The 57221-nt window shown below is 74.1% G+C and carries 48 protein-coding genes and 3 tRNA genes (2 of these 51 cut by a window edge); 25 read left to right on the top strand and 26 right to left on the bottom strand.

The genetic code is table 11. The annotated features are described in order from the left end of the window. Positions 1-519 carry the 3' portion of a non-homologous end-joining DNA ligase gene (gene ligD, locus ABIH81_RS30575; RefSeq protein ID WP_349878296.1) on the top strand. 507 nt of this gene lie to the left of the window's left edge, so 519 of the gene's 1026 nt are visible here — the last part of the coding sequence; the start codon falls outside the window, past its left edge; its stop codon occupies positions 517-519. 66 nt (positions 520-585) lie between these two features. On the opposite strand, the gene ABIH81_RS30570 is transcribed toward ligD, so the two are convergent. Beyond that, on the bottom strand, positions 586-1431 hold the full coding sequence (locus tag ABIH81_RS30570) for a hypothetical protein (RefSeq protein ID WP_349878295.1): 846 nt from the start codon (positions 1429-1431) through the stop codon (positions 586-588). Positions 1432-1712: 281 nt separating this feature from the next. Here ABIH81_RS30570 and ABIH81_RS30565 point away from each other — a divergent pair, with 281 nt between their 5' ends. The 4 genes from ABIH81_RS30565 to ABIH81_RS30550 are packed head-to-tail and all read left to right on the top strand — an operon-like array spanning position 1713 to position 9385. Beyond that, positions 1713-4898, top strand: coding sequence for an FtsX-like permease family protein (locus ABIH81_RS30565; RefSeq protein ID WP_349878294.1), 3186 nt, complete (start codon positions 1713-1715; stop codon positions 4896-4898). Then, a complete protein-coding gene (locus ABIH81_RS30560; RefSeq protein WP_349878293.1) occupies positions 4895-7624 on the top strand; it encodes an FtsX-like permease family protein in 2730 nt (909 codons plus the stop codon). The genes ABIH81_RS30565 and ABIH81_RS30560 overlap by 4 nt, the downstream gene beginning before the upstream one ends. A 1-nt stretch (position 7625) precedes the next feature. Continuing rightward, entirely contained in the window at positions 7626-8660 is a 1035-nt protein-coding gene (locus ABIH81_RS30555; protein WP_013284833.1) for an ABC transporter ATP-binding protein, read from the top strand. Further along, on the top strand, positions 8660-9385 hold the full coding sequence (locus ABIH81_RS30550; protein ID WP_349878292.1) for an ABC transporter ATP-binding protein: 726 nt from the start codon (positions 8660-8662) through the stop codon (positions 9383-9385). Before ABIH81_RS30555 ends, ABIH81_RS30550 begins: the two co-directional genes overlap by 1 nt. Before the next feature lie 79 nt (positions 9386-9464). Here the strand turns inward: ABIH81_RS30550 and ABIH81_RS30545 are convergent, their stop codons facing one another. Next, positions 9465-9917, bottom strand: coding sequence for a GNAT family N-acetyltransferase (locus tag ABIH81_RS30545; protein WP_349878291.1), 453 nt, complete (start codon positions 9915-9917; stop codon positions 9465-9467). A 158-nt stretch (positions 9918-10075) separates the two neighbouring features. Continuing rightward, on the bottom strand, positions 10076-11224 hold the full coding sequence (locus tag ABIH81_RS30540; RefSeq protein ID WP_349878290.1) for a helix-turn-helix domain-containing protein: 1149 nt from the start codon (positions 11222-11224) through the stop codon (positions 10076-10078). 172 nt (positions 11225-11396) lie between these two features. Here ABIH81_RS30540 and ABIH81_RS30535 point away from each other — a divergent pair, with 172 nt between their 5' ends. Continuing rightward, positions 11397-12671: a YncE family protein gene (locus ABIH81_RS30535; RefSeq protein ID WP_349878289.1), complete on the top strand. Its 1275-nt coding sequence runs from the start codon at positions 11397-11399 to the stop codon at positions 12669-12671. A 52-nt stretch (positions 12672-12723) separates the two neighbouring features. Here the strand turns inward: ABIH81_RS30535 and ABIH81_RS30530 are convergent, their stop codons facing one another. Next, complete coding sequence (locus ABIH81_RS30530) at positions 12724-14328, bottom strand: alpha/beta hydrolase (protein WP_349878288.1); 1605 nt, start codon at positions 14326-14328, stop codon at positions 12724-12726. Between the two features lie 19 nt (positions 14329-14347). After that, the gene (locus ABIH81_RS30525; RefSeq protein ID WP_349878287.1) at positions 14348-15460 is read right to left on the bottom strand and encodes an ATP-dependent DNA ligase; all 1113 of its coding nucleotides are present in this window, start codon (positions 15458-15460) and stop codon (positions 14348-14350) included. 136 nt (positions 15461-15596) lie between these two features. Here ABIH81_RS30525 and ABIH81_RS30520 point away from each other — a divergent pair, with 136 nt between their 5' ends. Together ABIH81_RS30520 and ABIH81_RS30515 are read left to right on the top strand one after the other, a co-directional pair. Then, positions 15597-15809, top strand: coding sequence for a hypothetical protein (locus ABIH81_RS30520; protein WP_349878286.1), 213 nt, complete (start codon positions 15597-15599; stop codon positions 15807-15809). A 247-nt stretch (positions 15810-16056) separates the two neighbouring features. Further along, a complete protein-coding gene (locus tag ABIH81_RS30515; protein WP_349878285.1) occupies positions 16057-16479 on the top strand; it encodes an SRPBCC family protein in 423 nt (140 codons plus the stop codon). On the opposite strand, the gene ABIH81_RS30510 is transcribed toward ABIH81_RS30515, so the two are convergent. Further along, on the bottom strand, positions 16454-16942 hold the full coding sequence (locus ABIH81_RS30510) for a GNAT family N-acetyltransferase (RefSeq protein ID WP_349878284.1): 489 nt from the start codon (positions 16940-16942) through the stop codon (positions 16454-16456). The two genes, ABIH81_RS30515 and ABIH81_RS30510, sit on opposite strands and share 26 nt — an antisense overlap. 73 nt (positions 16943-17015) lie before the next feature. On the opposite strand from ABIH81_RS30510, the gene ABIH81_RS30505 reads away from it, so the two are divergent. Beyond that, positions 17016-17516 carry a DUF1990 domain-containing protein gene (locus tag ABIH81_RS30505; RefSeq protein WP_349878283.1) on the top strand — a complete coding sequence of 167 codons (501 nt, stop codon included), beginning with the start codon at positions 17016-17018 and terminating at the stop codon, positions 17514-17516. Positions 17517-17520: 4 nt separating this feature from the next. Here ABIH81_RS30505 and ABIH81_RS30500 read toward each other — a convergent pair whose 3' ends face one another. The 10 genes from ABIH81_RS30500 to ABIH81_RS30455 form a co-directional block, all read right to left on the bottom strand. Beyond that, a complete protein-coding gene (locus ABIH81_RS30500) occupies positions 17521-18435 on the bottom strand; it encodes a DNA-3-methyladenine glycosylase 2 family protein (RefSeq protein ID WP_349878282.1) in 915 nt (304 codons plus the stop codon). 152 nt (positions 18436-18587) lie between these two features. After that, entirely contained in the window at positions 18588-19244 is a 657-nt protein-coding gene (locus ABIH81_RS30495; RefSeq protein ID WP_349878281.1) for a hypothetical protein, read from the bottom strand. A 204-nt stretch (positions 19245-19448) separates the two neighbouring features. Continuing rightward, positions 19449-20228: a zf-HC2 domain-containing protein gene (locus ABIH81_RS30490; protein WP_349878280.1), complete on the bottom strand. Its 780-nt coding sequence runs from the start codon at positions 20226-20228 to the stop codon at positions 19449-19451. Continuing rightward, positions 20225-20923 carry a sigma-70 family RNA polymerase sigma factor gene (locus tag ABIH81_RS30485; protein ID WP_349878279.1) on the bottom strand — a complete coding sequence of 233 codons (699 nt, stop codon included), beginning with the start codon at positions 20921-20923 and terminating at the stop codon, positions 20225-20227. Before ABIH81_RS30485 ends, ABIH81_RS30490 begins: the two co-directional genes overlap by 4 nt. An 82-nt stretch (positions 20924-21005) precedes the next feature. Further along, positions 21006-21863: a fused MFS/spermidine synthase gene (locus ABIH81_RS30480; RefSeq protein WP_349878278.1), complete on the bottom strand. Its 858-nt coding sequence runs from the start codon at positions 21861-21863 to the stop codon at positions 21006-21008. Next, positions 21863-22843, bottom strand: a complete 981-nt coding sequence (locus ABIH81_RS30475) for a hypothetical protein (RefSeq protein ID WP_349878277.1) — start codon at positions 22841-22843, stop codon at positions 21863-21865. Before ABIH81_RS30475 ends, ABIH81_RS30480 begins: the two co-directional genes overlap by 1 nt. A 25-nt stretch (positions 22844-22868) precedes the next feature. Further along, positions 22869-25343 (bottom strand): SMC family ATPase, encoded by a 2475-nt coding sequence (locus ABIH81_RS30470; protein ID WP_349878276.1) that lies wholly within the window; start codon positions 25341-25343, stop codon positions 22869-22871. Continuing rightward, complete coding sequence (locus ABIH81_RS30465) at positions 25343-26491, bottom strand: exonuclease SbcCD subunit D (protein ID WP_349878275.1); 1149 nt, start codon at positions 26489-26491, stop codon at positions 25343-25345. Before ABIH81_RS30465 ends, ABIH81_RS30470 begins: the two co-directional genes overlap by 1 nt. Positions 26492-26502: 11 nt before the next feature. Next, the gene (locus tag ABIH81_RS30460; protein ID WP_043325613.1) at positions 26503-28251 is read right to left on the bottom strand and encodes an ATP-binding protein; all 1749 of its coding nucleotides are present in this window, start codon (positions 28249-28251) and stop codon (positions 26503-26505) included. A 608-nt stretch (positions 28252-28859) separates the two neighbouring features. Beyond that, positions 28860-29807 carry a pyrimidine reductase family protein gene (locus tag ABIH81_RS30455; protein ID WP_349878274.1) on the bottom strand — a complete coding sequence of 316 codons (948 nt, stop codon included), beginning with the start codon at positions 29805-29807 and terminating at the stop codon, positions 28860-28862. Between the two features lie 150 nt (positions 29808-29957). Between ABIH81_RS30455 and ABIH81_RS30450 the strand changes: the two genes are divergently transcribed. The 6 genes from ABIH81_RS30450 to ABIH81_RS30425 all read left to right on the top strand — a co-directional run bounded on the left by ABIH81_RS30450 (position 29958) and on the right by ABIH81_RS30425 (position 36788). Then, the gene (locus ABIH81_RS30450) at positions 29958-30503 is read left to right on the top strand and encodes a plasmid pRiA4b ORF-3 family protein (protein ID WP_349878273.1); all 546 of its coding nucleotides are present in this window, start codon (positions 29958-29960) and stop codon (positions 30501-30503) included. 399 nt (positions 30504-30902) lie between these two features. Beyond that, positions 30903-32222: an extracellular solute-binding protein gene (locus tag ABIH81_RS30445; RefSeq protein WP_349878272.1), complete on the top strand. Its 1320-nt coding sequence runs from the start codon at positions 30903-30905 to the stop codon at positions 32220-32222. A gap of 119 nt (positions 32223-32341) precedes the next feature. After that, positions 32342-33322: a sugar ABC transporter permease gene (locus ABIH81_RS30440; RefSeq protein WP_349878271.1), complete on the top strand. Its 981-nt coding sequence runs from the start codon at positions 32342-32344 to the stop codon at positions 33320-33322. A gap of 105 nt (positions 33323-33427) precedes the next feature. Then, on the top strand, positions 33428-34228 hold the full coding sequence (locus tag ABIH81_RS30435) for a carbohydrate ABC transporter permease (RefSeq protein ID WP_030503048.1): 801 nt from the start codon (positions 33428-33430) through the stop codon (positions 34226-34228). Next, a complete protein-coding gene (locus tag ABIH81_RS30430; RefSeq protein WP_349878270.1) occupies positions 34225-35658 on the top strand; it encodes a GH1 family beta-glucosidase in 1434 nt (477 codons plus the stop codon). Before ABIH81_RS30435 ends, ABIH81_RS30430 begins: the two co-directional genes overlap by 4 nt. 83 nt (positions 35659-35741) lie before the next feature. Continuing rightward, positions 35742-36788, top strand: coding sequence for a LacI family DNA-binding transcriptional regulator (locus ABIH81_RS30425; RefSeq protein ID WP_349878269.1), 1047 nt, complete (start codon positions 35742-35744; stop codon positions 36786-36788). A gap of 21 nt (positions 36789-36809) precedes the next feature. Here the strand turns inward: ABIH81_RS30425 and ABIH81_RS30420 are convergent, their stop codons facing one another. Both ABIH81_RS30420 and ABIH81_RS30415 read right to left on the bottom strand, forming a co-directional pair. Next, on the bottom strand, positions 36810-38021 hold the full coding sequence (locus ABIH81_RS30420) for an acyl-CoA dehydrogenase family protein (protein ID WP_349878268.1): 1212 nt from the start codon (positions 38019-38021) through the stop codon (positions 36810-36812). Continuing rightward, positions 38022-39095, bottom strand: coding sequence for a phosphotransferase family protein (locus tag ABIH81_RS30415; protein WP_349878267.1), 1074 nt, complete (start codon positions 39093-39095; stop codon positions 38022-38024). Between the two features lie 150 nt (positions 39096-39245). On the opposite strand from ABIH81_RS30415, the gene ABIH81_RS30410 reads away from it, so the two are divergent. Beyond that, positions 39246-39950: an amino acid-binding protein gene (locus ABIH81_RS30410; RefSeq protein ID WP_349878266.1), complete on the top strand. Its 705-nt coding sequence runs from the start codon at positions 39246-39248 to the stop codon at positions 39948-39950. A gap of 80 nt (positions 39951-40030) precedes the next feature. Beyond that, on the top strand, positions 40031-41119 hold the full coding sequence (locus ABIH81_RS30405; protein ID WP_349878265.1) for a GNAT family N-acetyltransferase: 1089 nt from the start codon (positions 40031-40033) through the stop codon (positions 41117-41119). A gap of 175 nt (positions 41120-41294) precedes the next feature. Here ABIH81_RS30405 and ABIH81_RS30400 read toward each other — a convergent pair whose 3' ends face one another. After that, positions 41295-42857: an aldehyde dehydrogenase family protein gene (locus tag ABIH81_RS30400; protein WP_349878264.1), complete on the bottom strand. Its 1563-nt coding sequence runs from the start codon at positions 42855-42857 to the stop codon at positions 41295-41297. 429 nt (positions 42858-43286) lie between these two features. Here ABIH81_RS30400 and ABIH81_RS30395 point away from each other — a divergent pair, with 429 nt between their 5' ends. Continuing rightward, positions 43287-46160 (top strand): glycoside hydrolase family 9 protein, encoded by a 2874-nt coding sequence (locus ABIH81_RS30395; RefSeq protein ID WP_349878263.1) that lies wholly within the window; start codon positions 43287-43289, stop codon positions 46158-46160. A gap of 203 nt (positions 46161-46363) precedes the next feature. Then, entirely contained in the window at positions 46364-48799 is a 2436-nt protein-coding gene (locus ABIH81_RS30390) for a non-reducing end alpha-L-arabinofuranosidase family hydrolase (protein ID WP_349878262.1), read from the top strand. A gap of 63 nt (positions 48800-48862) precedes the next feature. Here ABIH81_RS30390 and ABIH81_RS30385 read toward each other — a convergent pair whose 3' ends face one another. The 3 genes from ABIH81_RS30385 to bioB are packed head-to-tail and all read right to left on the bottom strand — an operon-like array spanning position 48863 to position 50600. Continuing rightward, positions 48863-49369, bottom strand: coding sequence for a GNAT family protein (locus ABIH81_RS30385; RefSeq protein WP_349878261.1), 507 nt, complete (start codon positions 49367-49369; stop codon positions 48863-48865). 3 nt (positions 49370-49372) lie between these two features. Further along, positions 49373-49597, bottom strand: a complete 225-nt coding sequence (locus ABIH81_RS30380; protein WP_349878260.1) for a hypothetical protein — start codon at positions 49595-49597, stop codon at positions 49373-49375. A 7-nt stretch (positions 49598-49604) separates the two neighbouring features. Further along, a complete protein-coding gene (gene bioB, locus ABIH81_RS30375; protein ID WP_349878259.1) occupies positions 49605-50600 on the bottom strand; it encodes a biotin synthase BioB in 996 nt (331 codons plus the stop codon). Between the two features lie 160 nt (positions 50601-50760). Here bioB and ABIH81_RS30370 point away from each other — a divergent pair, with 160 nt between their 5' ends. Beyond that, the gene (locus tag ABIH81_RS30370; protein ID WP_349878258.1) at positions 50761-51897 is read left to right on the top strand and encodes an 8-amino-7-oxononanoate synthase; all 1137 of its coding nucleotides are present in this window, start codon (positions 50761-50763) and stop codon (positions 51895-51897) included. Then, the gene (bioD, locus tag ABIH81_RS30365) at positions 51894-52622 is read left to right on the top strand and encodes a dethiobiotin synthase (protein ID WP_349878257.1); all 729 of its coding nucleotides are present in this window, start codon (positions 51894-51896) and stop codon (positions 52620-52622) included. Before ABIH81_RS30370 ends, bioD begins: the two co-directional genes overlap by 4 nt. A 61-nt stretch (positions 52623-52683) precedes the next feature. On the opposite strand, the gene ABIH81_RS30360 is transcribed toward bioD, so the two are convergent. Both ABIH81_RS30360 and ABIH81_RS30355 read right to left on the bottom strand, forming a co-directional pair. Continuing rightward, on the bottom strand, positions 52684-53847 hold the full coding sequence (locus ABIH81_RS30360) for a cytochrome P450 (protein ID WP_349878256.1): 1164 nt from the start codon (positions 53845-53847) through the stop codon (positions 52684-52686). Between the two features lie 9 nt (positions 53848-53856). After that, entirely contained in the window at positions 53857-54525 is a 669-nt protein-coding gene (locus ABIH81_RS30355) for a 50S ribosomal protein L11 methyltransferase (protein WP_349878255.1), read from the bottom strand. Between the two features lie 189 nt (positions 54526-54714). On the opposite strand from ABIH81_RS30355, the gene ABIH81_RS30350 reads away from it, so the two are divergent. Beyond that, positions 54715-55545, top strand: coding sequence for a hypothetical protein (locus ABIH81_RS30350; protein WP_349878254.1), 831 nt, complete (start codon positions 54715-54717; stop codon positions 55543-55545). A gap of 125 nt (positions 55546-55670) precedes the next feature. On the opposite strand, the gene ABIH81_RS30345 is transcribed toward ABIH81_RS30350, so the two are convergent. Continuing rightward, complete coding sequence (locus tag ABIH81_RS30345) at positions 55671-56273, bottom strand: TetR/AcrR family transcriptional regulator (RefSeq protein WP_091420285.1); 603 nt, start codon at positions 56271-56273, stop codon at positions 55671-55673. Positions 56274-56547: 274 nt separating this feature from the next. On the opposite strand from ABIH81_RS30345, the gene ABIH81_RS30340 reads away from it, so the two are divergent. The 3 genes from ABIH81_RS30340 (at position 56548) to ABIH81_RS30330 (ending at position 56813) form a co-directional block, all read left to right on the top strand. Continuing rightward, positions 56548-56620: transfer RNA gene (locus ABIH81_RS30340), tRNA-Gly, on the top strand. Between the two features lie 34 nt (positions 56621-56654). After that, positions 56655-56725 (top strand) — tRNA-Cys (locus ABIH81_RS30335). A 13-nt stretch (positions 56726-56738) separates the two neighbouring features. Further along, positions 56739-56813, top strand: a tRNA-Val gene (locus ABIH81_RS30330). Between the two features lie 210 nt (positions 56814-57023). Here ABIH81_RS30330 and ABIH81_RS30325 read toward each other — a convergent pair. After that, positions 57024-57221: the 3' portion of a DUF6458 family protein gene (locus tag ABIH81_RS30325; RefSeq protein WP_013284878.1), read on the bottom strand. Its footprint extends 48 nt past the window's final position; the window shows 198 of its 246 coding nt (coding positions 49-246); its start codon lies beyond the right edge, outside the window — the gene reads right to left on this strand; its stop codon occupies positions 57024-57026.

Below are 57221 nucleotides of genomic sequence, written 5' to 3'. Positions count from 1 at the left end.
TGGCCGAAGACCTCCGGCGGCCGGGGCGTGCACGTCTACCTGCGCATCCAGCCGCGCTGGACGTTCGTGGAGGTACGCCGCGCCACCATCGCGCTGGCCCGCGAGCTGGAACGCCGCCGCCCCGAGCTGGTCACCACCGCCTGGTGGAAGGAGGAGCGCGGCGAACGGGTCTTCGTCGACTTCAACCAGATGGCGCGGGACCGCACCATCGCCTGCGCGTACTCGCTGCGGGCGAACGCCCGCGCCACCGTCTCCACCCCGGTCGACTGGGACGAGCTGCCGCAGGTCGACCCGGACGACTTCCACCTCGGTACGGTGCCGGCCCGGTTCGCCGAGCGCGGCGACCCGCACGCCGGCATCGACGACGCCCCGTGGGACATCACGCCGCTGCTGGAGTGGGCCGAGCGGGACGCCGCGGACGGGCTGGGCGACATGCCCTACCCGCCGGAATACCCGAAGATGCCCGGCGAGCCGAAGCGGGTCCAGCCCTCCAAGGACCGCGACCGCCCCCGCCCCTGACCCCGCCTCGCCGTCCCTTTGTCGGCGAGGCGGCGCGGCGTGCGCCCGCGGTCGGGTGACCCCGGCTCAGCCGGAAGCGGTGAGCAGGGCTCGGACCGAAGCGACGACGTGCCGGGGACGGCGGTAGAGGTCGGTGGCGGTGTAGACCCGCATGCGCCAGCCGCGCTCGGCCAGCCAGTTGAGCCGGGACCGATCGTGGTGCAGCCGGCCGGGGTCGAGGTGGGATCCGCCGTCGTACTCCAGGCCGATCCGCCGGTCGCGATAGCCCAGGTCGAGGCGGTAGATCGGTATCCCGTCGTCGTCGGGAACCCACAGCTGCGGCTCCGGCGGCGGCAGCCCGCCGTCGATCAGCAACAGGCGTAACTGGCTCTCCTGCCGGCACTCGGAGCGCGGATCGGCCAACGCGACGAGTTGCCCCGCCTGTCGTACTCCCCGCAGGCCGACGTGCCACGCCACCTCGGTCAGCAGGTCCTCGCGGCGGCAGGCGCCGGCCCGGAGGCAGAGGTCCAGCACCGGCAGTGCGTCCGCCCGCCGGATCACCCGCGCCAGATCCACGGCGCAACGGGCCGCGGGCGCGCAGGGGATGCCGGCGATCTCCACCGCGTCCGGCACCGGCAGCACCGTCTGATGTGTCGCCACGCCCCGGATTCGCCGTGCACTCACACCGGGCGGCACGATCACGTGCACCCGGTCGTGGGTCACCGCTCCGAACCGGTGCAGTCGCGCGCCGGTGTGGAAACCCGCGACAGTGCCCGGCGGCAGTCGCCGGAACAGGGCGCGCAACCGGCTCGCCTCGTCGTCGGTGCAGCCGTAGACACCCCGCGACAGCCGGCCCAGCCGTCCCGCCTCCACCTGGTGCCGGACCGCCCCGCGGCTCATCCCACCCGCCAGCAACTCCCCGTACCGCCACACCCGCCCACCTTCCCGCCCCGCCGCCCTTCCCGTCCGCCCCTGTGGACAGCCCTCGCCCTCGCGCCGGTGGTGGCCGTCGATCTTGGAGTTGTGGTCGTTCCCAAAAGCCGCATAGAACGCATTCGAGGTGCCACAACTCCAAGATCGACGGGGAGGTGGGCGGGCGGCGCGCGCAAGGGTGGGGAGGGACCGATAACGATCATGTAACGGGCGCGAACCTTTTGCGGGGTGTCACTGCTCTCTCTCGGCATCGGCCCGCCGGGGCCAGGAGAGGACGTCGGATGAAGCTGGTGTGGAGGCGGGCGGTAGAGGCCCGTGGGCTGCTGCTCGCCGCCGCTGTCGCGGCACTCGTCGCGGTCGCGTTGGTCACCGGGCTCTCCGACTACAACCGCCGGGCCGTCGAGGCGGGCGCCCGGGCGGTGCTCGACGCCGCCCCGGCCGAGGAGCGCAGCCTGCTGATCAGCGGCTCCGGTGGCGCCGACGCCGCCGCGTTCGCCGAGCGGGACCGGGCGGTACGGGAACAGTTCGCGAACGGGCTCGGCGGCGCCCCGGTCACAGTGGCCGCGAGCCGCGCCGGGACCGGGCGGGAGCTGACCGGGGACGTGGGCGCCGCCCGTACCGACGACGATCCGATGTTCGCCAACCTGGCCACGCTCGACGACCTGCCGGCGCACGCCGAGTTGGCGGCCGGGGCGTGGCCGGTGCCCGGCAGCAACCCGTTGCAGGTGACGTTGCCGGAGACGGTGGCCGCGCGACTGGGCCTGGAGGTCGGGGAGCGGGTGCCGCTGTACGACCGGGGCGCCGAACGCGCCGGCACGGTGGTGGTGGTCGGCACGTGGCGCCCACGGGACGCGTCCGAGGCGTACTGGCGTCTCGCCCCCGGGGTGGGGGAGAGCCAGGGCGACGCGGAGGTCACCTCGTACGGGCCGTTCGCGCTCGACCCGGCCGACTTCACCCGTACCTTCCCGGGCTCCACCTCGGCGGCCTGGGTGGTCGACCCCGACCTGGTGGCGGTCGAGCCGGCCCGGCTGCCCGCCGTGATCACGGCGCTGGACGAGATCACCGGGAAGCTGCCCGAGGCCACCGGCCTGGGCTCCTCGACACAGCAGGTCAGCCACCTGGACCGGCTCGTCGACCGGCTCAGCCGGGCCGACCTGGTGGGCCGGTCCGCGCTGCTCACCCCGCTGCTGCTGATCGTGGTGCTCGGCGGGTACGCGCTGGTGCTGGTGGCCGCGCTGCTCAACGAGGACCGGCGGGCCCAGACCGCGTTGCTGCGGGCCCGGGGCGCCGCCCGGGGGCAGATCGCCGGGCTGGCCGTACGCGAGGCGACTCTCGTGGTGGCGCCGGCGCTGCTGCTGGCCCCGGCGCTGACCGGGCAGGCGATCCACTACCTGGGCGCGGACCTGGGGCTGGCCGACGGCGACCTCGCCCGGGTGTGGATGGTCGCGGTCGGCGCGGCGGTGGGCTGCCTGCTCGCCATGGTGCTGCCGGCGATGCGCCGGGCGGGCACGTACGTCGCGGACATGGCGTCCCGGTCGCGGCCCTCCCGGGGCGCGGCCGTGCAGCGGGCGAGCGTCGACGTGGCGCTGGTGGCCCTCGCCGTGCTCGCCTGGACCCAGCTACGGCAGTACTCCTCGCCGCTCGCCGGCGCCAACGGCAGCCTCGGCATCGACCCGCTGCTGGCGGCCGCGCCCACCATCGGCGTGCTGGCCGGCGCGGTGATCGCGCTGCGGCTGCTGCCGCCGACCACCCGGCTCGCGGAACGCTTCGTGGACCGCCGGACGTGGAACGCCACCATGTTCGGCATGTGGCAGGCGGGCCGCCGCCCGCACGCCGGTCCGGTGCTGCTGCTCGCGCTCGCCGTCGGCGGCAGCACGCTCGCCTGGTCGCTGGTCGCCTCCTGGGAACGCTCGCAGCGCGACCAGGCGCAGCACACGGTCGGCGCGGACCTGCGGCTGACCGAGCGCAACGGCGCCGCCCCGGCCGACCGGGCCGCCGCGCTGGCCGCCGTGCCCGGCCTGGACCGGGTGCTGCCCGCCTGGCGCGACGACGTACGCCTGGGTCGTGAGGCCCAGCCGGCCACAGTGGTGGCGTTCGACGCCGCCGCCGCGAAGGGGATGATCCGGCTCGACGACGCCGGCGGTGACGCGTCCACCGGCGCCCTGCTGGACCGGCTCGCCGACGGCCGGACCGCGCCGGCCGGCGGCGTCCTGCCCGAGGGGGCGAAGACGCTGTCCGGCACCGTCCGCACCCCGGTCGAGAGCATGTTCGACCGGCCGCAGGTGGCAGTGACCGCGTTGTTCGCCACCGACGCCGGGGCCACCTGGCGGGTCCGGCTGGCCGAGGCGGGCGGCGACGGGAAGCCGGTGCGCTTCTCGGTGTCGCTGCCCGACAGCGGCGGCGCACCGCTGCGCCTGGCCGGCTTCGAGGCCGACGGCGGCGACGCCAGCGGCAGCTCGTACCGGCTGCTCCTGGACGAGCTGCGGCTCACCGACGCCTCCGGAGCGCCCCTGCCGGTGCCGGTGGAGGGGGCCTGGCGGGTGATCGACCCGGGCAGCGGTCCGCGCCGGGACGCGCAGGCGACCCCCACCCGGGTGGACGCGACGCAGAGCTTCGATGTGCCCGAAGGGCTGTTGCAGTTCGCCCGCACACCCTCGTCCCGGTTCGCCGTGGTGCCCCGGGCCGAGGATCCGCCGGTGCCGGTGCTGATCACGCCGGGGGTCGCCGCCGCGCTGAGCGTGAAAACCGGTGACACCGTCAAGCTGTCCGTCGCCGAGGTGACCCTGGAGATCACAGTGGCTGGCCAGGTCGCCGCGATCCCCGGCACCACCGGCGACGGGGTGCTGCTGGACCTGCCCACCGCCACCACGCAGCTCCTCGAACGCAGCGGTGGCGTCCGGCCGGTGGCCGAGTGGTGGCTGGGCACCACGCCCGGCGGGCACACCGCCGCCGCTGACGCGCTCGCCGCGACCGGCGGCACGGTGCTGCTGGACCGCCGGGCGGTGGCCGCGGAGGCCGCCGAGGATCCGTACTGGCAGGGCGCGCGCACCGGGCTGCTGGCCGCCGCGCTCGGCTCGGTGCTGCTCGCCCTGGTCGGCCTGGCGGTCGACGTGTGGGCCACCACCCGGCGCCGGCTCACCGAGTTCGCCGTGTTCAACACGCTCGGCGCGAACACCCGGCTGCTGGCCCGCGCGTACCTCGCGGAACAGACGTTCCTGGCCGCGATCGGCGTCGGCGTCGGGATGCTCGTCGGCGCCCTCGTCGCGGCCACCATGGTGCCGCTGGTGATCCTCACCCCGGCCGCCGGCCGGCCGGTGCCCGAGGCGGCCTTCACAGTGCCCTGGGTGCCGATCGGGACGACCGCCGCCGGGCTGCTGCTCGCCGCGCTCGCCTTCGCCGCCCTCATCACCACCGGCATCCGCCAGCGGGTCGCCGCCGCGCAGCTCCGGATCGGAGGAGAACGATGAGCCTTCCTGGTGCCGCGCGCCGGGTCCGCGCGTACGGGGGACAGTTCCTGCTGCTCGCCGTCCTGACCCTGGTGACCGCCCTGCTGATCACCGGCGTTCCCCGGGTCGCCGACCGGCTGACCGGGCAGGGGCTCACCGAGTACGTGGCCGGGCAGCCGGTGGCCCGCCGCGACCTCACGTACAGCGCCGGACCGGACGTCGTGCCGGCCTCGGACCAGCCCGCCGTCGCCAGCCGGGGGGCCCTGCTCGCGGCGATCGAGGAGAAGATGCCCGCCGAGGTGCGCGACACCATCGGCGAGCGCTGGTTCGCGGCGCAGACCGTCCCCGGGCGGTTGCGCGGTCCGACGCTGAGCGACGACAAAGGGCTGATCGACCTGCACCTGCGCGCCGGCACCGGCATCCGGGAGGCGGCCACCCTGGTCGACGGGCGGTGGCCGGAACGCGGCGTAACCCCGGCCGGCGCGATCGAGGTGACGCTCGCCGAGACGATCGCCACCAGGCTCGGCGTCGCGACCGGCGACCGGTTCCGCCTCTCGCTGCTGGACGCGGACGACAACGTGCTCAACTCCCGCCCGGTCGACCTGGTCGGCGTGTGGCGGCCGAACGACCCGGCCGGCGGAGTCTGGGACACGCTGCCGTCGATGCTGAAGCTCAGCCCACCCGAAGGCGACGGCGACCCGTTCGTGGCCGTCGCGTACACCGCCGACGCGGGCCTGAACTCGATCACCGCCCGCGAATGGCCGGTGACCTTCGGCTGGCGGTACCGGATCGCCCCGGACCGGCTCGAACCGGGCCGCCTCGACGCGCTGATCGCCGGTGTCGACGGGCTGGACCGGGCCATGCCCACTGAGGTCAAGACGACCCTCAGCCAGGGCGTGGACATCCCGCTGCGGCGCTTCGCCGACTCGCTCGCCGCCGCGCGTACCCTGCTCGCGGTCATCGCGGCCGGGCTGCTCGCCACGCTGGCCGGGCTGACGCTGCTGGCCGCCCGGCTGGCCGCGCGCCGCCGCCGCGCCGAGTTCCACCTGATCCGGGCACGCGGCGGCTCCACCGGCGCGGTGCTGCGCCGCGGCCTGGCCGAGTCGCTGCTGGTGCTGCCGGCCGCGGCCGGGATCGGCTGGCTGCTCGGCGGGCTGCTGCCCGGCACCGGGGCGTCGTGGCGCTGGGTGGTGATCGCCGGGCTCGTGGCGACGCTGCTGCCGCCGCTGGCCGCGCTCGCCGTCGGTCGCCGGGCCGGTGGGCGTTCCGACCTGGGCGGCCGGTCGCCCGCCGTCCGGCTCACCGTCGAGGTGGCGGTGCTCGGGCTCGCCGTGCTCGGCGCGTTCCTGCTGCGCCGTCGCGGGCTCACCGCCGGTTCGGTGGACCCGCTGCTGGTCTCGGTGCCGGTGCTGCTGGCGATCGCGGCGGCGCTGCTGGCGCTGCGCGCGTACCCCTGGCCGTTGCGGCTGGTCAGCCGCGTCGCCTCCCGGGCGCGCGGCAGCGTCGCGTTCCTCGGCACCGCCCGCGCGGGCCGGGCCGCGAGCACCGGGCCGCTGGTCGTGGTGGTGCTGGCCGTCGCCACCGCCGCGTTCTGCGGCGTGGTGGCGACCGGCATCGAGACCGGCCGGGACACCGCCGCCGCCCAGGCCGTGCCCGGTGACCTGCTGGTACGCGGGGAACGCTTCACGCCGGACACGGCGGACCAGTTGGCCGCGCTGCCCGGGGTACGCGCTGTCGCGCCACTGCTCACGGTGCCGGCCGAACGCCCCTACGCCGACCGCGCCGGACGCCCCACCCCGGTCACCGAGATGCGCGTGGTGCTCGTGGAGGGGGAGCGGTTCGCCGAGGTGGCACGGCAGGCCGGCGTACCGGTGAGCGTGCCCGGCCCGGTGCTGGCCCGCGCCGACGGGAGCACGCCGCTGCCGGCGCTGGTGTCCCCGGCGGTGGCCGAGGAACTGGCCGACGCCGGGCTCGCCGACGCGCAGGGCGACCGGCCCGCCTGGCTGGACGTGCAGGGCAACCGGCTGCCGGTGCGGACCGCCGCCACGGTCGACGAGTTCGCGCTCGTCGGCGAGGGCGTACGCCGGTTCGTGGTGCTGCCGTGGCCGGCGCTGCCGCCCGACGCGCCGCACCAGCTCGCGCCCACCGGTTTCGTGCTCGCCGGATCCGGCGTGGACGCGGCCGAGGTGGACCGGGTCGCGAGGGAGGGGCAGAACCGCTACCTGCGCATCGGCGGGGTCGGCACCGGGGACAAGGCCCGCGCGCCGGAGGTGACGACCCGTTCGGCGGTGCGCGCCGACCTGGGCGGCACCGGCGTGAACGGCCTGCTGGTGTTCGGCTTCGTGCTCGGCGCCGGGGGTGGCGCCGTGCTGGGGCTGCTCGGGCTCGCGCTCGCGGTGCTCGCCGGGGCCCGCTCGCGCGGGCAGGTGCTGTCCCGGCTGCGCACCATGGGCCTGTCCCGCCGGCAGTGGCGCGGACTGCTGATGGTGGAGCTGACGCCGCTGGTGCTGGTGTCGGTGCTCACCGGGGCGGTGGTCGGCGCGTTGCTGCCGCTGCTGCTCACGCCGGTGCTCGGGCTGCCCGCCTTCACCGGGGGCGTGGAGGTACGCCCGAGTTTCGAGCCCGGCCTGGTGGCCGGGGTGTCGGTCCTGGCCATGCTGGCCCTCGGCTTCGCGATCACCGTGGAAGCCGTGAACAACCGCCGGTTGCGCCTCGGCGAGGTGCTGCGGCTCGGAGAGGAGAGCTGACATGACCGCGACCGCTTCCGGCCATCCGGGCCCGGCGCGTCTCACGCCGCGCGACGAACCGTCGTCCGCCGTACCGGATCTGGCGTCGCTGCAACAGCGCGCCGCGCAGCGCGCCGCCGAACGGGCCGGTGGACGCGACCGGCTGCGCGGGCACATCGTCTGCGACGGCCTGGTGCGCATCTTCAAGACCGAGGGCGTCGAGGTCGTCGCGCTCCAGGGCCTCGACCTGGTCATCGACCGGGGCGAGCTGGTCGCGATCGTCGGCGCGTCCGGCTCCGGCAAGTCGACGCTGCTGAACATCCTGTCCGGGCTGGACACCCCGACGGCGGGCATCGCCCGGGTCGCCGACTACGACCTGCTGTCGCTGTCGAACAAGCGGCGGCTGGCGTACCGGCGGGACGTGGTCGGGTTCATCTGGCAGCAGACCGGCCGCAACCTGCTGCCGTACCTGACCGCGCTGGAGAACGTGGAACTGCCGATGAAGCTGGCCGGACGGGCCGGCGGCGGGCGCAAGCGGCGGGAACGGGCCCGTGAGCTGCTGGACATGGTGGGCGTCGGCTACTGCGCGGACCGCCGGCCGGGCCAGATGAGCGGCGGCGAGCAGCAGCGCTGCGCGGTCGCCGTGGCGGTCGCGAACGACCCGGAGATCCTCTTCGCCGACGAGCCGACGGGCGAGCTGGACGAGGCCACCGGCGCCGAGGTGTTCGCCGCGCTGCGCACCATCAACGCCGAACTGGGGGTCACCATCGTGGTGGTCACCCACGACCACGCCGTGGCCGGCCAGGTCCGCCGTACCGTCGCGATCCGCGACGGCCGGACCGCCTCCGAGGTACGCCGGACCGCGCGCGTCACCGCCGACGGCGGCACCGAGATGGTCAGCGAGGAGTACGCGGTGCTGGACCGCACCGGCCGGATGCAGTTGCCGGCGCAGTTCGTGGAGGCGCTGTCCCTGCGCGACCGGGTCCGGCTCAACCTGGAACCCGACCACGTCGAGGTGCGCCCCGGCGACCGGGCACACGGCGAGGAGAGTGAGTGATGACCAACCGGACAGTGGTGCTGCCGGCGGTGCCGGCGCCGGCCGTCGAGGACGTGGTCCGGGTCGAGGGGGTGAGCCGCACCTTCGGCAGGGGCGAGCACGCCGTGCACGCCGTGCGGGACGTCTCGTTCACGGCGGGACGCGGTGAGCTGGTCGCCGTCCGGGGCCGCTCCGGCGCCGGGAAGACCACGCTGCTGAACCTGGTCGGCGGCCTGGACCGGCCGGACGCCGGGCGGATCCGGGTGGCCGGGCACGACGTCACAGCCGCCGGTGAGCGGGAGCTGCTGTCGTTGCGCCGGGGCACGATCGGGTTCGTGTTCCAGACGTTCGGCCTGGTGCCGATCCTGTCCGCGGCGGAGAACGTCGGGGTGCCGCTGCGGCTGGCGAAGGTGCCGGCGGCCGAGCGGGAGCAGCGGGTGGCGGTGCTGCTGGAGCTGGTCGGGCTGGGCGGGCACGCCGCGCAGCGCCCGTACGAGCTGTCCGGCGGCCAGCAGCAGCGCGTGGCGGTGGCCCGGGCGCTGGCGAACGAACCGGACCTGCTGATCGCCGACGAGCCGACCGGTCAGCTCGACTCCGAGACCGGACGGTCGATCATGGACCTGCTCCGGGCGGTGGTGCACGCCCGGGGCATGACCGCGCTTGTGGCCACGCACGACCCGGCGCTGATCGAGCTGGCCGACCGGACGCTCACCCTGCGCGACGGCCGGCTCGTCTCGGAGGACTGACCCGTCCACCGGGCCGCGCACCTTCGGGTGCCGGCCCGGTACCGGGTCGCGGCCGGCCCGGCGGCGGGTCGCGGCCGGGTCAGAGCGCCAGCTTCATGCCCTCGTGACTCGCGACGAAGCCCAGGTCGCGGTAGAACCGGTGCGCGTCGGCGCGCTGCTTGTCGGTGGTGAGCTGCACCAGCGCGCAGCCGCGCTCGCGGGCCCGGTCGATCGCCCAGCGCATCATCGTCCCGCCCAGCCCGCGACCGCGCCGGTCCGAGCGCACCCGCACCGACTCGATCAGGCACCGCTGCGCCCCGTGCCGGCCCAGCCCCGGGATGTACGTGAGCTGGAAACAGCCGACCAGCTCCCCGCCGTCGTCGGCGACGATCAACTGGTTGCGCGGGTCGGCGTCCAGGTCGGCGAAGGCCCGCTCGTACGCCTCGTCCACCTCGGGCAGGTCGCGGCTACGCCCGAGCACGTCGTCGGCGAGCAGCGCGAGCACGGCGGGCAGGTCGGCGCGGACCGCCTCCCGGAAGATCACCTCGGTCACCCGGCCAGCCTGGCACAGCGCCGCGCGCCGGTGCGGCCCGGGCGGCGTCCCGACGCGTCGCCCGGTCGTGTCGTCCGGTGGCGGCGGCCGGTCGTGTCGCCCGGTCGCGCCGTCCGGTCGTGTCGGCCGGTCGCGGCGGCTGGCCGCGCCGTCCGTGGTCAGCCGCCGTCCAGCCAGCTCCGCAGCGCCCACCACCAGTGCACGGTCTCCGGCACCGTGCACCGCGCGCCCTCCTCGACCGGTGGCCCGCCGGTCAGCTCCCGCAGCCGCCGCAGCCGGTAGCGCACCGTGTTCGGATGGACGTGCAGCGCGGCGGCGGTCTGGTCCAGCCGCTGGCCGTGGTGCAGCCAGGCGAGCGCGGTGCCGGCCAGCTCCCGGTGGAAGTCGTCGGCCGGGTCGAGCGCGCCGAGCAGCGCGCCGCGCAGCAGTTCGGCCAGCAGCGGCTGGGCGGCCAGCGCGGTCTCCCCGGCCAGGTCGGTGACCCGGCGCAGCCCGCGCAGCCGCCGGTTGGCCGCCGTGGCCAGCGCCGCCAGGCAGAGCGCGTACATGGCCGGGGCCCGCTCCAGCGGCTGCGCGGGCGCCACCAGCGTCAGCAGGTCGGCCGGTACGGCGTCCGGCGGTCGCGGGAGCAGCCCGGCCAGCCGGTCCCCGACCGTGCCGAGCAGGCCGCCCCGCGCGGTGAGCTGCCGGTGCAGGGCGTACGCCCGGACCGGGTCCGGTGGCGCGGCGACCAGGCAGTGGTAGCGCCCGTCCGGCCGCAGCCCGAACCGGGTCAGCTCGGCCGAGGGCAGGCCCGCCGGGCCGTCACGCAGCAGCCGCCGCAGCAGGTGCGCCCGGGCCGCCGCGCCGGTGCGTACCATTTCCCGCTCGGCGCTGCGGTGCCCGTCGACCACCGCCCGCTCCACCGCCGCGGCGTACCGGCCGATGGTGAGCAGCCCTTCCAGCAGCACCTCGTCGGGGATGCCGGCGGCCCGGCCGTGCCGGACCACCAGCTCCACCGCCCGGTCCCGCCCGGCCTGCACCCCGCGCAGCAGACCGGCGACGGAGACGCCCTGCGCCGCCCGGTCCGCGCCCAGCCGGCGGGCCTCGGCGAAGTCCCGCCCGGCCGGATCCTCGTGGCGTTCCAGCGCGCCGAGACCGCTCGTCAGGAGCAGGACGACCTGTCGGCGTACCTCGTCGGCGGGCAGCCGGGCGACCTCGGGGGAGTTCGCGCGGGCGGCCCGCGCCACCTCGTCGACGGCGGCCGGATCGGCGGACAGGTCGCGCAGCAGCGCGCCGAACGTCGGGGCCTGTCCGGTCCGGGTCATCGGCGTCCGCCGCCCTCCGGTTGTCGACGCGGCACAACCGGGCCGCGCGGGCGTTGGCGTCAGCTCCCTAGCCCCGGCGGCCGGCCGGTTGCTCTCCTGGTTGTTACCGCAAGGTAACACCGCTCGCGCCACTGAGAAACGTCGATGTTCCACCGGCTGCCAGGAGGCGTCCATGACACCCGTGCCACCCCGCCCGTCCCGCTCCCGCCGCTGCGCCGGCCTGGCCGTCCTGGCCGCGCTCGCCCTGGTCGCGCCGACGCCGCTGGTGACGGCCCCCGCGCCGGCCGCCGCCGCGGTCGCGCTCCAGGAGGTGATGTTCGTCGGCAACACCTGGGACGGCACCGCCGACGTCATCCGCTCTCGCGGCGACTACGCCAGGCTCGGCCGGATCAACGTGATCCCGGACCGCGCCGCGCGGCTGCGCGAGATCTACCTCAACCCGATCAAGCTGGCGTTCTTCCTCGGCATCCGGCAGGGCCCGGGGGAGGGACACGACCAGCTCATCGACGACATGTACACCACGCCGGACGGCACCGCGCTCGTGGTGTCCCGGCCCAGCTTCGCCGACGTCGTCTCGATCGACCTGGCCACCGGCGCGCTGCGCTGGCGGTTCCCGGTCTCCGGCTACCGCGCCGACCACATGGCCGTCTCGCCCGACGGCACCCGCGTCGCGGTCTCCGCGTCCACCTCCAACACGGTGCACGTGCTGGACATCCGCACCGGCGCGCAACTCGGCTCGTTCGGCGCCGGCGACAAGCCGCACGAGAACATCTACACCGACGGCGGCACCCGGCTGTGGAACATGTCCATCGGCGAGGTCAACACCGACCTGGACGCGCCGTGGCTCGACTGGACCAAGGGCGACCGCCGGATCACCGTCGCCGACACCGGCACGTACCAGGTGGTCAAGGTGATCGACATGCGGGACCGGCTGGACGCCGCCGGCCGCCGGGACCTCTCCGACGCGGTCCGCCCGGCCGTGTTCACCCCCGACGGCAGCCGGCTCTACTTCCAGGTGTCCTTCTTCAACGGCGTCGTCGAGTACGACGTGGCCACCGACCGCGTCACCCGCGTCGCCACGCTGCCGAAGAACCCGGCCACCAGCGAGGACCGCACCACCTGGGTCAACGACTCCCGGCACCACGGCCTGTCGATGAGCCCCGACGGCGCCCGGATCTGCGTCGCCGGCACCATGGACGACTACGCCACAGTGCTGGACCGGGCCACGCTGCGGGAGGGCCCGCTGGTGCCCGCGAGCAAGCCGTACTGGGCCACCGTCAGCGGGGACGGCCGGGACTGCGTGATCTCCGAATCCGGCGCCGACCAGGTCACCGCGATCAACTTCGCCACCGGGCAGAAGGTCGCGAGCGTCCCGGTCGGCGACCACCCCCAGCGCGTCCGCATCGGCCACATCCCGCAGGGCTGGACGCCCCCGGCGGCCGGCTGACCGCCGGCGTTCGACCGGCCGGCGTCCGGCTCCCGGCCGCCGGCCCGGACCGTCACCGGGCGGGGCAGCGCAGCCCCTCCCGGGGGACGGTGAGCGAGATCAGGTACGCGTCGACGGCCGACGTCACGCACGACGTCTGCGGGTAGGCGGTGTGCCCCTCGCCCTCCCAGGTCAGCACCCGCCCCACACCGAGCATGGACGCGAGCGCGGGCGTCTGCTCGTACGGCGTGGCCGGGTCACCGGTGGTGCCGACCACCAGGATCGGCGGCGCGCCGTCCGCCCGCCCGGTCGGGTACGGATCCCGCTCGCCGGGCCACTCCACGCAGCCCAGCATCCCCACCGCCAGGGCGGGACCGAACAGCGGATACTTCTGCCGCCACTGCGACTGCAACGAGCGGACCTGCTCACGGGTCGGCTTCTCGGTCTCGTCGGCGCAGTTGACCGCCAGGTTGGCGTCGAACAGGTTGGAGTAGTGCCCGTCGGGCTCGCGGCCCGCATACGCGTCGGCCAGCTTGAACACGCCGTCCGGGTCGCCGCCCTGCAGGTCGTCGATCGCCCGGGCCAGCTCCTGCCAGCCCTGCTCGGTGTAGAGCGACGAGATCACCGCGTAGAAGACCCACCCGGCGGTGGCCTCGCGGCCGTCCTGCGCGCGTACCGGGGAGGCCTTCGCCTTGGCGATCGCGTCCGTGACCGCACCCCGGGCGTCCGGGGCGATCGGGCAGCGGCCGGCGTTCGCCGCGCACCACCTGGTGAAGTTGTCGAACGCCCGCTCGAAGCCCTTCGCCTGGCTCTCCGACCCGGCGATCAGCTTCTGCTGCGGGTCGACCGCGCCGTCGAGCACCAGGGCGCGCACGCGCTGCGGGTAGAGCTGGGCGTAGGTCGCGCCGAGCAGCGTGCCGTAGGAGTAGCCGAGGTACGTCAGCTTGTCGTCGCCGACCGCCGCGCGGACCGCGTCCATGTCCCGCGCCGCCTGCTCGGTGCCGTAGAGCGGGAGCTGGTCGCCGTACTTCGCGCCGCACCGCTCGCCGATGCGCCGGTTGAGGCCGACGAAGCCGTCGAACGACGACTGGCTCTCCGGGTCGGGGTCGTAGCCGAAGCTGGCGTCCAGGTCGGCGTCGGAGATGCACTTGACCGGGCTGGACCGGGCCACCCCGCGCGGGTCGAAGCCGACGATGTCGAACCGGTCCGTGATCGCCGTCGGCAGGCCGCCGAACGCCGGGCCGAAGGACAGGTAGACGGCGGTGTCGACGCCGGACGCCCCGGGACCACCCGGGTTGATCACCAGCGAGCCGATCCGGTCGCGCTGCTTGGTCGAGCGGGCCCGGATCAGCGCGATCTCGAACGTCTCACCGGCGCCCGGCCCGGCGGTCGCGCCGGTGGTGGCCCCGGTGCCCCAGTTGCGCGGCACGGCGATCCGGGCGCAGTCGTAGCGCATGTCCGCCGCGCCCCGCCCGACCAGCTCGTCGGGCACCTCCGGGCAGGCCCGCCACTCCGGAGCGGTGCCCGGCGGGGCGGCCTCGCCCTCGCTCTCGGCGCGCGGGGCGAACGCCGGCAGCGTGCAGCCGGCGGTGAGCACCACCGCCGCGACGAACGCGGCCAGGGCGGGCCGGAACCGGCGGGTCCGGTCGGGGAAGCGGGTCACGTGGGCGCCTTCCATGATCGTGTCGACCGTCAGGCTACGCCCGGCCGCGGGTGTCACCGACCGTCGCCGCCGGATCGCCGCGCAGCACCTCGTCGACGTCGTAGCGGATCGGGCGTTCGAGCTGGCCGTAGTCGCAGGAACGGGGATCACGGTCGGGGCGCCAGCGCAGGAACCGGGCGGTGTGCCGCAGCCGGTCGCCCTCCATCGCGTCGTACGCCACCTCGACCACCAGCTCCGGGCGCAGCGGCTCCCACTCGAGGTTCTTGCCGCCGGTCCACCGGCTCACCCCGCCCGGGATGCGCTGACCCCGCTCGTGGTCGCCGTGCACCCACGGGTGCTCGCCGCCGACGTCGCGGTAGGGCTCCAGCTCGTCGAGCAGCTCCTTGCGGCGGGCCATGGTGAACGAGGAGCTGACGCCGATGTGGTGCAGCACGCCGTCGTCGTCGTAGAGGCCGAGCAGCAGCGAGCCGACCACCGGCCCGGACTTGTGCCAGCGGAAACCGGCCACCACCGCGTCCATCGTGCGCGCGTGCTTGACCTTGAACATGAGCCGCTTGCCCGGCTCGTACGGCAGGTCGGCCGGTTTGACGATCAGCCCGTCCAGCCCGGCGCCCTCGAACACGTCGAACCAGCGGCGGGCCGTCTCCGGGTCGGTGGTCACCTGGGTCACGTGCACCGGTGGGCGCACCCCGGACAGCGCCTGCTCCAGCCGCTCGCGGCGCCGGGGGTAGGGCTGGTCGGTGAGCAGCTCGTCGTCGACGGCCAGCAGGTCGAACGCGACGAAGTCGGCCGGGGTGGTCTCGGCCAGCAGCTTCACCCGGGAGGCGGCCGGATGGATGCGCTGGGCCAGCAGCTCGAAGTCGAGCCGCGGCTGCCCGCCCGGGCCGTCCCGGCGGATCACGATCAGCTCGCCGTCGACCGCGCACCGGGGCGGGAGCTGCCGCCGGGCCTGCTCGACCACCTCGGGGAAATAGCGCGTCATCGACTTGCCGCCCCGGCTGGCCAGCTCGACCTCGTCGCCGTCACGGAAGACGATGCAGCGGAAGCCGTCCCACTTCGGCTCGTAGGTCAGGCCGTCATCGGTGGGCAGGTCGGCCACGCTCTTGGCCAGCATCGGCTCGACCGGAGGGTTGATCGGCAGGTCCACGGCGACCAGTCAACCAGACCCCACCGACAGTGGTGAGGCAGATCACCGCCGGTGGCCGAGTGGCGTGTCCCGTCGCGGCCGCGTTCGTCACCGCCGCCCGAATGGTGAAACCGCAGGTCAGAGCTACCGTCGCGGCGTGCCGGAGTGGAGTTGCGGATGCTGCGGGCGCTGGCGGGTCAGCGTCGAGCTGATCCGCGGCCACTACCGCTACCGGCTGGCGCACCACTACCCGCCCGAGCACGGCGGCGGCGCGAACGTCCTCGGCGAGGTCGGCTCGGTCGCCGAGCTGGAACGCCTGCTGAAGCGGTACGCCCCGGTAACCCTGGCCGACCTCCACGAGGCCGCCTGACCCCCACGCGCTATGGTCCGCCGGCTGGGCCCGGCTCCCGGCTCCCGGCGAGATCTTGGTACCAAACGGCCCCCATAGGGGCCCCTTCCTACCAAGATCTCCACCGATCCCACTTCGCGGAACGCCAATCCCGCGGGACGGGGGGCGCTCCACGTGGCAACCAGCCGAGCGAGGCGCGGGCGCGGGGCGGCGGCGGAACGGGGTGCGGGCATAGCCTGAGGGGACCGTCCACGGGGGAGGAACGCCGATGCGGTTCGCCGAGTCCGTCGAGATCGCCGCCGACGCCGACCGGGTCTGGGCGGTGCAGACCGACGTGGAGCACTGGCCGGAGTGGACGCCCTCGGTCACCGCCGCCCGCCGGCTGGAACCCGGTCCGCTGACGCTCGGCTCGACCGCCCGGCTGGAGCAGCCGCGCCTGCGTCCGGCGGTGTGGCGGGTCACCGAGATCGAGCCGCCGTACTCGTTCGTCTGGGAGTCGGCGGGCCCCGGCGTGCGCAGCCGGGGTGAGCACCGGCTGGTGCCGCTGGACGACGGGCGCACCCGGGCCGAGCTGGTCCTGGTGCAGACCGGTCCGCTGGCCGGCCTGATCGGGTTGCTGGCCGGCTCGATGATGCGCCGCTACCTGCGGCAGGAGGCGGACGGGCTCAGGCGCCGGTGCGAGCGGGACTGACCGTCTTCTCCAGGACGGCGAGGCGGTTGCCGTTCTCGTCCGGCCGGTGCGACACCACCCGGTAGCCGCGGCCCGCGTACAGGGACAGGTTCGCCGCGCTGTCCGCGCCGGTGAACAGCGCGAACCGGGTCACCCGGCCGGCGCAGGCGAGCTCGACGGCGTCCAGCAGCCGCCCGCCGACGCCCCGGCCCTGCTGGTCGGGGGCGACCGAGAGGCGGCCGACGTGGGCGGTGTCGCCGTCCACGCGGGCGCGTACCGAGCCGACCAGGCGGGTGCCGCGCCGGGCGGCGAGCACCACGTCCGGGCCGGCCAGCGCCGCCCGTACCTCGTCGAGCGTCTCGGTCAGCGGGGGCAGGAACACGTCCCGGTAGCGCTGCGCCTCCACCAGGTACGCGGCACACTGCACGGTGAGGATCTCCCCGGCGTCGGCGAGGCCGGCCGGGGCGATGGTCACGTCGGTCACCGGCTCAGCTCACCACAGCGCTCCGGGGCGGCCGTACCCTGGCGGGTGTCCCCGCGACGTGGAGGTGGCCGCCGTGCCCGAGCTGACGTACCCGGAGGTGGGCGCGACCCGCGACGGCGGCCGGCCGGCCGGTTACCACCACCTGCGCCACCGGGTCCGGCTGCCGGACGGCGGTTTCCCGGTGGCGGCGGACGCGGTGCTGGGCTGGCGGCTGCACCGCGCGGCCGGCGTGGTGATGCGCGCGGACGCGCCGCGCGCCGCCCCCGGGGTGCGGGTCACGCCGGGACTCGGTGTCGGCCCGGTGCGGCTGTGGGGCCCGACCGAGGTGGTCTGGACGGTCGACGAGCCGGACCGGGCCGGCTTCGGCTACGGCACGCTGCCCGGGCACCCGGAGGTCGGTGAGGAGGCGTTCCTGGTGACCCGGGGCGCCGACGGCGTCTGGTTCGAGGTGACCGCGTTCAGCCGCCCGGCCCACTGGTACGTGCGGGCCGGCGGGCCGGTCGTGCTGGGCTTCCAGCGGGCGTACGCCTGGTGGCTGGGGCGGACGCTGCGGCGGCTGTGCCGGCGGCGCTGAGCGGTCAGTAGCGGGCGAAGGAGCGGATCGGGGCGCGCGGGCCGTACTTCGGTGCCTGGACACCGGCCGCCTCCAGCAGCACGCACACCCGGCCGCGGTGCCCCCGGAACGGCTCCAGCAGCGCCAGCATCCGGGCGTCGTCGCCGCGCGGCTCCCCGGCCAGCGCCCAGGCCACCGTGTTCGGCACGTGGTAGTCGCCGACGCTCACCGCGTCCGGGTCGCCGTACGCGATGCGCACCACCTCGGCGGCGGTCCACGGCCCGATCCCGGGGATCGCGGTGAGCCGCCGGGTGGCCTCCGCCGAGTCGGCGCAGCGTTCCAGCCGGTCCGCGACGGCCGCCGCGCGGCGCAGCGTGTCGGCGCGCCGCTGCTCGACGCCGAACGGGTGGAACACCCAGTACGGCGTGGCCGCCACCGCGGCGGGCTCCGGCGGCAGCAGCAGTGGTTGCAGCGGGCCGGGCGCGGGTTCCCGGAAGTGCCGGACTGTGGCGGCGTACGCCCGGTACGCCTCCTTGCCGGTGACCTTCTGCTCGAAGACCGCCCGCAGCAGCCGGGGGAAGATCTGGCCGGTGGCGGGCATCCGCAGCCCGTGGTGGGTGTGCGCCAGCCGGGCCACCAGCGGGTGCGCGGCGGCGAGCGCGGCGAACCCGGTCAGGTCGTCGCACAGCCCGGCGATCCGGTCGGCCCGGTCGACCACCCAGGCCGCGCCCGGGCCGTACCCCTCGGCCAGCAGTTCGCCGGCTTCCGTGCGCAGCGCCAGCGTGGCCGGGCCGTCCGGGGTGCGGGTGGCCCACCAGAACGTGCCGGCGGCGATCCGCGCGCACGGGTCGTACGGGCTGAACGTGAGCGCCCGCACCGAGGCGGCCAGCCGGTAGCCGGCCGGCGGGCGCAGCGTACGGCGGGCGTCGGGCGAGGTCACCAGCCCACTCTGCCACGCGGCCCGGCCGTGACGCCGGGGCACGCCCCGCGTGCCGGGAGGCGGGCCGATGCCGGTACGCCCCGCCTCCCGGGTCCGCGACGGTGACCGGCCGCGCCCTCCCCGGCGGCGACCGGTCACCGTGTCCTGGTGCGTCAGTACGAGTAGTCCGAGCCGCCGCCGGAGCTGTCCGAGCCACCCGCCGCGGGCGGCGCGACCGCCTTGGGCGTGCCGGTCGGCAGGCAGGTCAGGTTCTTCTTGCCGTTCGGGTCGACCACGAACCAGGTGCCGCCGACGCCCTGGCCCTTCCACTGGCCGGGCTTCTTGTCACCGATGTAGCGGTAGACCGGCCAGCCGCCGATGGTGAGCTGCCGGGTGCCGTCCTGGCGGGTGATGGTGCCGACCTTGTCGTCGGAGACGCCACGCAGCTGCGGGTTGCCGTCGGTGAGCGACGGCGGCCACACCTCGGCGCACTTGTCCACGCAGTTGGACTGCGGCGGGTCGTCGGAGTCCTTGTCGAACCGGTACAGCACCCAGCCGTCCTGGTCGGTGACGACGCGGCCCATCCGGGGCAGCTTCTTGCCGACCAGCTCGTCGGTGATCTTCACGTTGGCCGGGGGCGCCTTGTCCGCGACCGGCTCCTCGGGAGCCGCCGACGCCTCCGGTTCGGCCGCCGCGGTGGGTTCGGCCGCGGCGACGGCGACCGGCTCGGCCGCGCCCGAGTTCGCCCCGTTGTAGCCTGCGGGGGCGCAGGCCGTAAGTGCGACCATCGCGCTCGCGACGATGACGGTCGTCCGCTTGTGGTGTGCCACGTGCCCTCCTCGTTCTTGGCAGTTCGCCGAGTAGTACGGGCGCGGCGCTGTCAAGGTTGAAACCAAAACGGTGGCACATTTCACAGTGGACCGATTGAACCGATGGGCGTCGCCGTGCGTGCGTCAGCACGAGGGGGTCCGCCGGCCCGGGCACGACGCGACGGCGCCGGGCGGCTGAACCACCCGGCGCCGTGAGCACCCCGGTCAGATGTCGTCCACCGTCACCAGCGGACTCGCCACGCCGTTCGCGTCGACCGACTGCACCTGAAGCTTGTCGATGTCGCGCACCGGGGCCGAGGTGGACGCGCTCAGCTCCAGCGGAAGCTGGTTCTGGTTCGTCCCGTAGCCGCCGACCGGCACCGACCAGGTGGAGATCACCTCGCTCGTGGCGTTCTTGCGCACCACCACCAGCCGGCACGTGCGCGGCCCCGGCAGGCGGCTGAGCTGCACCGCGATCTGCGTGCCGTACTCCTTGCGGGCCAGCCACATCGTGGTCTGCACGCCGGTCGCCGGGTCGGTGGCATTGTGCTGGTCGCCCTCGATGTCCTCTTTCCCGCCGACACCGGGGGCGTTCGGGTCGCCCGGCTCGCCGCTCGGCGCCGCCGTCGGCGCGGCCGGTGTCGGCCCCGCCTGCGGCGGCGCCGGCTCGTCGCCGAGCATCCCGGCCGCCACCGCGCTCACGCCGCCGAACACCACCACGGCCGCCGCGGTCGCCAGCAACTGCCGCACCCGGGTGCGACGGCGGTCCCGCCGGACCGCCATCAGCGTCCGGTCCAGCAGCGCCGGATCGGTGTGCGTCTGCTCCAGCGCGGCCATCGCCTCGCCGTCGATGCCGGCGAGCAGCCCCACCACCGGGACCATCGTCTCCAGTTCCGCCGCGCAGGCCCAGCAGGTGGCCAGATGCTCCTCGAACCGCTCCGCGTCCTGCTGATCCAGCACGCCGAGCGCGTACGCGGCGACGTCCATGTGGTCGGCCCGGCTCATTCGGTCACCCCCCTCTCCTGCAGGGCCGTGCGCAGCGCGCGCAGCGCGTAGTAGACCCGTGACTTGGCGGTACCGAGCGGGAGCCCCAGTTCCTCGGCCGCCTCCGGCACGGTGCGCCCCCGGAAGTACGTCGCCACCAGGATCTCCCGGTGCGACTGGCTCAGCGTACGCAGCGCGTCCGCGACGGTCATCGTGCGCAGCACCCGGTCGGTGCTGTCGGACTCGGCGAACATGGTCAGATCCCGGTCGTACGTCTCGGGCGGGCGGGCCTGCTCACTGCGGTGCTCGTCGATGGCGATCCGCCGGGCCACAGTGACCAGCCAGGGACGCAGCGAGCCCTGGCCCTGCACGCCGAGCCGGTGCGCGTTGCGCCAGGCCCGCAGCAGCGTCTCCTGCACGATGTCCTCGGCGCGCTGCCGGTCCCCGCCGGTCAGCCGCATCACGAACATCAGCAGCGGGCCGGCGTGCTCGGCGTACAGCAGGCGGATCAGCTGGTCGGAGTGGCTGGCCTCGGCGGAGGTCGCCTTGTGGCGTCCGGAAGCGGGTCGCGGCGGCACCGGGTCATTCTGGCGATCGGTGGACCGGGCGTCGACCCCCCGGCCCGAACGCGAGGCGCGCGAGTGTGGTTGCGCCCGGGCGAACATCCACTCGGGCCGCGCCACCTCGCCGTGCCAGCCGGCCGCCACCGCATGCATGCAGACCTCCGCTGTCCAATGACATCAGCCGGCCCCCCACGGGCATGGCCGCCCGGTGATACGCAGCGACCAGCCGATCGGATCAACGTTTGACCGAAAAAATTCCCGGCGGCGGGGGAGTGGAGTCGACGGCGTCCGCGTCGTGGACCACCGCCGCGCCGCCGGTGAACCGGTCCAGCTCGGCGCCGGCCAGCACCCGGCCGGGGAACCAGTCGCCCGCCGCCCGCCGGGCCAGCTCCGGCACCGGCGGCTCCACCCGGGAGGCCACCAGCACCAGGTTGCCGTAGCGCCGGCCGCGCAGCACCGCCGCGTCGCCGACCAGGCAGGCCCGGGGCAGCACGCTACGCACCGTCGCGACCTGCGCGCGGGCGTGCCGCAGCGGCGGGCCGTCGGCCACGTTCGCCAGGTAGCTGCCGCCGGGCGCGAGCACGCGGGCCACCTCGGCGGCGTACTCCACCGAGGTCAGGTGCGCGGGGGTACGGGCGCCGGCGAACACGTCGGCCACGATCACGTCGTACGCGCCGTCCCGGCTCGACGCCAGCGTCGCCCGCGCGTCGGCCACCCGGACCCTCAGGCGCGGATCCGACGGCCAGGGCAGCTCCCGGCGGACCAGCTCGACCAGCGCGCCGTCCACCTCGGACACCCGCTGGGCCGAACCGGGCCGGGTGGCCTGCACGTAGCGGGGCAGGGTCAGCGCGCCGCCGCCCAGGTGCAGCACCCGCAGCGGCGTCCCGGCCGGCGCCACCAGGTCCAGCGCGGCGGCCAGCCGCCGGACGTACTCGAACTCCAGGTGCGCCGGGTCGGTCAGGTCCACGTGCGACTGCGGCGCGCCGTCCAGCAGCAGCGTCCACGAGCCCGGACGGTCGACGTCCGGCACCAGCTCGGCCCGGCCGGTGTCGACGTCGGCCACCACCCGGTCGGAGTCGCGTCGCCGGCCCATCAGCGCCGCATCCCGCGCGCCGCGGCGGTGAGCACCCGGTGCAGCAGCCGCGCGTCGCCGAGCATCCCGCGCAGCCGGCGTTCCAGCCCGGCGATCGGCACCAGATTCTGCGGGGCACGCGGATCCTTGTACGGGGTGGAGGCGAACCGGGGCAGCGTCACCAGCGACAGGTCGGCCAGCGCGATCGCCTCCGGCACGGTCAGGTCGGCCGAGCACTCCACCCGCACGATGCCCGCCCAGGGCGCGCCGGCGCGCACCGGCAGCCGCAGATACCACGACCACCCGCCCCAGGCCGTGCCCAGCCGGAACACCGGGCACCGCTCACCCGGCGCCAGCCCGGTCACCACAGCGGTCAGCCGGGCGTCCAGGTACTGGCTGTGCTGCGTCTTGATGTACCCGAGCGTGCGCGGCAGGTTGCGCCGGCTGCGCAGCGGGCCGTCCACCACCAGCAGGTCGCCGTCGGTGCGTACCGCGTCGGAGACGGCCACCTCCAGCGCGGTCAGCGGCGCCTGCACCGCCGCGGGCAGCTTGCTCAGCTCACCGGTGCCGCTGACCCGGTGCACCGGGTAACGGACCGTACCGGCGACCACGTCCTGCGCCGACGGGCTCGCCGTGAACAGCCCCCGGCCCACCCGGGAACCGGCCAGCTCGGCGGCGCCCCGATCCAGGTCGCAGCGCACCACCCCGGCCGCGTACGAGGCGGCGATGCCGGGGAACGAACCGCCGTCCTCCTCGGCCGTCCAGACACTGGCGTCGATCCGGCGTACCCCGTCGACGAGCAGCACCACGTCCGGCGCCCGCACGCCCGCGCGGGGGCCGATCGCCCGCCAGTCGGTGGCCGGCAACTCGACGTCGGCGTCGACCTGGGCGCTGCTCGGCGCGGCCGGCCCGGACCCGCCCGCCGCCTCGAACGACGCGCCGTACGCCGGATCCCAGGCGTCGACGAAGAACCGCGCGCCGACCGGCGACGGCCCGGTCACGCGGCGCTCCGCCGAGCGGTGCCGGTCACAGGCCGGTCCGTTCCACGCGGGCCGTCCGCGCGTCCTTGCGGACCTCGAACCGGACCGGGATGCGCTCGGCCAGCGCCGGCACGTGGGTGACCACGCCGACCATCCGGTCACCCCGGGCGGCCAGGTTCTCCAGCGTCGCCGCGACCGTGTCCAGCGTCGCCGCGTCGAGCGTGCCGAAACCCTCGTCCAGGACGATCGACTCCAGGCTGGCGGCGGTGGTGGACATGCCGGCGAGCTGCTCGGACAGCGCCAGCGCGAGCGCCAGCGACGCCTGGAACGTCTCCCCGCCGGACAGCGTCCGCACCCCGCGCCGCAGCCCCGCGTCGTGGTGGTCGACCACGAAGAACTCACCCTTGTCGTGCACCAGGTCGTACTGCCCGCCGGACAGCTCCCGCAGGATCCGCGACGCGCCGTCGACGAGCAGGTCCAGCGCCTCGGTGAGCAGCCAGCGCTCGAAGTTGTTCGCCCGCAGGTGCGAGGCGAGCGCCCGCGCCACCCGGGCCTCGTGCTCGTGCCCGGCCCGCTGCTCCCGCAGCCCGGCGGCCTGCTCACGGCGCTCGTCGACGCGGCGCAACTCCGCCTCGGCCCGCTCCACCGCCACCGCCACGTCGCGCGGCGCGTCCTGCGGGGCGTCCAGCCCGGCGGCGGTGAACAACGCGGCGATCCCGTCGGCGACCTCGGCCGCGGCCCGCTGCGCCGCCTCCACCGAGGCGGCCAGCCCGTCCCGCTCCGCGCGCCGCGCCTGCGCCTGCTCGCCCGCCCAGCCGGCCAGCGCCGCCCACGCCGCTGCCACGTCGTCCCGGTCGGCGGCCGGTGGGCCGAACCGGGCCAGCCCGTCGCGTACCGCGTCGAAGTCACGCCAGGCCCGGCGCAGCCGTTCCTGCGCGGCATCCAGCGTGCCCCGCGCCCGCCGGGCCGCGTCCCGCCCGGCCCGCACCGCGCCGGCCGCCTCCTCCAGCGCGGTACGCAGCCGCGCGTGCTCGGCCAGCGACTCGCGCAGCCGCTCCGGCGCGGGCGCGTCCGCGAGCTGTTCGTCCAGCTCGGCCAGGCGCGCGCCGAGCTGGTCGTGCTGGGTCCGGGCGCGCAGCAGCTCACGGTCCAGGTCACGGGCCGCGGCGTCGCGTTCCTGCACCACCCGCTTCGCCGCCTCGCTCGCCGCCCGCGCCGCCTTGCCCGCCTCGATCGCCCGGCTCACCGCCGAACCCTCCGGCACCGCCGGCACCGTGGTGACCGTCTGCTCGCACACCGGGCACGGCGCGCCGCCGACCAGGTGGGCCCGCAGCGCCACCGCCTGGTCGGCGGCCTTCGCCTCCTCGTGCGCGCGGAACGCCGACTCCAGCTCCGCCTCGGCCCGCTGCGCGTCCGCCCGCGCCGCCGCCAGCGCCGCCACCGCCGCGTCGTGCTCGGTCCGTGCCGCGTCCACCGCCGAGCGGACCGTCGCCGCCTCCGCGGTCAGCCGGTCCCGGTCCGCGTACGCCTTCAGGTGCAGCCGGAGCGCGCTCTCGTCACCGGCGGCGGCCAGCTCCCCGCGCAGCTTCTCCTCGCGCTCCTCGGCCAGCCCGACCGCGCCCGCCGCCTCGTCGGCGGCGACCCGGGCCTGCGCCACCGCCCGCGCCAGCTCGGCGGTGCCCTCCGGCGGCCGCACCCCGGCCAGCACACCCAGCTCGGCGTCGAGGGCGGCCAGCGCCGCGGCCCGCTCACCGGCCGTGGCCCGGGCCCGCTCCCACTCGGGTACGGCGGCAGCGACCGCGGCGGCCAGCTCCCGCATCGCGTCCACCCGCTCCCGGGCGGCGGCCAGGCTCTCGTCGTCGACGTCGGCGAGCCCGCCGAGCATCTTGTCGACCGTCTCCAGCTTCGCCTCGGCCTGCCCGGCCCGCTCGACCGCCTTCTTCTGCACCTCCTCGTAGACGCCCAGCCCGAGCAGGTTCACCAGGATCTGCTGGCGGGTGGCCGGCTTGGCGTGCAGGAAGTCGGCGAACTGACCCTGCGGCAGCACCACGCAGGAGGTGAACTGCTCGTACGGCAGCCCCACCGCGTCGAGCACCGCCTGTTCCATCTCGGCCGGGGTGCCCGCCACCACCTCGCCCAGATCCTCCGGGCTGAGCCCGGTGTCGAGCTTGGTGACGTCGAAACCCGGCGGCATGAGCTGGAGACCGGCGTTCGCCGTCTTCACAGTGCCCCGGCCGTCGCGGCGCACCACCCGGGTCGCCACGTAGCGGTCCCCGGCGGACTCGAAGACCAGCCGGACCCGCGCCTCGGTCGCCGACGGCGCCAGCGCGTTCGCCAGCCCCCGGGTGCCGCCCCAGCGTGGCACCGTGCCGTAGAGCGCGAAGCAGATCGCGTCGAGCACCGTCGACTTGCCCGAACCGGTCGGGCCGACCAGCACGAAGAAGTCGGCGTCGGTGAAGTCGACAGTGGTCTCGTCGCGGAACACCGTGAACCCGGCCATGTCCAGCCGCATCGGCCGCATCAGTGCTCCACCTCCTCGAGCAGCTCGTCGAAGAGTTCCCGGACACCCTCGTCGGCGTGCCCACGGCTGTCCAGGTAGTCGCCGAACAACTCACCCGGCGACCGGCCGGCCCGCTGGGCGGTACGCGTCCCGCTGCCCGGCGCGGGCACCAGCTCCGGGTCGATCCGGATCTCCAGCGCCCGGGGCAGCAGCTCCTGCACCTCCTCGCGCAGCCCGGCCCGGGGCTGCTCCCGGACGTAGACGCGCAGCCAGCCCTCCGGCGGCTCGATCTCGGCGAGCTGCGCGAGCGTGCCGCGTACCGTACGCAACGGCACCGCGCCCGGCACCGGCACCTCGCGGATGCGGGCGGCGGTGGTCGCGGTCACCTCCACGACCGTCACCGAGCCGACGTTCTCCTGCTCGCCGAAGTCGACAGCGAGCGGGCTGCCGCTGTAGCGGATCGGGCACGGGCCGATGACCCGCTGCGAGCGGTGCAGGTGACCCAGCGCCACGTAGTGCGCGTTGCCGGGGAAGACGGTGGCCGGCACCGCGTACCCGAGCACGGTGTGCGCGTCCCGCTCGCCGCCGCCGGTGCTCGCCCCGACCACGGTGAGGTGCGCGGTGACCAGGTGCACCCGGTCCGGCTCGGTGAACCCCTCGGCGAGCCGGTCCAGCACCCGGCCCAGGTGGTCGGCGTACGTCTGGTTGGCCTCGGCCGGGGTGAGCGTGTACATCTCCACCGCGCGCACCGCGTACCGCTGGGACAGGAACGGCAGCGCGGCGAGCCGCCAGCGCTCCCCGCCGGCGGTGACCCCGTCGACGACGTGCTCGTCCGGGTTCTCCCGGACGCTGCCGCGCAACGTGATCCCGGCGGCCTCGGCCCACGGGCGCAGCGCGTCCAGCGCCGCGCCGTTGTCGTGGTTGCCGCCGATCGCCACCACGTCGGCCCCGGTACGCCGCAACGCGGTGAGCGCCCGGGTGACCAGCCGGGTCGCCTCCGGTGTGGGCGCGGCGGTGTCGTACAGGTCACCGGCGACGACCACCAGGTCGGGCCGTTCGCGCTGGGCGATCTCGATCACCTGGGCGAGGACCTGCTTGTGCTCCTCGGCCCGGGACTGCCCCTTGAGGACCTTGCCGACGTGCCAGTCGGAGGTGTGCAGGATCTTCATGTGGGTGCCGCCTAGAACGGGATGTCGTCGTCGGAGGAGCCGGAGCCGACCACCGCGAACGGATCGGCGGCCTGGGTGATCGACCGTAGCGTCTCCGAGGGCGCGCGGCCCGCCTCCGAGACCCGGGTGGCCCACGCCGGGAACGGGAACTCCAGGCAGAGCGGCACCGGGATGTCCGGCTGGTTGACGAACATCGTGCCCGGCTTGGCCAGCAGCGCCCGCTGCCGCTGGGCGGGCGGCAGGAAGCCGTACTCCGGGCGGGACGCCTCGGCCGGGTCGAGCCGGCCCACCACCCGGATCGCCGAGTTGGTGACGATCCGCCGTTCCACCTCGCTGGCGGTCTGCTGCGCGCCGACCAGGATCACGCCCAGCGACCGGCCCCGCTCGGCGATGTCGAGCAGCACCTCCTTGATCGGCGACGAGCCCTCCCGCGGCGCGTACTTGTTCAGCTCGTCCAGCACGACGAACAGCAGCGGCTTTGCCGTGCCCGCCTTCTCCTTGCGCTCGAACTCGCTCTTGAGCGTCACGCCGACCACGAACCGCTGCGCGCGGTCCGGCAGGTTGTGCAGGTCGACCACAGTGACCTGGGCACTCTCCGCGGTGTTGATCGAGTGCGGGCGGCGGGTCGCCAGGTCGCCCCGGATCAGCCGGCCCAGATCCTTCTTGCTGCCGATCAGCCGGCGGGCGAACGCGTTCACGGTGCCCAGCCCGACCGCGCTGCCGGCCCACTCGCCGCGCGTCTCGTCGTCGTTGAGCTGCTCGACCACGTGGTCGACCAGATCGGCGTACGAGCCGAGCCGCACCCCGTCGATGCTTACCCCGCCGTCGGCCGGCTGGGCGTAGCGGGCCAGGTGGGCGGCGACCGAGTGGACCACCATCGTGTACTGCTGACGCTCGTCGTCCGCGTCGGCGAACACGTACGGCAGCAGCCGGTCCGCGCAGAACTCGCTCAGCGTCCAGTAGAAGCTGTCCACGCCGGTGAGCCGGCTGCTCACGTCAGGCGTGCCGGAGGAGTCGCCGACCCGCGGCGGGGCGTACACCCGCACGTCCGGGAACGCCCCGGCGTCCAGGCCCAGCTTCGCGTACGCCGCCCGGGTCGGGTCGTCGAGCCGGCTGTTCGGGTGGTCGAGGAAGAGCAGATCCTCGCCCTTGACGTTGAAGATCAGCGCCTTGGCGTTGACCGCGTCGCCGCCCAGCACCCCGGAGCGGAACACGGAGTAGAGCAGGAACGTGGCGAAGCTCGTCTTGGTGGCGACGCCGGAGATGCCGGAGATCGACACGTGCGCGCCCCGGGTGCCGTCGAGGAAGTCGGCGTTGAGGTAGACCGGCACGCCGTCGCGGCCCATCCCCATCGGGATCCGCCGCTCCATCCGGTCGAAGTGCAGCGCCCGCGCCCGCGCGTCACCCTCGGCCCGGTGCACCACGGCGCCCGGGGTGGGCGGCACGTAGAACTCCGGGTCGACCCGCGTGGTGGTCACCTCGGCCGCCTCCTGCACCTGCGCCGGCAGCGTGCCGTCGGCGATGGCGAAGACGTCGGAGTCGAACTGCGCCCCCTCGTGCCGGGCACGCACCTGGGTCACCACCCCGGCGATCGTCACCGGCTCACGGTCGGGCAGGTCGCGGCGGGTCACCACCACGTCGTCGAGTTGCAGGTAGCTGCCCGGGGCGACCGCGGTCCAGAAGGTGAGCGGGGTGGCGTCGGCGGTGCCGAGCACCCGGCCGACACCCTCGCCGGGCCCGTCGAGCTGGTCGTCGGTCATCGGCGGTCTCCGGTCGGCTGGTCGTACCGTTGGCGGTGCACGTCGTGCATCCTGCCCGAGGGATGCGACAGGTTGCCACGCGACGCGGCGGACGCCACGTCACCCGTGCGCCGAACGGTAGCCACCCGGATCCGCCCGATCACGATGCGTGCGTTTCCTCCCGCCGCTCGCCGCTCCCGCCGTTCGCCGCTCCCGCCCGCCGCCCGCGGGTTGGCGCCTGCACGCCGTCCGCCGCCTGCCGCCTGCCGCGCGCCGCATCGCTTTGTCGCCGCCGGCTCCCGGGCCGCCCGCCCGATGACCGCCGGAGGTGCCGTCGATGTCTTCCGAGGTGGCGTCCGGCGCCGTGCAACCCGGCCCGCCCGCTCGATGGAACACCACGGGTGTCTCCGCAGGCCGATGACACCCGTGGCGTTCCACCCGTCGCCTGCCCCATTCACGATTCGGCGATGCCGGCACGTGCCGTCCCGAAAAGCAGGAGCCCTGTCCCGCTTCTCAGGACGACGCCGAGATCTTGGTACGAAAGCGCCCCCATAGGGGCCGTTTGCTACCAAGATCTCGCGAGCCGCGAGCCGCGAGCCGCGAGCCGCGAGCCGCGAGCCGCGAGCGCGTCAGGCGGCGGGGGCGGCGCCGGCGGGCGGTGTCTCGGCGGCGTCGCGTGCGTAGCGCAGCATCAGCACCCCGTCGGCGGCGGCCAGCACGTGACGCAGCGGCAGGTGACGCGGGACGCTGGCGTCCCCGGCGGTGATCCGGCCGGGACCGGCGCCGGCGAGCAGGGGCGCCATGGTCAGGCACAGCTCGTCGACCAGGTCGGCGGCGGTGAGCGCGCCGAACAGGTGCGGGCCGCCCTCGCAGAGCAACTGGTCGAGTCCGCGCCGGCGCAGCTCGGCCAGGCCGGCGACGAGGTCGACCCGCCCGGTGCCGTCGACCCGGTCGCCGCCGTCGACCCGCCCTGTGTCGTCCACCGGACCTGCGCTGCCGGCCCGCCCGGCGTCGTCGACCGGCCCGGCGTCGTCGGCCCGCCCGGTGCCGTCGACCGGACCGGCGCCGTCGAGCGGGCTCGCGCCGTCGGCCCGGCCGCTGCCGCAGCGGACCACGTCGGCGACGTCGGTCAGTCCGGGCGGCGGTACGGCGCCGGCGTGGGTGAGCACGATCGGCCGGACCGGGGCGTCGGCGAACGCGGCCTGCGCCGGGTCGAGGTCGAGCGAGCCGGAGACGACCACCAGCGTCGGGAACTCGGCCAGCCCCTGCTCGCGGCGCCAGGCCCGGCGGTCCGGGCTCAGCCGCACCGCCCGGTAGCCCTCGTGCCGCAGTGTGCCGGCGGCCACCACGAGACCGTCGCAGAGCATCCGCAGCAGCCCGAAGACCCGCTTGTCCGGCTCGCCTGAGAGCCCGGCGGAGTAGCCGTCCAGAGTGACCGCGCCGTCGGCGCTGGCGACGAAGTTGACCCGCAGGTGCGGGCGGTCCGCGCGGCCGTAGAGCGCGATGAGCTGCGGATCGGTGAGCGCACCGGTGACGGGTGCGGGCCAGATCCGTTCGATCGGGGTTCCGACGGTCATTCGCCGGCCGGACCGGTGACCGGAGGGGTGGGTTCGGGGGTACGGTGCTGGCAGTCGCACCACTTCCGGCCAGGACAGTCGTCGTGCCGCCGTTCCCGGCAGGCTCGGCAGATCATGCAGGCAGCCTATGCCCAGGAAGGATGGGACGTCGTGTCGCGTCAGATCTTCCAGCTCATGGTGTCGCTGACCGGCGTCCGGCCGCCGGTGTGGCGGCGGGTACTGGTGCCCGGCGGCTACACGCTGGACCGCCTGCACCGGGTGATCCAGCACGCGATGGGCTGGCGCGACTGCCACCTGCACTCGTTCGACGTCGACGGCCGGCAGTACGGCGAGCCCGACCCGGACGGCGAGCTGGCGCTGCGCGACGAGCTGGACGTCCGGCTGGACGCGCTCGTGGGCAAGGGCGACCGGTTCCGCTACACCTACGACTTCGGCGACTGGTGGGAGCACGACCTGGTGGTGGAGGACTGCTGCGCCGCCGACCCGGACGAGCGCTACCCGCTCTGCCTGGACGGGGAGCGGGCCTGCCCGCCGGAGGGCGTGGGTGGTCCGGCCGGGTACGTGGTCCTGCTGGCCGCGCTCGCCGACCCCGGGCATCCGGAGCACGCGACCATGCGGGAGTGGGCCGGCCCCGCGTTCGATCCGGCCGCGTTCGATCCCGGCCGCGCCACCGTCCTGCTGCGCCGCTGCTGCTGACCGGCGACCGCCGCGCCGCTGACCAAAGCGACCCCCGCGCCGCTGACCGAGCGACCGTCGCGCTGCTGACCAAAGCGACCCCCGCGCCGCTGACCGAGCGACCGTCGCGCTGCTGACCAAAGCGACCCCCGCGCCGCTGACCGAGCGACCGTCGCGCTGCTGACCAAAGCGACCCCCGCGCCGCTGACCGCGCGGCCCTCGGACAGGGCCCGCCCGCCGACGCGGTAACGAAATGGGAACGCTCCCAACGGTCTATTGACACCCCTGTCACCTCCCGGCAACCTCATGGGAGCGCTCCCGGGAGTGGCGCGGATCTCGTTCCTGCCCGCTCCGGCCCGCGCGACACGCACCCCCCACCACACAGCAGATATCGCCTCACCACCGAAAGAGGGGTCTCGGATGAGCGTCCCAATCCGTCGTCGGCGCTTCGCGGCCATCGCGCTCGCGTCCGTCGTCGTGCTCGGCACCACCGCCGCCTGCGGCGACGACTCGGACAGCGGCGACAGTGGCAGCGGCGGCGGCCCGATCACCCTGGTCGTCGACGTCTTCGGCGACCAGGGCTTCGGCTACGAAGAGCTGTACAAGCAGTACGAAGCGGAGCACACGAACGTCAAGATCCAGGAGCGGGGCAAGGGCCTCGGCCTCGGTGACTACAACACCCGCCTGACCCAGCAGATCACCGCCGGCTCGGGCGCCGGCGACGTGGTGGCCCTGGAAGAGGGCACCATCGTCCAGTTCTACGCGCAGGCCGACAAGTTCGTGAACCTCGCCGACCACGGCGCGAACGACCTCAAGGGCAACTTCCTGCCGTGGAAGTGGGAGCAGGGCACCACCCCCGACGGCAAGGTGCTGGGCCTCGGCACCGACGTCGGCTCGATGGCACTGTGCTACCGCAGCGACCTGTTCAAGGCCGCCGGGCTGCCCACCGACCGCGAGCAGGTCGGCGCGCTCTGGCCGACCTGGGACGAGTTCATCGCCACCGGCCAGAAGTTCGCCGCCGCCGACAAGAAGCACAAGTTCGTCGACTCGGCGACCAACTTCTACAACGTCGTGCTGATGCAGATCGCGGGCCAGGGCACCGGCTACACCTACTACGACAAGAGCAACAAGCTGGTCATCGACCAGAACCCGGACGTGCAGGCCGCGTACCAGCTCACCACCAAGATGATCTCGGCCGGGCTGTCCAACAACCTCCAGTCGTTCTCCAACGAGTGGAACGCCGGCTTCAAGAACGGCACCTTCGCCACCATCGCCTGCCCCGCCTGGATGACCGGTGTCATCAAGGGCCAGGCCGGTGACGCGGCGGCCGGCAAGTGGGACATCGCCAAGGCGCCGGGCGCCGGTGGCAACTGGGGCGGCTCCTTCCTCGGCGTGCCGAAGTCGAGCAAGCACCAGAAGGAGGCCGCGGAGCTGGCCAAGTTCCTGACCAGCGCCAAGGGCCAGATCGGCGCGTACAAGGCGGTCGGCAACCTGCCCTCGAACCCGCAGGCGCTCACCGACCCGGCCGTGGCCGACTCGACCAACGACTACTTCAGCAAGGCCCCGGTCGGCAAGATCTTCGCCGCCGGCGCCACCGAGCTGAAGCCGGTCTACCTCGGCCCGAAGAACAACGCGGTCCGCACCGCCGTGGAGAACACGCTGCGCGCCGTGGAGCAGGGCAAGTCGGCCGACGAGCAGTGGCAGGCGGCCCTGAAGAACGGTGCGGCCGCCGGTAAGTGACCGGTTGAGCCGCCCGCGGGTGGCGTCGGCAGCCCGGCTGCCGGCGCCACCCGCGGTGCCCGCAGAGTCCGGCGTTCGCCCGTGTGGCGGGTGACGCCGGCCGAGGAGAAGGACTCCCCATGAGCCTCGACCTGCACGCCGCGGCGCCGCCCGATCCCGGCCCGCCGCGCGCCGCCCGTCACACGCGCCGCCGTGCCGCCTCACTGACGCGCCTGGACCTGAAGTACTCGCCGTACCTGTACGTCCTGCCGTTCTTCGTGATCTTCGCCGTGTTCGGCGTGTACCCGATCGCGTACACGGTCTGGATCGCGCTGACCGACCGGTCGCCGCTGAACCCGACGATCTCCTTCGTCGGGATGGACAACTTCGTCGAACTGATCACCGAGGATCCGCAGTTCTGGAACGCCGTGGTCAACACGTTCGGCATGTTCCTGCTCTCCACAGTGCCCCAGTTGCTGCTGGCGCTGATGCTCGCCAACGCGCTGAACCGGAAGCTGCGCGCGCAGACGTTCTTCCGGATGGCCATCGCGATGCCGATCATCACCTCGACCGCAGTGGTCGCGCTGATCTTCTCGATGATCTACGCCAAGGACTTCGGACTGGTCAACTGGCTGCTCGACAGCGTCGGCCTGGACCCGATCGACTGGCGGGCGAACCGCTTCGCGTCCTGGTTCGCCATCTCCACCATGGTCGACTGGCGCTGGGTCGGCTACAACGCGCTGATCTACCTGGCCGCCATGCAGTCGATCAGCAAGGACATGTACGAGGCCGCGGCGCTGGACGGCGCCTCCCGGCGGCGCCAGTTCTGGTCCATCACGGTCCCGCAGCTGCGCCCCACGATCATCTTCACGCTGATCATCTCCACCATCGGCGGCCTCCAGCTGTTCACCGAGCCCCTGCTGTTCACCAGCGGCTCGGGCGGTCTCTCCGGCGGTTCGGAGGGGCAGTTCCAGACCATCACGATGTACCTGCTCGACGTGATGAACCAGCGCTTCCGGTGGGGGTACGCCGGAGCGGTCGCGCTCGTGCTCTTCGTGCTCATCGCGTTGATGTCGGCGATCAACTACCTGCTCGCCCGCCGCATCAGCTCCGACAAGTGAGGTGACGAGATGACGACCACCGCCGCCCGCCCGCCCACCCGGCAGAGCCCGCCGGTGAAGACCACACACCAGGCCGAGCGGCTCTGGAAGGCCAGCCCGCTCACCATGATCGGCCTGATCTTCGGCGTGCTGCTCTCCCTGTTCCCGTTCTACTGGATGATCGTGATCGCCAGCCGGACGAACGACGCGGCGAACTCCTGGCCGCCGCCGTTCCTGCCCGGCGGCAAGCTCGGCGAGAACATCGAGCGGGTGCTCGCCAACAGCGACGCCAACATCGTCAAGGGCCTGATGAACTCGTTCCTGGTCTCCGGGACGATCACCATCGCGACCGTGTTCTTCGGGTCGCTGGCCGGCTTCGCGTTCGCCAAGCTGCGGTTCCGGGGCAAGAACGCGCTGCTGCTGATCATCCTCACCTCGATGATGGTGCCGATCCAGCTCGGCGTGCTGCCGCTGTACATCCTGATGGCCAAGCTCGACTGGCTGAACACCATGCCGTCGGTGACCGTTCCGTTCCTGATCGGCGGCTTCGGCATCTTCATGATGCGCCAGTACGCCGAGCAGGCGGTACCGAACGAGCTGATCGAGGCCGCCCGGGTGGACGGCTGCTCCACCTGGCGGGTGTACTGGCACGTGGTGGCACCCGCGCTGCGTCCGGCCGCCGCGGTGCTGGGCCTGCTGACCTTCATGGAGCAGTGGAACCAGTTCTTCTGGCCCTTCGTGGTGCTGGCGGACCCGTCCAACCCGACCGTCCAGATCTCGCTGCGCAGCCTCAACACCGCCTACTTCGCCGACAACTCGCAGATCTTCGCCGGTACGTTGATCGCGACCCTGCCCCTGTTCGTCGTGTTCGTTCTGTTCGGCCGCCAGATCATCGGCGGCATCATGGAAGGCGCCGTCAAGTCGTGAGCAACCCAGCAAGCCCGCCCGCCGTCGGCGTCCTCGACGCCGGTCCGGCCCTCACCTTCCCGCCCGGCTTCCTCTGGGGCGCGGCCACCGCCGCGTACCAGATCGAGGGCGCGGCGACGGAGGGCGGCCGTACCCCGTCGATCTGGGACACCTTCAGCCACACCGAGGGCCGGACGGTGGCCGGGCACACCGGCGACGTGGCGTGCGACCACTACCACCGGATGCCGGACGACGTGCGGCTGATGGCCGACCTGGGCCTGCGGTCGTACCGCTTCTCGGTGAGCTGGCCTCGGGTGCAGCCGGGCGGCACCGGCGGGATCAACCAGGAGGGCATGGACTTCTACCGCCGGCTGATCGACGAGCTGCTCGGCCACGGCATCGAGCCCTGGCTGACGCTCTACCACTGGGACCTGCCGCAGCCGCTGGAGGACGCGGGCGGCTGGCCGGCCCGGGACACCGCCGGCCGTTTCGCCGAGTACGCCCACCTGGTGGCCGAGGCGCTCGGTGACCGGGTGAAGTACTTCACCACGCTGAACGAGCCGTGGTGCTCGGCGTTCCTCGGCTACGGCTCCGGCGCGCACGCGCCGGGCCGCTCCGACGGCGCGGACGCGGTCCGGGCCGGGCACCACCTGATGCTCGGGCACGGCCTGGCCGTGCAGGCGGTACGGGCGGCCCGCCCGGAGGCGCAGCTCGGCATCACCGTCAACCTGTACCCGGTGACCCCGGCCACCGGGTCGGCGGCGGACGCCGACGCGGCCCGCCGGATCGACGCGCTGGCGAACCGGTTCTTCCTCGACCCGGTGCTGCGCGGCGCGTACCCGGCGGACCTCGTCGCGGACCTGCGTCAGGTCACCGACATGGGGCACGTGCGCGACGGTGACCTGGCGACCATCTCCACGCCGCTGGACATGGTCGGGGTCAACTACTACAGCCGGCACGTGGTGGCCGCGCCGGTCGAGGGCGCGGAGCCGGAGCCCTACTGGCGGGCGCCGTCCTGCTGGCCGGGCAGCGAGGACGTCCGGTTCGTCACCCGGGGTGTCCCGGTGACGGACATGGACTGGGAGATCGACGCCCCGGGCCTGGTGGAGACGCTGGAGCGGGTCCACCGGGAGTACACCGACCTGCCGCTCTACGTCACCGAGAACGGCTCGGCGTTCGTCGACACGCTCGTCGACGGCCGGGTGGACGACCCGGACCGGCTGGCCTACTTCGCCGCGCACCTGCGCGCGGCGCACGCCGCGATCGAGGCCGGCGTGCCGCTCAAGGGCTACTTCGCCTGGTCACTGATGGACAACTTCGAGTGGGCCTGGGGTTACACGAAGCGGTTCGGCATGGTCTATGTCGACTACGACAGCCAGGCCCGGATCGCGAAGTCCAGCGCCAGGTGGTACGCCGACGTGATCCGACGCAACGGACTGCCCGCACAATAAGCTGGGCCAGCCAGTAACGGGCGGCCCGGCGCCGACGCCTCAATCGGTGCCGGGCCCGCCCGACCGTCGGAGGAGCACAGACGATGACAACCCAGCGCACCCGCTCGCTCGGGCGTCCGACCCTCGACGCGGTCGCGGCCCGCGCCGGCGTCGGGCGCGGCACGGTCTCCCGCGTGGTCAACGGCTCGCCGCAGGTCAGCCCGGAGGCCCGGGCCGCCGTCCAGCAGGCCATCGCCGAGCTGGGGTACGTGCCGAACCGCGCCGCCCGTGCGCTGGTCACCCAGCGGACCGACTCGGTGGCCCTGGTCGTCTCCGAGTCGGGGGAGCGGGTCTTCACCGAGCCGTTCTTCGCGGCCATCGTCCGGGGCGTCAGCTCCGGGCTGGTGGAGACGCCGATGCAGCTCTGGCTGGCCATGGTGCAGTCGCCGATCGAGCGGGAACGGGTCGAGCACCACCTGACCAACCAGCACGTGGACGGCGTACTCCTGCTCTCGCTGCACGACGCCGACCCGCTGCCCACGCTGCTGGAGGAGCGCGGCCTGCCGACGGTGCTCGGCGGCCGGCCGGCCCGGATGCTGCACCCGAACGCGCAGCCGGCCTGGTTCGTCGACATGGACAACGTGGGCGGCGCGCGGCAGGCGGTGGAGCACCTGTTCCGCCAGGGCCGCCGGCGGGTCGCGACCATCGCCGGCCCGCAGGACATGGGCGCCGGCCTGGCCCGGCTCTCCGGCTACCAGGAGGCCGTGCGCGCCGCCGGCGGCCGGGTCGACCCGGGCCTGATCGCGTACGGGGACTTCAGCGAGGGCAGCGGCACCGCGGCCATGCGCCGGCTGCTCGACGCCTGCCCGGAACTGGACGCGGTGTTCGTCGCCTCCGACCTGATGGCCTTCGGCGCGCTGCGCGCGTTGCGCGAGGCCGGCCGCCGGGTGCCCGAGGACGTGGCGGTGATCGGCTTCGACGACGCCCCGATCGCGCGCCAGGCCGACCCGCCGCTGACCACCGTCTTCCAGCCGGTGGAGGAGATGGGCCGGCAGATGGCCCGGCTGCTGGTGTCCCGCATCCGCGGCGAGGAGGTCCCCTCGCCGCACGTGCTGCTGGACACCGAACTCGTCCACCGGGCCTCCGCCTGACCCGTGCGGCGGGGGAGCCGGTCAGGAATGGCGGCGCAGCTCCCGGCGGGCCAGCGAGGCGCGGTGGACCTCGTCGGGGCCGTCGGCCAGGCGTAGCGTGCGGGCCTGCGCCCACAGCTCGGCCAGCGGGGTGTCCTGGCTGACCCCGGCCCCGCCGTACGCCTGGATGGCCTTGTCGATCACCCACTCGGCCATCAGCGGGGTGGCGATCTTGATGGCCTGGATCTCGGTGTGCGCGCCCTTGTTGCCGACGGTGTCCATCAGCCACGCGGTCTTGAGCACCAGCAGGCGGGCCTGCTCGATCCGGACCCGCGACTCGGCGATCCACTCGCGTACCACGCCCTGCTCGGCGAGCGGGCGGCCGAACGCGACCCGGTCGAGCACGCGCCGGCAGAGCAGCTCCAGGGCCCGCTCGGCCATGCCGACCAGGCGCATGCAGTGGTGGATCCGGCCGGGGCCGAGCCGGGCCTGGGCGATGGCGAACCCGGTGCCCTCCTCGCCGACCAGGTTCTCCACCGGCACCCGCACGTCTGAAAAGTCGATCTCGGCGTGCCCGCCGTGCGCGGCGTCGCTGTAGCCGAAGACCCGCATCCCGCGGCGTACCGTCACGCCCGGGGCGTCCCGGGGGACCAGGATCATGCTCTGCTGGCGGTGCCGGTCGGCGTCCGGGTCGGTCTTGCCCATCACGATGAAGATCTCGCAGCGCGGGTCCATCGCCCCGGACGACCACCACTTGCGGCCGTTGATCACGTAGTGGTCGCCGTCGCGGACGATCCGGGTGGCGATGTTCGTCGCGTCCGAGGACGCCACCTCCGGCTCGGTCATGCAGAACGCGGACCGGATCTCACCGGCCAGCAGCGGCGTGAGCCACTGCTTCCGCTGCTCCTCGGAGCCGAACTCGGCCAGCAGTTCCATGTTGCCGGTGTCCGGCGCGGCGCAGTTGAGCGCCTCCGGCGCCAGGTGCGGGCTGCGGCCGGTCAGCTCGGCCAGCGGCGCGTACTGGAGGTTGGTCAGCCCGGCGCCGTAGCGGGCGTCGGGCAGGAACAGGTTCCACAGCCCGCGCGCCCGGGCCTGCGCCTTCAGCTCCTCCATCACCGGCGGGCGGGCCCACGGGTCGCCGGCCGCGAGCACCTGCTCGTGGTGCACCGGTTCGGCCGGGTACACGCACTCGGTGAGGAACGCCTCCAGCCGCTGCCGCAGCTCGACCGTCCGGTCGTCGTACGCGAACTCCATCTAGTTCTCCCTCACCGCGCGCAGCCCGTGTGCCACGAGCGGCGTCACCATGTCGCCGATCCGGTCGAAACCCTCGCCCAGCGTCTGCCCGAGCGTGTGCCGGTAGTGGATGCCCTCGCAGATCACCGCGAGCTTGAAACAGCCGAGCGCCACGTGCCAGTGCAGCGGGCCGACGTCGACGTCGCTGCGCCCGGCGTACCGCTCGATCAGCTCGGCGCCGGTGGGGAAGCCGGCGCGCGGGCCGATGCCGTCGGCCACCGGGTTGTCCTCGCCGTGGTCGCTGTCGCCGAGTACGTCCCAGTACGTCAGCAGCAGCCCGAGGTCGGCCAGCGGGTCGCCGAGCGTGGCCATCTCCCAGTCGAGCACCGCCCGCACCGCCACCGGGCCGGCGGTGGCGAGCAGGTTGTCCAGCCGGTAGTCGCCGTGCACGATCCGGCCCGCGTTCGCGCCCTCGGGCACGCCGGCGGCCAGCGCGTCGCGCAGCTCGTCGATGCCGTGCAGCGGCCGGCTGCGGGACCGGTCGAGCTGGCCGGCCCAGCGGCGTACCTGCCGGGCCAGGTAGCCCTCCGGACGGCCGAAGCCGGCCAGCCCCACCTCGGCCGGCTCGACCCGGTGCAGCGTGGCGAGCGTGTCCATCATCGCCATCGCGAGGTCGCGCCGCTGCGCCGCGGTGAGCGCGTCGGTCTGCTCCCGCCGCCGGTAGACCTCGCCGTCGACCCTGGCCATCAGGTAGAACGGCGCGCCGATGACGCTCTCGTCGGCGCAGAGCAGCAGCGCCTCCGGCACCGGTACGCCGGTCGGGGCGAGCGCCGAGATCACCCGGTGCTCCCGGGCCATGTCGTGCGCGGTGGCCAGCACGTGCCCGAGCGGCGGCCGGCGCAGCACGACCTCGCGGTCGCCGGCGCGCAGCAGGTAGGTGAGGTTGGACTTGCCGCCGGCGATCAGCCGCGCCGACAGCGGCCCGTTCAGGTCCGGCCGGCGGACGGCCAGGTGGGCGGCGAGCCGGTCGAGGTCGAGCCCGCGCGGGGCGGGACCGGTCGAGGGCGCGGCGACATCGGCGGCCGGATCGGTCATCCGATTAGTTGATGGCAGCTCAGCTTTGTTGTCAAGGTCGGGTTTTCCCGGCGGGACATGCCCCTGCAACAGGGACGAAATGGTCAACCGGCAGGCTGGGCCCCAGCCTGCCGGCCGCTCGGCCGGCCCGCCGAGCGGAGGGGATGAGACATGCTGCTGAGAGTTCGGGTGACCCTGCCGGACCGTCCGGGCACGCTCGGCCAGGTGGCCCGGACACTCGGCGTCTCCGGCGCGGACATCGTGCAGGTGGTGGTGCTGGAACGGCTCGGCGGCCGGGCGGTGGACGACTTCACGGTGGTGTGGCCGGGTGCGGCGCGGGTGGAGCGGATGCTCGCCGGGCTGGCCGCGATCCCCGGCGTCCGGGTGGACGGCGTGTGGCGGGCGATCGGCGCGCCCACCACCACCGGTCAGGACGCCGAACTGTTCGCCCAGGTGGCGGCGAACCCGGTCGACGGGGTGGCCACGCTCGTCGACGCGGTGCCCGGGCTGCTCGCGGCGGACTGGGCGGTGGCCGCCGTCGTACCGCTGGACTGGGCCTCGCGCAGCGGTGAGGCCGGCGTCGCCGCGATCGGGCACGCGAGCTGGCGGGCGCCGTCGCCGCCACGCCTGCCGGAGGTGACCCCGCTGCGGGCGCGCGCCATGACCAGCCCGGACGGGCACCACTACGCGGTGGCGCCGTTCGGCCGGGCCGGGCTGGTGCTCGTGGTCGCCCGCGACCACAGCGAGCCGCTCGCCGCCGCCGGGTTCCACTCCACCGAGGTGGACCGGCTCGCCCAGCTCGTCCGCGCCAGCGCGGTGATCCTCGGCGACCGGCTGGACCTGGTCGGCGCGCCGCCAGTGACCACCGTCACCTGACCGGACGGCCCGCGTCACCCCGGGGCAACGGGCCGGCAACAGGCGGACTGCATGGTCGGTGCTGAGGAAGGGAGACAACCATGGCGCTGTGGCGGATCCGAGCCACCGTGGACGACCGGCCGGGCTACCTGTCGGTGCTCACGGCGAGCCTCGCGTTGCGCGGGGTCAACATCCTCAGCGTGCAGGTGCACACCACCGAGGCCGGCGCGGTCGACGACTTCCTGGTCGACGCGCCCGAGCAGGTGACCGAGGCGGAGCTGCGGGCCGCCGTGGAGCGGGGCCGGGGCCGGGACTGCTGGGTCGCGCGCAGCGGGGCGCGCGGGCTGGCCGACGAGCCGACCCGGCTGCTCGGGCTCGCCGGGCGGCTGGTCCGCGACCCGGAGGCGACCGGCGAGGTGCTGCGCACGCTGCTCGGCGCCGACGCGGTGACCTGGCGTCCGGCACCCGCCACCGGGCCGGGCGGGGTGGGCGGCACCACGATGGTGCTCGCCGATCCGGCCGGCGGCGCGCACGAACTGCACCGCCGGGAGCCCAGCTTCACCCCGGCCGAGTACGCCCGCGCGCAGGCCCTGGTGGAGCTGGCGGCGACGCTCGCCCGGCGGGACGCCGACCGGATCACGCTGGTGCTGCCGGACGGCGGCGAGGTGTCGGTGCGGGCCGCGACCGCCGAGGACGTCCCCGGCGTACGCGAACTGCACGCCGCCTGCTCGGCGCGCAGCCGGCAGCGGCGTTACCTGAGCGGGGCGGCGGACCCGTCGCCGGCCCGGCTGCGCCGGCTGCTGGAGCCGGCCCGGGGCGTGACCCTGCTCGCCACGGCGGGCTCCGGCGGGGCGGCGGAGCCGGTCGTGGCGATGGCGAACCTGCTCGGCGAGGGCGACGAGGCCGAGGCGGCGCTGCTGGTCCGCGACGACTGGCAGCGCCGGGGCCTCGGCTCGGCGCTGCTGCGCCGCCTGGTCGGGCACGCCGACCGGGCCGGGTACGCCGCCGTGCTGCTGCACGTGCAGTCCGAGAACACGCCGATGCTGCGGACGCTGCGCCGGCTGGACCGGCCGGTGGCGTTGGAACGCGACGGCGGCGTGCTCACCGCGACGCTGCCGCTGGCCGCGCGGCCGACGGGGGAGCCGGCCGCGCGGGCCGAGGTGACGGTGCCGGCGCAGCGGTCGAGTTGAGCTGACGGCCGCCGGCCGGACCCCGGAGGTGCGCCGCAACGGCGCGGCACACCCGAGGGGTACGGCCCGGCGGCCGGAACCGGCGCGGTCACGCGCCACAGGGGCCGGCCTCCGATACGGAGGACGGTGACACGGCGGGGCTCCCGATGCGGGGGCCCCGCCCGTCTGTGCGCGATCAGGTGGCCGGGTAGCTGCTGTAGTCGGGGAAGTTGCCGTAGAGCCGGCCGTCACCGCCCACCGTGACCGCCTGCACGAGCAGGTCGCCGCCGACGAACGCGCCCTTCCAGGACGCGCCCCGGCCGCCGAACGGCTCGTCCCGGTCGCCCCGGGACCGCGGCTTGTTGATGCCCACCTTGAACGCCTGGAGGTCCACCGCCAGCTTGCCGGCCAGCTCCTCGTCGTCGCAGGCGAGCGAGGCGACGAGCGCGCCGTTGGAGGCGTTCATCTGGGCCAGCAGTTCGTCGGTGGTGTCCACCACGACGATCGTGTCCACCGGGCCGAACGGCTCGGCGTGCATGAGGCGGGACCGGCCGGGCGGGGCGAGCAGCACGGCCGGGGCTACGTACGCGGACGTGTCCTGCCCGTCCAGGAACGGCGCGCCGTCCAGCTTGCCGCGGTGCAGCGGCACGGCGCCGCCGCGTACCGCCTCGTCGACCTTGCGCCGCAGCTCGTCGGCCTTGGCGGCGCTGATCAGCGGCCCGAAGTCCAGCTCCGGCAGCGGGTCACCGGCCGACCAGTCGTCACCGACGGCGAGCGGGTGGCCGAACCGGATCGAGCGGACGACCGGCAGGTACATGTCGAGGAACTCGTCGACCAGGTCGCGCTGGACCACGAACCGGGGGTACGCGGTGCAGCGCTGCTTGCCGTACTCGAAGCCCTTGCGCAGGTGCGCGGCCAGCGAGTCCCACTGGGAGAAGTTCCAGATGCCCCAGGCGTTCAGGCCCTCCTGCTCGATGAAGTGCCGCTTGTCGCAGTCGAGCAGCGCGGCGGCGACCTTGCCGCCGTTGGAGCGCCCGCCGACGAACGCCACCGCGCCGATCTCCGGCGCGCGGACGAGCACCTCGGACAGTTCCTCGCCGCTGCCGGACAGCAGCGTGGCGGGCAGTCCGGCGCGGCGCATCAGCGCGTGCGCGACGGTGAGGCAGACCGCGCCGCCCTGCGACGGCGTCTTGGCGATCACCGCGTTGCCGGCCAGCAACTGCACCAGCTCGGCGTGCACCAGCACGCTCATCGGGTAGTTCCAGGAGGCGATGTTGCTGACCGGGCCGGGCAGCGGTTCCCGGCCGTCGGCGAGCATCCGCTCGATCTCCTGCACGTACCAGCGCACGCCGTCCAGCGCGCGGTCCACGTCGGCGCAGGCCAGCCGCCACGGCTTGCCGATCTCCCAGACCAGCAGCAGGGCGAGCAGGTCGCGGTGCTCGGTGAGCGCGTCCAGCGCGTCGGTGACCCGGGCGACGCGCTCGGCCAGCGGGGTCTGCGCCCACTCCCGGTGCGCCGTGGCGGCGTGGGCGACGGCGGCGCGGGCCGTGTCGGCGTCGAGCCGGGCCAGGTGTACGAGGACGGTGCCGTCCACCGGGGTACGTACGGCGGTGGGCGTGCCGAGCGCGCGCCAGTCGCCCTGGACGAGGTTGTGCAGGGTGGTGCCGTCGGGGCCGGTGCCGAACGCCTCGGGCGTGGCGGCCACCGCCCGGGCGAGGGTGTCGGACCAGGAGGTGCCCTCGGCGAGTCGTAGAGCCATCGCGATCTCCTCAGTGTCGTCCGGGGAGCGGCGGCATCCATGGCACCGCAGGTGAGGCGTACTGTCCCGCGGGGCCGAGCGGCCGGGCAACCGTACGTTCGTATGCCAGGACGGCCGAGCCGTCGCCGGTGCCCTCGCAGACGCGTTCACCACCGTGACGATGCCGCTGAGCTGGGGCTGAACCGGCTCTATATCGAATAGTGTCGATGATGTGATCCAGCTCCCGACAGTTACCCGTGAGTACGCCCGGATGCCCCGGGTCGGCGTGGTCTTCCCCTGTGATGAACGGCGCATTACATTGTCGGTTGTCCATGGGAGCGCTCCCGAACCTCTCGCGGACACCCCACCACCACCGCCACGCGGCAGCCGGAGCCCTGCGAACCCGTCCCCGCTCCGGCTGCCGCCCGGCGCCAGCCACAGGAGCTCGCCATGCCCCGTCCGATTCCGCCGCCGGGAGGCCGGTCCCGGCTCCGCCGGCTGTTCGCCACCGGCGCCGCGCTGGCCGTCGGCCTGGCCGCTGCCGTCGCCGCCCCGCCACCCGCGTCCGCCTCCGCCGCGCAGGCCGCGCCCGCGTTCAACTACGCCGAGGCGTTGCAGAAGTCGCTGTTCTTCTACGAGGCGCAGCAGTCGGGCCGCAAGCCCTCCTGGAACCGGGTGTCCTGGCGGGGCGACTCGGCGCTCACCGACGGCGCCGACGTCGGCGCCGACCTCACCGGCGGCTGGTACGACGCCGGCGACCACGTGAACTTCGGCTTCCCGATGGCGTTCAGCGCCACCATGCTGGCGTGGGGCGCGGTCGAGTACCGCGACGGGTACGCCGCCTCCGGCCAGCTCACCCACCTGCTCAACAACCTGCGCTTCGTCAACGACTACTTCGTCAAGGCGCACCCCGCCCCGAACGTCCTCTACGGTCAGGTCGGCAAGGGCGACGACGACCACAAGTGGTGGGGCCCGGCCGAGGTGATGCCGATGGCGCGGCCCGCGTACAAGATCGACGCGAGCTGCGGCGGCGCGGACCTGGCGGGGGAGACGGCGGCCGCGATGGCCGCCTCCTCGATGGTCTTCCGGTCCACCGACGCGGCCTACGCGGACAAGCTGCTCGGCCACGCCAAGCAGCTCTACACGTTCGCCGACACCGTGCGTAAGAGCTACCACGAGTGCATCACCGACGCGACCAGCTTCTACCGGTCGTGGAGCGGCTACCAGGACGAACTGGTCTGGGGCGCGATCTGGCTGTACCGGGCCACCGGCGACGCCACCTACCTGGCCAAGGCCGAGAGCGAGTACGACAAGCTCGGCACCGAGCCGCAGTCCACCACCCGCTCCTACAAGTGGACCATCGCCTGGGACAACAAGCAGTTCGGCGCGTACGTGCTGCTGGCGAACCTGACCGGCAAGCAGAAGTACGTCGACGACGCCAACCGGTGGCTCGACTACTGGACGGTGGGCGTCAACGGGCAGCGGGTGCCCTACTCACCCGGCGGGATGGCGGTGCTCGACTCCTGGGGCGCGCTGCGGTACGCCTCCAACACCGCGTTCGCCGCGCTGGTCTACAGCGACAGGACCACCGACACCACGCGCAAGGCGCGCTACCACGACTTCGCCGTCCGGCAGATCAACTACGCGCTCGGCGACAACCCGCGCAACTCCAGCTACCAGATCGGCTTCGGCGCCGGCTCGCCGCGCAACCCGCACCACCGCACCGCGCACGGCTCCTGGTGGGACAGCCAGACCGTGCCCGCCGAGACCCGGCACGTGCTCTACGGCGCGCTCGTCGGCGGCCCGTCCTCGGCCAACGACGCGTACACCGACAGCCGGTCGGACTACGTGATGAACGAGGTGGCCACCGACTACAACGCCGGTTTCACCTCCGCGCTGGCCCGGCTGACGAACGAGTACGGCGGCAGCCCGCTCGCCGGCTTCCCGGTCGCCGAGACGCCCGACCTGGACGAGCTGACGGTGGAGACCACCGTGATGCAGGCCGAGCCGCGCGCCACCGGGCTCAAGGCGATCATCTACAACAAGTCGGCGTTCCCGGCCCGGGCGCTGACCACCGGTAAGTTCCGGTACTTCTTCCGGCCCGACGGCACCGGCCCGGTCACAGTCACGCCCGGCTACACCCAGGGCTGCCCGTCCCCGTCGACCGCGAAGCAGTTCTCCGGCGACATCTGGTACGTCGAGGTCGACTGCACCGGCTACCCCATCGCGCCCGCCGGTCAGTCGCAGCACCGGATGGAGGTCCAGTTCAAGATCGGGGTGCCGGAGGGCGGCACCTGGGATCCGGCGAACGACCCGTCGTACCAGGCCACCGCCGGGCCGAACCGCAAGGTGCCGCTCTACTCCGGCGGCGTACGCGTCTGGGGCGAGGAGCCCGGACCGGCCACCCCGGACACCACCGCGCCGACGGTGCCCGGCACGCCCGTCGCCTCCGCCGTCACGTCGAGCGGGCTCACGCTGACCTGGGCCGCGTCCACCGACACCGGCGGCAGCGGCCTGGCCGGGTACGAGATCACCCAGTCGCAGACCGGCAGCGACGCGCTGGTGCTGCGGACCGCCACCACCAACACGCTCGCCGTGACCGGGCTGCTGCCGGAGCGGACGTACCAGTTCACCGTGCGGGCGCTCGACGGCGCCGGCAACCGGTCCGCGTCGTCGGCTGCCGTCGGCGTCACCACGCCGGCCGGCCCGGCGCCGGACACCACCCCGCCGACCGCGCCCGGTACGCCCACCGCCTCGGCGGTCGGCCCGACCGGTCTGACCCTGACCTGGGGCCCGTCCACCGACGCGGTCGGCGTCACCGGGTATCGCGTCTACCGGGGCGGGAACGTCCTGGTCGGCTCCACCACCGGCACCACGCTGGCGGTGACCGGGCTGACCGCCTCCACCACGTACACGTTCACAGTGGTGGCGGTGGACGCGGCCGGCAACGTCTCGCCCGCCTCGCCCGGCGTCACGGTGACCACCACGGCCCCGCCCACGGGCGGTGCCTGCGCGGTGACGTGGACGGCGAACACCTGGGACACCGGGTTCACCGCGAACATCACCGTCGCGAACACCGGCACCACGGCGATCAACGGCTGGACGCTCGCGTTCACGTTCGGCAACACCGGGCAGAAGGCCGGGCAGGCCTGGTCGGCGAACGTGACCCAGACCGGCACCGCGGTGACCGCGTCGAACCTGTCCTACAACGGGACGCTGGCGCCGGGGGCGTCGACGAGCTTCGGCTTCAACGGCACCCACACCGGCGCCAACCCGAGGCCGGCCGCCTTCACCCTGAACGGTTCCGCCTGCACGGTCTCCTGACCGTCGAGGTGGCGTGGCCGGTGCCGCACCGGGCGACCGGCCACGCCATGCCTCGCACGGCCAGCACCTTTCCGAAACGTTTCCGAAACACCATTGTCCCCGCCGATGCGCGATGGAAGCATCGACGGAGCTAGATACCCCAACCGAGACGTCCAGTCGTCTTCGCCCCGGCGGCCTGGGTGTTGGCCAGTAAGGAGGCCAAGATGGCAATGAGCCCATCCGTTCATCGCGGCGGGAGCCGGCGACGGCGATCGCCCGCCGTCCGAGCGCTGCTCGCCGGCGCGGTCAGCGCCGTGACGGTGGCCGCCGTCGCGGTGATGATGCCGTCGGCGAACGCGGCGGCGAGCACGCTGGGGGCGGCCGCCGCGCAGTCGGGCCGCTACTTCGGCACCGCCATCGCGGCGAACCGCCTGAGCGACTCCACGTACAGCACCATCGCGGCGCGTGAGTTCAACATGATCACGGCCGAGAACGAGATGAAGCCGGACGCGCTGCAGCCCCAGCGGGGCCAGTTCAACTTCTCCTCCGGTGACCAGATCTACAACTGGGCGACGCAGCGCGGCCTCCAGGTCCGCGGCCACACGCTGGCGTGGCATGCGCAGCAGCCGGGCTGGATGCAGAGTCTGAGTGGTAGCAACCTGCGTCAGGCGATGATCGATCACATCAACGGGGTGATGGCCCACTATCGGGGCAAGCTCGTCGCGTGGGATGTGGTGAACGAGGCGTTCAACGAGGACGGCAGCCGTCGCCAGTCGAACCTTCAGGGCACCGGCAACGACTGGATCGAGGTGGCGTTCCGTACCGCGCGGGCGGCTGATCCGTCGACGAAGCTCTGCTACAACGACTACAACATCGAGAACTGGTCGTACGGCAAGACGCAGGGTGTCTACAACATGGTCCGGGACTTCAAGTCCCGGGGCGTGCCGATCGACTGCGTGGGGTTGCAGACCCACTTCACCGGCGGCAGTTCGCTGCCGGGTAACTTCCAGACCACGCTGTCCAGCTTCGCGGCGCTGGGTGTGGACGTGGCGCTGACCGAGGTCGACGTCACCAATGCCTCGACCAGCCAGTACGCCGGGTTGACCCAGGCGTGCATCAACGTGCCGCGCTGCATCGGCATCACCGTGTGGGGTGTCCGCGACAGCGACTCCTGGCGTTCCAACGAGAACCCGCTGCTGTTCGACGGCAGCGGCAACAAGAAGGCCGCGTACAACTCGGTCCTCAACGCGCTCAACGCGGCCGCCCCGACCTCGGGGCCGACCACGACCCCGACCACGGGACCGCCGCCGAGCGGTGGCGCCGGGCAGATCGCCGGGGTGCAGTCCGGCCGGTGCATCGACGTACCGAACGCCACCCAGAGCAACGGCACCCGGGTGCAGCTCTGGGACTGCAACGGCCAGTCGAACCAGCGGTGGACGTACACCTCGAACAAGCAGTTGATGGTCTACGGCACCAAGTGCCTGGACGCGAACGGCGCGGCCACCGCCAACGGCACCGGCATCATCATCTGGGACTGCAACGGCCAGTCGAACCAGCAGTGGAACATCAACTCCAACGGCACCATCACCGGCGTGCAGTCCGGCCGGTGCCTGGACGTCTGGGGCACCGGCAACGGCCAGCAGATCCAGCTGTACGACTGCCACGGACAGACCAACCAGCAGTGGCGGACCAACTTCGGTGGCACCACGCCCCCGACCAGCCCGCCGCCGACCACGACGCCGCCGCCGGGCGGCTGCTCGCTCCCGTCGACCTACCGGTGGTCGTCGACCGGCGCGCTGGCCAACCCGCAGAACGGCTGGGTCTCGCTCAAGGACTTCACCAACGTGGTCCACAACGGCAAGCACCTGGTCTACGGGTCGTACGTCAACAGCAGCGGCCAGTACAGCTCGATGAACTTCACCCCGTTCACGAACTGGTCCGACATGGCCTCGGCCGGCCAGACCGGAATGAGCCAGGGCACCGTGGCACCCACGCTGCTGTACTTCGCCCCGAAGAACATCTGGGTGCTGGCGTACCAGTGGGGACCGACCTCGTTCAGCTACAAGACGTCGAGCGACCCGACGAACGCCAACGGCTGGTCCTCGGCGCAGACGCTCTCCACCGCCACCCTGCCCGACGCCCCGTACGGCGTGATCGACCAGACGCTCATCGGCGACGACCAGAACATGTACCTGTTCTTCGCCGGGGACAACGGCAAGATCTACCGGTCGAGCATGCCGCTCGGGAACTTCCCGGGCAGCTTCGGGTCGAGCTACACGACGATCATGACCGACACCAGGGAGAACCTGTTCGAGGGTGTCGAGGTCTACAAGGTGGCGGGCCAGAACCAGTACCTGATGATCGTCGAGGCGATCGGGAGCCAGGGCCGCTACTTCCGGTCGTTCACGTCCACCAGCCTGAACGGCTCGTGGACGCCGCAGGCCGCCAGCGAGAGCAACCCGTTCGCCGGCAAGGCCAACAGCGGCGCGACGTGGACCAACGACATCAGCCACGGTGACCTGGTCCGCACCAACCCCGACCAGACCAAGACCGTCGACGCCTGCAACCTCCAGTTCCTGTACCAGGGCAAGAACCCCAGTGCGGGCGGTGACTACAACCTGCTGCCGTGGCGGCCGGGTGTGCTGACCCTCCAGCGCTAGGCGCCACATCGTTCGAGGAAGGCGTGCCCGGCACCCGTGCGGTGCCGGGCACGCCCGTCCGTCTCAGCCGGTCAGGTCCTCGGCGAGCAGATCCATCAGCAGCGCGTCGTGCCAACGTCCGTCCGCCCCGCGCTCGTAGCGGCGCATGATGCCCACCGGGCGGAAGCCCACCTTCGCGTACGCCCGGATCGCCGCCGTGTTCGCCGCCGCCGGGTCGATGGTGAACCGGTGGTGGCCGTACTCGTCGATCAGGTGCCGGACCAGCGTGCGGATCGCGTCGCCGCCCAGCCCGGTGCCGCGTACCGCCGGGTCGAGGAAGACGTCCAGGCTGGCGTGGCGGTAGTCCGGGTCGGTCTCGGCGTACCACTGGATCGCGCCGACCAGCCTGCCGTCGTGCTCGACGGCGTAGATCGTCACCTCGTCGTCGGCCAGGTCGGCCCGCACCGATGCGGCCAGGTCGTCGCCCCCGCGCCACCAGCGGCGCACCTCGGGGGTGGCCCGGATCGCGGCCAGGGCGGGCACGTCGGCGTCGGTCACCGGCCGCAGCGTCACCGCCCGCCCTCGCAGCATGCCTCAGCCTCGCCGCTCGCCGTGCTCGACGCAGACCGCCGACCAGCCGGCCGGTACGACCTGCACCTTCATCCGCCGCCGGCAGGACGCGCACCAGCGTGGTGGCTCCCACGCCCGCGCCGCCTCACACGCCGGGTGCGGCCCGGCCGCCACCGACTCGCCGCACCTGTCGCACCAGCGCGCGGCCACTCCGGAAAGGGCCGCCGTGGCGGGGGAGGATTCGGTCACCGCTGCCTCACAGGGTCGCCGAGAGCGCCTTCACCGGCATCTTCAGGTCTTCCAGCAGCTTCAGGTCGGCGTCGGCGGGCCGGCCCAGCGTGGTCAGGTAGTTGCCGACGATCACCGCGTTGACGCCGCCGAGCAGACCGTCGCGGGTGCCCAGGTCACCGAGGGTGAGCTCGCGGCCGCCCGCGTACCGCAGGATGGTGCGCGGCATGGCCAGCCGGAACGCGGCGATGGCGCGCAGCGCGTCCTTGCCCTCCACCACCGGGCGGTCGCCGAGCGGCGTGCCGGGGCGCGGGTTGAGGAAGTTCAGCGGCACCTCGTGCGGGTCCAGCTCGGCGAGCTGGGCGGCGAACTCGGCGCGCTGCTCGACCGTCTCGCCGAGGCCGAGGATGCCGCCGCAGCAGACCTCCATGCCGGACTCGCGGACCATCCGCAGCGTCTCCCAGCGCTCCTCCCAGGAGTGCGTGGTGACCACGTTCGGGAAGTAGGAGCGGCAGGTCTCCAGGTTGTGGTTGTAGCGGTGCACGCCCATCTCGACCAGCTCGTCGACCTGCTCCTGGGTGAGCATGCCGAGCGAGGCGGCGACCTGGATGTCGACCTCGGCGCGGATGGCGGCGACGCCCTCACGCATCTGCTTCATCAGCCGGGCGTCCGGGCCGCGCACGGCGGCCACGATGCAGAACTCGGTCGCCCCGGTCGCGGCGGTCTGCTTCGCGGCCTCGACCAGCGCCGGGATGTCCAGCCAGACCGAACGCACCGGGGAGGTGAACAGGCCGGACTGCGAGCAGAAGTGGCAGTCCTCCGGGCAGCCGCCGGTCTTCAGCGAGACGATGCCCTCGACCTCGACCTCCGGACCGCACCAGCGCATCCGGACCTCGTGGGCGAGCTGGAGCGCGGCGGGCAGGTGCTCGTCGGGAAGATTCAGCACCGCGAGGATGCCGGCCTCGTCGAGGCCGACGCCGTTGCCCAGCACCCGCTCCCGGGCCTGGTCGAGGATCTCTGGCATGGCTCGTAACCTAACAGGCCACCGTGAGCGCGGGAAACCGCCGCCGCCGGCCCTCCGGCGAGCCGGGACCGCGCCACGCCGGGCCCGCCGGAGCGGGTGGTAACTTCGCCCCGCGGAAGCGCCCGGCGGGGGCGGGGAGTCGGCGGGAGGGGACGGCACGGTGGCGGACTGGCTGGCGGCCCTGGACCGCCGCGCCGAGCTGCGGGCCCGGGCGGGGCTGACCCGCACGCTGCGCCCCCGGGCCGCCGACGACGCCGTGGTCGACCTGGCCGGCAACGACTACCTCGGCCTGGCCACCCACCCGGAGGTCACCGCCGCCGCCGCGACGGCCCTGTCCGCGTACGGGCTGGGCGCCACCGGGTCGCGTCTGGTGCGCGGGTCCACCGACGCCCACCACGCGCTGGAGGACGACCTGGCCGGCTGGCTCGGCGTCGACCGGGCGCTGGTGTTCTCCTCCGGCTACCTGGCCAACCTCGCCGCCGTCCGGGGGCTGACGCAGCCGCGTACGCTGCTCGTCTCCGACGCCCACAACCACGCCTCGCTGATCGACGGCTGCCGGATCTCCGGTGCCGAGACGCTCGTGACGCCGCACGCCGACGTGGCCGCGGTGGCCGCGGCGCTCGCCGCCGCGCCGGGCCGCCCGGCGGTGGTGGTGACCGAGTCGGTCTTCTCCGTCGACGGCGACCTGGCCCCGCTCGCGGAGCTGCACGCGGTGGCCCGCCGGCACGGCGCGCTGCTGCTCGTCGACGACGCGCACGCGCTCGGCGTCACCGGCCCGGCCGGGGCCGGCGGGGTGGCCGCCGCCGGGCTGGCCGGCGCGCCCGACGTGGTGGTCACCGCGACGCTGTCCAAGGCGCTCGGCGGGGCCGGCGGCGTGGTCGCCGGGCCGGCCGAGTTCGTCCGCCACCTGGTGGAGACCGGCCGCACGTTCATCTTCGACACGGCGCCGCCGCCCGCTGTGGTGGCCGGGGTACGCGCCGCGGTGCGCCTGGCCCGCACCGGTGACGCGCTGCGCGCCGAGCTGGCCGACCGGGTCACGGCGGCGGTGCGCCGGCTCGGCGGGGCCGGGCTGTCCGTGTCCGCCCCGGACGGCGCCGTGATCTCGGTGACCGCGCCCGGCCCGCAGGAGGCGACCGCCTGGGCCGCCGCCTGCCGGGACCGGGGCGTGGCGGTCGGCTGCTTCCGTCCCCCGTCCACGCCGGACAGCCGCTCCCGGCTGCGGCTCACCGTCAGCGCCGGGGTGGACCGGGCCGGCTTCGACCGGGCCCTGGACGTGATCGTGGAGTGTGCGCCATGAGCTTCGGCGACGCCTGGACCGGACCGGTGCTGGTGACCGGCACTGACACCGAGGTCGGCAAGACGGTGGTGACCGCCGCGGTCGCCGCCGCCGCGCAGGCGGCCGGCCTGCGGGTCGCTGTGGTCAAGCCCGGCCAGACGGGTACGGCGACAGGCGAGCCCGGCGACGTCGACTCGGTGACCCGGCTGGCCGCCCCGCTCACCGGCCGGACGCTGGCCAGCTACCCCGATCCGCTGGCCCCGCTGGCCGCGGCCCGGGTGGCCGAGCTGCCGCCACTGGAGCTGTACAACGCCGTCGACGCGATCCGCGAGGAGGCGGACAAGCACGACCTGGTGCTCGTCGAGGGCGCGGGCGGGCTGCTCGTACCGATGGGGTTGCGCCCGTCCGGCGAGCCGTGGACGGTGGCCGACCTGGCGGTGTCGCTCGGCGCGCCCGCGGTGGTGGTGGCGCGGGCCGGGCTCGGCACGCTCAACCACACCGCGCTGACGCTGGAGGCGCTGGAGCGGCGGGCCGTCCCGGCCGGCGTGGTGATCGGCGCCTGGCCGGCCGAACCGGAGCTGGTGCACTGGCTCAACCTGTCCGAGCTGGTGCCGAACCTGCTCGGCGCGGTGCCGGCCGGCGCGGGCGGGATGGACCCGGGCGTGTTCCGCCGGTCCGCGCCCGGCTGGCTCACCCCCGCCCTGTACGGCGTGCTGGACGACTGGCGGGCCTGGGCCGAGGAGTAAGGAAGGGCCCCTTCTTAACGCCTCCGGTAGAGGAAGGGCCCCCTATTAACGCCCGCAGGGCTCAGGTGCGACGGACCACGAACGCGTCCGGCATCCGGAAGGTGAGGTTGTCCGGGCACCACGGTGGACGCACCACCGTCACGCCGTCGAGCAGCGCGGTGGCCTCGGCGACCACCACGGCGGCCTCCATCCGGGCGAGCTGCGCGCCGACGCAGCGGTGCGGCCCGGCGCCGAACGCCAGGTGCCGCCGCGAGCCGGGCTGCCCGGGACGGAACTCGCCGGGCGCGTCCACCACGGCCCGATCGCGCCCGGCGCGGGCGAGCCACGCGACCACGCTGGTGCCCGCCGCCACCGGCACCTCGCCGAGTGTGGTGTCGGCGGCTGCCACCCGCCGCCAGGTGACGATCGGCGGCTCCAGCCGCAGCCCCTCCTCGACCACGTCGTCCGCGTCGACCGTGCCCGCGCGCAGCCCGGCCCGTACCGCCGGCTCGTTCGCCAGCCGGTGCAGCAGCAGGGTGAGGAACTGCGAGGTGGTCTCCTGACCGGCGACCAGCAGGAAGAACAGCGCCCCGACCACCACGTCGGGGGAGTGCCCGGCCTCGCGCAGCCGCGCGGCGAGCCCGCCCCCGGTGGCGGCGAACTCGCGCAGCACGGTGTGGAACCGGCCCACCTCGGCGGCCAGCGCGAGCTGCCGGTCGGCGTCCAGCGGCGCCCAGAACAGCTCCAGCGCGGCGCGGGCGAAGTCCTTCACCGCGCCGACCGGGGCGTCCGGCAGCTCGACCAGCCGGGCGAGCACCAGCAGCGGCAGGTCGGCGGCGAGGCCCGCGTACAGGTCGACCGGGCGGCCCGCGTCCAGCGCCGCCGCCAGCCCCGCCACCCGCTCCCGGACCAGCCCGGTCAGCCACTGGCGCTGGGCGTCCACCCGGTGCGGGTGCAGCGCGTCGGCGACGATGCCCCGGATCTCCGGGTGGCTGGCACCACCGTTGTTCGCCAGCGTCGGCGGTAGCCGGAACCGGTGCCCGGCGAGCACCCGCAGCGCGGCCACCGGGATCGGGGTGACCGCGTCGAGCGCGTTGTCCGGCCGGAACGTCACCGGATCGGTGAGCACCTCGCGTACGAGCGCGTGCCGGGTCACCACCAGGTGCGGCACGCCGACGTGGTCGACCACCGTGGCCACGTCGGGCCACTGCTCGTCGACGGACTCCCCCCAGCCCCGGAACAGCACGCGGTAACGCTAGCGGCGGGCGCCGGGCGGGTTCGGGTCCAGCTCCCAGACGGTGGTGTGCTTCACCCGTACGCTCTCCAGCGCCTCGGACACCGGCACGTCGTACGCGGCCAGCTCGTGGAAGCGCTCGCGGGGCAGGAACGCCCGGCCCGGGTCGCCCACCAGCACCCGGGCGCCGGCGCGGGCGGCCCGGAGCAGGAAGCGCAGCATCCGCCGGGCCATCGCCTCGCTGTAGAAGACGTCCCCGGCCAGCACCACCTCCGCGTCGCCCGCGTCGGAGTCGAGGATGTCGCCGAGTTCGGCGTCGACGCGTACCCCGTTGGCCTCGGCGTTGAGCGCGACGGCGGCCACGGCCCGCTCGTCCACCTCGACCGCCCGGACGGCGGCGGCGCCGGCGCGGGCGGCGGCGATGGCGACCAGACCGGAGCCGGAGGCCAGGTCGAGCACCCGGCGGCCGGCGACCGTGTCGGGGTGGTCGGTGACGTAACGGGCCAGGCCCTGCCCGCCGGCCCAGGCGAACGCCCAGAACGGCGGCGGCTGGGAGCTGCGGAACTCGCCCTCGGTCAGCTCCCACAGACCGATCGGCTCGTCGGCCTGGTGCAGCCGCACCTCGGGTACGAACGCCACGGGGGCGAGGCGGGCGTGCAGCCGGACGAACGCGGCGGACAGCTCGGACACCGGAGAATTGTGTCCCACACGGGTTCCGGAACCGATCCCGGGCGTGTCGCGGCGAGGCCGTGACCGGTTCACCACGCTCGGTGAAATCACCCCCGTGTTGTGGCGTTGGATGCGAACACGCCCGTCTACCGGCGTGCCCGGCGCGCTCCTAGCGTTGCCTGTGGACACGACCGAGGGTGAGGAGGCGTGGTGAGCGGGTGGCGGCACGCGCTGCGGATCGGACTGGTACTGACCTTCGTGGCCGGGACCGGGTACGGCGGTGCCCTGCCGGCGCGGGCGGCGGCGGCCTTCTCCACGGAGTTGAGCGGCCTGCCGGACGAGTTCACCGCCGGGAACCGGGTGGAGACGTTGTCCGCCGTGGTGTCCCGCTCCGACGGGGGCGGCTGTGTCAAGGTGCGCTGGTCGATGCTGGTGCGGGTGCAGGGCCTGCGGCTGGACCAGCTCAAGGTGGACCGGGTGGAGGACAGCGGCTCGTTCCCGCTGGAGATCCGCACCGAGGGAGACACCGCCCGGCTCACCGACCGGCAGCTCGACCCGGGTGTGCTCTGTCCCGGCCGTACCGTGACCGCCCGCTACCGGGTGGCGTTCGCCGAGGACGTCGGGCGCGGACGGGTGAGTTTCGCCGCCGAGGCGTACGACCCGCAGTTGCGGCTGCTGGCCCGGCGGACCGCCTCCCGCGAGGTGGTGGGGGAGGAGGAGGCCTCGCCGACGCCGGCACCCACCAGCGCGGAGCCCACCGACACTCCGACCGGCGAGCCGCCCACCGAGGCGCCCGGCGAGGAGTCCACGGACGAGCCGACCGACGCCGCGGTGGTGGAGCCGCCCGCGCCCGGTGGAGTGGCCGGGCGGCCGGTGGCCGACAGTGGCGGCTTCGGCATGGTGCAGGCCGCGTTCCTGCTGGGCGGGCTGCTGCTGTTCCTCGGCGCCGGTCTGCTGCTGCGGATGCGCCGCCTGCTGCGCCCGTCCGCCGACCCCGAACTCCCGCCCCCCTTCGAACGCCCCCGCCCCCGCTGGCACTGACGCTTCCTCCCCTGGGGTCTCCCCGGTGATCAAGGAGTTTGTGTCCTCTGCCGGCCCGGATGGAGACACGAACTCCTTGATCGCCGGCGCGAGGCGGGGCAGGGCGGGGCAGGGCGGAGGAGCCGTCAGTCGAGCTGGCTGGGTTCCAGGCCCAGTTCTCGGGCGGCCACCAGGCGGATCCACTCGGCGATCTGCCGGCGGGTGATCACCCGCTCGTGCACCGCCAGCTGGACCGCCAGCCCGTCCATCACCGCGCTGATCCGCCAGGCCGCGCCGGCCGGGTCGGGGCAGTCGAACGTGCCCTCGGCGACCCCGGCGGTGATCACCGCGGCCAGGTCCTGCCGCCACCGCAGGTCGAGGCGGCGGGAGAGCTTCTCCAGCTCCGGCGTACGCAGCGACTCCGCCCAGCCGTCGATCCACATCGACCAGGAGGTGGCCCGGCCGGTCGGCGCGTAGAGGCGCAGCATCCGGCGCAGCTTCGCCAGCGGCGGGGCGGAGGAGCGCAGCACCGCGTCGAGGCGGGCCAGATCCTGCTCGACCGCGTACGCGAAGGCCTGCGCGAGTAGCCGGTCCTTCGTCGCGAAGTGGTAGAAGACGAGGGCCTGGCTGACCCCGGCGGCCTCGGCCACGTCCGCGGTGCGGGTGTTGGCGAGCCCTCGTTCCGCGATCACCTCACAGGCCGTACGCAGCAGCGCGTCCAGGCGGATCTCGGCGGCTCGTCTCGTCACGGCGTTACGGTAGCCCATCCGTATGACCACGGGGAGTTACCGAAGCGGCCGGTCGGCAGCAGGACAGTCGGATGCCGGACACTCGGCTCGCCGATCGGATTCCGCAGGTCGCGGCCCTGCCTGCCGGCCTCGGAGACCAGCCACCCAGGCTCCTAGGAAGCCTGCGGGGTGGGGCGCCGGCAACATCCGGACGCGCCGAAAGGGGAACCCGATTTGGCAACCGTTCCGGGCTCGGCTAAAGTTCTCATCCGTCACCGGATAACACCGGGGGCGTGCGGACGTAGCGCAGCTGGTAGCGCATCACCTTGCCAAGGTGAGGGTCGCGGGTTCGAATCCCGTCGTCCGCTCGGAGATGCCGCCACGCAGTTCGGGGGCAACCTCGGTGGAGTGGCCGAGAGGCGAGGCAACGGCCTGCAAAGCCGTGTACACGGGTTCAAATCCCGTCTCCACCTCGGCATTAGACGAGGGCGATTGGCGCAGTGGGAGCGCGCTTCCTTGACACGGAAGAGGTCACTGGTTCAAACCCAGTATCGCCCACCAGCGGAAAGGCCGTGTCGATCATTCGACACGGCCTTTCTCGTCGTCATCGGTCAGTCCAGTGCCGCGCCGCCAGCCATTGCCGCGGCCGGAGCGCCCCACCCGGACCGTGGAACCGGAGACGGTGGCCGCGCCGGCGGCGAGACCGGCCGGATCTGGGTGATCCGGCCGGCCCGGTCCGGGACCGATCAGCTCCGTCGGCCCCGGTCGCTGTCACATCGGCGGGGCGACGTCCCGGCGCTCCTCGACCCGGCGGTACTCCACCGGCTGCTCGGCGGTGGTGGTGACCACCTGGCGACGGCGACCCCAGACCAGCGTGGTCATGATCAGGCCGAGGACGCCGGCCGCCATCAGGATCCAGCCGACGACGTCGAGGTCGACCCCGCCGACGCTGGCGTTGAGCGCGAACGT

It is taken from the genome of Micromonospora sp. HUAS YX12 (genome assembly GCF_040215685.1).
Classification (GTDB): domain Bacteria; phylum Actinomycetota; class Actinomycetes; order Mycobacteriales; family Micromonosporaceae; genus Micromonospora; species Micromonospora tulbaghiae.
This window is presented reverse-complemented; position numbering and strand designations above follow the sequence as displayed.

Coding starts and splice junctions, on each gene's coding strand:
- ABIH81_RS30565 (WP_349878294.1), top strand. CDS start 1,713: ATGAAGCTGGTGTGGAGGCGGGCGGTAGAGGCCCGTGGGCTGCTGCTC.
- ABIH81_RS30560 (WP_349878293.1), top strand. CDS start 4,895: ATGAGCCTTCCTGGTGCCGCGCGCCGGGTCCGCGCGTACGGGGGACAG.
- ABIH81_RS30555 (WP_013284833.1), top strand. CDS start 7,626: ATGACCGCGACCGCTTCCGGCCATCCGGGCCCGGCGCGTCTCACGCCG.
- ABIH81_RS30550 (WP_349878292.1), top strand. CDS start 8,660: ATGACCAACCGGACAGTGGTGCTGCCGGCGGTGCCGGCGCCGGCCGTC.
- ABIH81_RS30540 (WP_349878290.1), bottom strand. CDS start 11,224: ATGACCCGGACCGGACAGGCCCCGACGTTCGGCGCGCTGCTGCGCGAC.
- ABIH81_RS30535 (WP_349878289.1), top strand. CDS start 11,397: ATGACACCCGTGCCACCCCGCCCGTCCCGCTCCCGCCGCTGCGCCGGC.
- ABIH81_RS30530 (WP_349878288.1), bottom strand. CDS start 14,328: ATGGAAGGCGCCCACGTGACCCGCTTCCCCGACCGGACCCGCCGGTTC.
- ABIH81_RS30515 (WP_349878285.1), top strand. CDS start 16,057: ATGCGGTTCGCCGAGTCCGTCGAGATCGCCGCCGACGCCGACCGGGTC.
- ABIH81_RS30490 (WP_349878280.1), bottom strand. CDS start 20,228: ATGAGCCGGGCCGACCACATGGACGTCGCCGCGTACGCGCTCGGCGTG.
- ABIH81_RS30485 (WP_349878279.1), bottom strand. CDS start 20,923: ATGCATGCGGTGGCGGCCGGCTGGCACGGCGAGGTGGCGCGGCCCGAG.
- ABIH81_RS30480 (WP_349878278.1), bottom strand. CDS start 21,863: ATGGGCCGGCGACGCGACTCCGACCGGGTGGTGGCCGACGTCGACACC.
- ABIH81_RS30470 (WP_349878276.1), bottom strand. CDS start 25,343: ATGCGGCCGATGCGGCTGGACATGGCCGGGTTCACGGTGTTCCGCGAC.
- ABIH81_RS30465 (WP_349878275.1), bottom strand. CDS start 26,491: ATGAAGATCCTGCACACCTCCGACTGGCACGTCGGCAAGGTCCTCAAG.
- ABIH81_RS30460 (WP_043325613.1), bottom strand. CDS start 28,251: ATGACCGACGACCAGCTCGACGGGCCCGGCGAGGGTGTCGGCCGGGTG.
- ABIH81_RS30455 (WP_349878274.1), bottom strand. CDS start 29,807: ATGACCGTCGGAACCCCGATCGAACGGATCTGGCCCGCACCCGTCACC.
- ABIH81_RS30445 (WP_349878272.1), top strand. CDS start 30,903: ATGAGCGTCCCAATCCGTCGTCGGCGCTTCGCGGCCATCGCGCTCGCG.
- ABIH81_RS30440 (WP_349878271.1), top strand. CDS start 32,342: ATGAGCCTCGACCTGCACGCCGCGGCGCCGCCCGATCCCGGCCCGCCG.
- ABIH81_RS30435 (WP_030503048.1), top strand. CDS start 33,428: ATGATCGGCCTGATCTTCGGCGTGCTGCTCTCCCTGTTCCCGTTCTAC.
- ABIH81_RS30425 (WP_349878269.1), top strand. CDS start 35,742: ATGACAACCCAGCGCACCCGCTCGCTCGGGCGTCCGACCCTCGACGCG.
- ABIH81_RS30420 (WP_349878268.1), bottom strand. CDS start 38,021: ATGGAGTTCGCGTACGACGACCGGACGGTCGAGCTGCGGCAGCGGCTG.
- ABIH81_RS30415 (WP_349878267.1), bottom strand. CDS start 39,095: ATGACCGATCCGGCCGCCGATGTCGCCGCGCCCTCGACCGGTCCCGCC.
- ABIH81_RS30410 (WP_349878266.1), top strand. CDS start 39,246: ATGCTGCTGAGAGTTCGGGTGACCCTGCCGGACCGTCCGGGCACGCTC.
- ABIH81_RS30405 (WP_349878265.1), top strand. CDS start 40,031: ATGGCGCTGTGGCGGATCCGAGCCACCGTGGACGACCGGCCGGGCTAC.
- ABIH81_RS30400 (WP_349878264.1), bottom strand. CDS start 42,857: ATGGCTCTACGACTCGCCGAGGGCACCTCCTGGTCCGACACCCTCGCC.
- ABIH81_RS30395 (WP_349878263.1), top strand. CDS start 43,287: ATGCCCCGTCCGATTCCGCCGCCGGGAGGCCGGTCCCGGCTCCGCCGG.
- ABIH81_RS30390 (WP_349878262.1), top strand. CDS start 46,364: ATGGCAATGAGCCCATCCGTTCATCGCGGCGGGAGCCGGCGACGGCGA.
- ABIH81_RS30385 (WP_349878261.1), bottom strand. CDS start 49,369: ATGCTGCGAGGGCGGGCGGTGACGCTGCGGCCGGTGACCGACGCCGAC.
- bioB (WP_349878259.1), bottom strand. CDS start 50,600: ATGCCAGAGATCCTCGACCAGGCCCGGGAGCGGGTGCTGGGCAACGGC.
- bioD (WP_349878257.1), top strand. CDS start 51,894: ATGAGCTTCGGCGACGCCTGGACCGGACCGGTGCTGGTGACCGGCACT.